Source organism: Rhodoferax sp. GW821-FHT02C08 (assembly GCF_059421805.1).
Genome location: NZ_JBWKVR010000003.1, coordinates 1 through 55,617, shown reverse-complemented (window position 1 = coordinate 55,617; position 55,617 = coordinate 1). Strand labels below are relative to the sequence as shown.

The following is a 55,617-nucleotide window of genomic DNA, read 5'->3' as shown; positions in this document are numbered from 1 at the left end:
CGGCGGCGTTCCACAACACGTCGGTGGCATAGCTGGACGCGGCTACCCACTCCAGTGCAATCCGCGCCACCAGGCTCTCCAGGGCCAGCACCGAGGCCTCCATGCCCAGAGACACGGCAGTACGGGCCTGGGCGGCCCATTCCGCGCGCTGCTGCGGTGCCACGGCGGCGGCCAACGGCGCCAGTTGGTGGGCCGCCTCGACCAACCGGGCCGACAAGGCCTCGGCCTGGGAGCCCAGGCCGGCACTATCCAGCAAGGCCGGCGCCTGCAGCATGTCCATGGCGGTATCAAAGCGCAGGTCGTGCGCGCCCTGCGGCACGCCGCCCAGGCTGCGCGCCCAATTCAAGGTCGTTTCAAAACGCGGCGTAAAGCCCGCTGGCTGGGCCTGGGCCCAGAAGCGCTGTGCCAGGGGCATCAGCTGCGCATAAGGCAGCAACACCACGGTGCGCGATGGATGGGCCTGGCGCTGCGCCATGGCCTGCCGCATTTGGTCCAGCAAGCCGGTTGCCGGGGCAAACCATAGCGGGTCGTGGAGTGGTGGCATGGATAAGGCTGTGGTGAGGGGGAGAAATGGATTTTCGCTATGGATGCAATAGCACCGCACAGCGCGTCCACACAGGACGAGGGGGCTTGCTTTCTGTCACAATGCCGCAACTTCAGTCGTATCGGCACTCAGTTTAAGGAACCCCCATGGCCAGCGAACTCATCAAACACATCTCGGACGCCACTTTCGAAGCAGACGTTCTGAAATCCAACACCCCCGTCCTGGTGGACTACTGGGCTGAATGGTGCGGTCCTTGCAAGATGATTGCACCGATTCTCGACGAAGTTGCCACCGGTTACCAAGGCAAGCTGCAGATCACCAAGATGAACGTGGACGAGAACCGTGACATCCCCGCGAAGTTCGGCATCCGCGGCATTCCCACCCTGATGATTTTCAAGGGCGGCGAGCTGGCAGCCACCAAGGTTGGCGCCATGAGCAAAGCCCAACTGACCGCATTTATCGACCAACAGCTGGCCTGATAGCGTATTCCCTGAAGCCACCCCTGCGGTGGCTTCGTTTTTTCCTGTCATAATTCGCCCATTCACCCGATTGCCATCCCGCAAGACGGTTCGAGTTCCCGGTTTGTGAGGCCCTTCTAGCCTCCTCAAAACCTCCCCCCCTTTTTTCCTCAAGAACTCCTCACAGGAGTCCATCCATGCACTTAAACGAACTCAAGGCACTGCACGTGTCTGAAGTCCTCAAGCAAGCCGAAGAACTTGAAATTGAGAACACCGGCCGTATGCGCAAGCAGGAGCTGATGTTTGCCATCATCAAAAAACGCGCCCGCACCGGCGAGCAGATCATTGCCGATGGCGTGCTGGAAATCCTGCCGGACGGCTTCGGCTTTCTGCGCAGCCCAGATACCAGCTACACCGCATCAACCGACGACATCTACATCAGCCCCAGCCAGGTGCGTCGCTTCAATCTGCACACCGGCGACATGATCGAAGGTGAAGTGCGCACGCCCAAGGACGGCGAACGCTACTTCGCGCTGAACAAGCTCGACAAGGTCAACGGTGGTGGCCCCGAAGAAAACAAGCACAAGGTCATGTTCGAGAACTTGACCCCGCTGTTCCCCAAGGAACAGATGAAGCTGGAACGCGACATCAAGGGTGACGAAAACATCACCGGCCGCATCATCGACATCGTGGCGCCCATCGGCAAAGGCCAGCGCGCCCTGCTGGTCGCCCCACCCAAGAGCGGCAAGACGGTGATGATGCAGCACATGGCCCACGCCATTGCCGCCAACTACCCGAACAGCCACATGATGGTCTTGCTGGTTGACGAACGGCCAGAAGAAGTGACCGAAATGCAGCGCTCGGTGAAGGGCGAAGTCATCGCCTCCACCTTCGACGAACCCGCCGCCCGCCACGTACACGTGGCCGAAATGGTGATCGAGCGTGCCAAGCGCCTGGTAGAGCTGAAAAAAGACGTGGTGATCCTGCTGGACTCGATCACCCGCCTGGCCCGCGCCTACAACAATGTGGTGCCCTCCTCTGGCAAGGTGCTGACCGGCGGCGTCGATTCGAACGCACTGCAGCGCCCCAAGCGCTTCCTGGGCGCGGCCCGTAATGTGGAAGAAGGCGGCTCGCTGACCATCATCGCCACCGCGCTGGTCGATACCGGCAGCCGTATGGACGAAGTGATCTTTGAAGAATTCAAGGGCACTGGCAACTGCGAAATCCACCTGGACCGCCGTTTGTACGAAAAGCGCGTGTTCCCGTCGATCCAGCTGAACCGCAGCGGCACCCGCCGCGAAGAATTGCTGCTGTCGCCCGAAATCCTGCAAAAGAGCCGCATCCTGCGCCAGTTCATGTACAACATGGACGAGATCGAGTCCATGGAACTGATGCTGAAGAACATGAAATCCACCAAGAACAATGTCGAATTCTTCGACATGATGCGTCGCGGCGGATAACAGATCCTCAAAATATGTGATAATCGAAGGCTAATCGCGAAAAGTACCGGGCTTTTGAATTGGGCAAACAGATTGCCCAAGGCACCGGGCGGCTAACGCAATTGAAAAGGAAGAGCTATGAAAGAAGGCATTCACCCCAATTACCGTGAAGTGTGTTTCCTGGACTTGTCCAACAACTTCAAGTTTGTGACCCGTTCTTGCGTTAACGCCAAGGAAATGATCACGATGGAAGACGGCCGCGAACTGCCGCTGTACAAGCTGGATACCTCCAGCGAATCCCATCCTTTCTACACTGGTACGCAAAAGTCCGTGGACAACATGGGTGGCCGCGTGGAGCGCTTCCGCAACCGCTTCGGCAAGACCACTGCTGCGACCAAAGCCGCAGAATAAGTTCTTCCACATCCGCATCTGCGGAAAAAGAAGGGCAGCCCGGTTTATCCGCGCTGCCCTTTTGTTTTATTGGCCGTAAGATTCCTGCCTTGTGAACCATCCAACTCCTGCCATCGTGGCACAAAGTGCCGTACGCCGCCTGCCACGCGTGGCCTTATGGCTCTTGTGCCTAGCCTATATCCTGCCGGGTTTCCTGGGCCGCGAACCCTGGCGCAACAACGATATGGAGACCTTCGGCTATATCGCCGAATTGGCCAAGGGTGCCAGCAGCTGGCTGCATCCACAACTGCTGGGCCAGGCAACGCAAACCGAAGCCTTGTTGCCCTACTGGCTAGGTGCCTGGGCAGTGCACTGGAGCCCGACGGCAGTAGCCATTGATTTCGCAGCCCGCATCCCTTTTATTCTGCTGCTGGGCATGACGCTGGCCACCACCTGGTACGCGGTCTACTACCTGGCTCGCAGCCCCCGCGCACAACCTGTGGCATTCGCCTTTGGCGGAGAAGCCAAACCGACCGACTACGCCCGCGCCATGGCCGATGGCGGCCTGCTGGCCATGATTGCCTGCCTGGGGCTGGCCCAGCTATCGCACGAAACCACACCCGCCTTGGCACAACTGGCGTTCACCAGCCTGGCTTTTTTTGCCATGTCTGCTCTGCCCTACCGTACCTGGATTCCCGCCGCCGGCATCGCTATTGGATTGGCGGGCTTGGCACTTTCCGGCGCTCCGGCAATGGCGGTATTTCTAGGTCTGGGCGGGGCATTGGTGTGCTTTCTGGACCGCCATGACCAGCCCGACCGGTCCGAACTGGACATACCTCATAGCGCGCAGCGCAGCGTAGCGTGGTCTATCGCCATCATCCTGCTGACGACCGCCGTGGCTGCATTGGCATGGCGACTCGACCTGTGGCGCTGGCGCATCGATTTGCCAGAAACCAACGGAGCCAACATCCGGGGCATTCTGCGGCTGCTGCTGTGGTTTACCTGGCCCGTCTGGCCCCTGGCCATATGGACACTGTGGCGCTGGCGCAAACAACTGACCAGTGGCAACTTTGGTCGCCACCTGGCGCTACCGCTGTGGTTTGTGGCCGTGGCTCTGGGCACCACACTGAGCACCAACTTTGCCGATCGCTCCCTGTTGCTGGCGTTGCCGGCCATGGCAACGCTGGCAGCATTCGCGCTGCCCACTCTGAGCCGCACCGTTTCAGCACTGGTGGATTGGTTCACATTGCTGTTCTTCACCATCTTCGCACTCACCATCTGGGTAATATGGTTTGCGGCACAAACCGGCATACCGCAGCAACCGGCCGCCAACCTGGCACGCCTGGTGCCAGGCTTTATTCCGTATTTCAGCTGGCCCACCTTTTTGCCTGCGCTGCTGGCCTCCCTGGTATGGGTCTGGCTGGTGCAATGGCGGGTGGGTCGCCACCGCTCTGCAATCTGGAAAAGCCTGGTACTGCCCGCCGGCGGCACGGCCCTGTGCTGGTTGCTGCTGATGACACTGGGCCTGCCTGCTGTGGACTATGCCCGCAGCTATGTACCCATGGTGCGCAGCGTCAGCCAGGAAATCCGGGCGCAGTCGCAGCAAGCCGGCGAGTCGGGATGTGTGGCGTTTGAAAACCTAAACCGTGGCCAAATTGCGGCCTTCCAATACCACGGCCAGCTCAAGCTGAAGCCGATTGCCGATGGCGCGCAATGCGACTGGCTGCTGGTCGATGCCACCACGGCACGCCCGCCGCGCGGCTCACTGGATCTGAGTCCATGGTCGCTACGCCTGAATGTGCGTCGCCGCGACGACAACGGCGAAAACATCCGCCTGTACCAGCGCAAGGATATGCGCAAAAACTATTGATAGTTTAGGCCTCTAGCGCAGATATCATGTGCGCTGGCAGCTATACATTAAATAGCAAAGAGACTACTTGGCGTAAGCCGGCTGCTGATCCACACGCAGCCGGTTGGCCGGGAATACGATCGCAAATCGAGAGCCCTGGCCCAGGGTACTCTCCACCTGCAGCTCAGCGCCATGGCGCTGCACTACGTGCTTCACGATCGCCAAGCCCAGACCAGTACCACCGGTTTCACGGGAACGGCTAGGGTCTACCCGATAAAACCGCTCGGTCAGGCGCGGCAAATGCTCAGGCGCAATGCCTGGTCCGGTGTCCTTGACCGAAAATTCGGCACGCCCATCCGGCAGCTGTGCCCAGCGCACCTCGATGCGACCACCAGGCGGCGTATAGCGCACAGCATTGCTCACCAGATTCGACATGGCGCTGAGCAATTCACTATGGGCGCCCGCCAGCGCGCCGTCGGGCATGGGGCCAAAACGCAGGGAATGCGACTTGGCATGCCCTGCGGTCACCATGCCCGACAAAGCCTCGGCCTCCCGGGCACAGTGGGCCATCAAATCACGCACCGGTATCCAGTCATTGCTGCTGGGTGCAGGCCCGCCTTCTATGGTGGACAAGGTGAGCAAGTCACTCACCAGGGTTTGCATGCGGTCCGCCTGCTGGGCCATGAAGCCCAGGTAGCGCTCCCGTTGCTCCTCATCCAGCGGCACGCTTTGCATGGTTTCCACGAAGCCGGACATGACCGTCAGCGGCGTGCGTATCTCGTGCGACACATTGGCCACAAAATCACGTCGCATGGCCTCAGCCTGCTCCAGCGCCGTGATGTCACGCGAGAGTAGCAAACGCCGCCCCTCGCCATACGGATGCAGGTGCACGGACAAACGGACGGGCCGCGTCACGCTGCCACCGCGGCCTATCATTACAACGCCTGCCGCCGGGTCTGGCGCGGCTGCATACGTGGCAAATGCAGGGTCGCGTACCAGGTTGCCAATCAGTTGCTGCAGGTCACGCGACACGTCGAAACCGAAATGCGTGGCCGCGATCTGGTTGCACCACTCTATGCGCCCTTCGGCATCCAGCAACACCACGCCATTGGGCGATGCCTGGATGGCGGCCAGGAACTCCTGCAGGCGCCGGTCCGAATCCTGCATCTTCTGCTCGGTCTGGCGCAGCCAGCGCCGCATGCGGTCGCTGAAGTCACCCCACCAGCCCTGCATATGCGGTGCCTGGGAGGCCTCGCCGGTGCGCAGCCACTGCATCACGCGGCCACCGCGCCACAGGTCCACCAGCATCCACGCGGCCCCGGAGAGCACGGTGCCAATGCATGCCCCCAGATAGCCCCCAAACTCCCAACCCAGCAGGCCCGCAGCCAGCTGCCCGCCCAAAAAACTCAAGAAACGAAACCACATAGGGGCGATAGTAAGTGGAGGGGCGACGCCTGGCCGCCCCGAAAATCAAGCTGCAGAAGCTGCCGCGGGAGCTAACGCCACCACCGGCTGGGCCGTGATGCGGTAACCCGCACCGCGCACCGTCTCGACCATGGCGCCGCCCGCGCCCAAGGCCTCGCGCAAGCGCTTCACGTGGACGTCCACCGTGCGCTCCTCGATAAATACATGGTCACCCCAAACGCGGTCCAGCAGCTGTGAACGGCTGTGTACGCGCTCAGAATGTTTCATCAGATAGTGCAGCAGCTTGAATTCGGTCGGACCGATCTTCACCGCCTGGTCCTGGAAGGTCACTCGGTAGGTGGACGCATCCAGCACCAAGGCGCCAATGCTGACCACGCCACCATCCTGCTCGGGCGCTCGGCGGCGCAGCACCGCACGGATGCGGGCCAACATTTCCTTGGTGGAAAAAGGCTTGGAGATGTAGTCGTCCGCGCCCGCATCCAAGCCCGCCACACGGTCGCTTTCATCGCCACGTGCGGTCAGCAGGATGATGGGCACCGCCTTGGTACGCGGGTTGGCACGCCATTTCTTGGCCAGCGACAAACCGCTTTCACCAGGCAGCATCCAGTCCAGCAAGATCACATCGGGCAGAACCGCATCCAGCTCGCATTGGGCCGTGACACTGTCCATCGCCCAGGTGGGCTGAAAACCACTGTGGCGCAGGTTGACGGCAATCAGCTCGGCAATTGCCGGCTCATCTTCGACGATCAAAACCCGTGGCATGTTTTTCATTGCAGTACCGACTCCACTTGTGCCGTCGTCGCATGGCGCACATCCTCGCCCTTGACGATATAGATGATGAACTCGGCAATATTCTTGGAATGGTCACCAATGCGCTCGATGGCCTTGGCAATAAACAGCAGATCCAGACTGGCAGAAATGGTGCGCGGGTCTTCCATCATGTAAGTAATGAGTTTGCGCACAAAGCCGTCGAACTCTTTGTCCAGCAGATCGTCCTCCTTGAGGATGTTCACTGCAGCAGCCGTGTCCAGGCGGGCAAAGGCATCCAGCGCCTTGCGCAGCAGGCCCGAAGCCATGTCTGCCGACACCCGCAGGTCTAGCGTAGGCAAGGCACGCGGCGCGCTGCTGTGCGCGATGGACTTGACCATGCGGGCGATCTTGTTGGCCTCGTCGCCCACGCGTTCCAGGTTGGCGGTGGTCTTAGAAATGGCGATCAGCAAACGCAGGTCACGTGCGGTGGGTTGGCGGCGCGCAATGATGCTGGAGAGCTCGCGGTCAATCTCGATTTCCATGGCGTTCACGCGCAGCTCGGTCTCGGCAACCTGGTCGGCCACTTCACCGCTGAACTGCGAGAGTGCATAGATCGCCTGGCGAATCTGCGATTCAACCAGACCACCCAGCTCCATCACGCGGCTGGAAACGCCATTGAGTTCCGCGTCGAACTGGCTGGAAAGATGTTTTTCAGGCATGGTGTTGTCCTTTGGATACGCTGCGATCAACCAAAACGGCCGGTGATGTAGTCTTCGGTCTCTTTGCGCTTGGGCTTGAAGAAGATGTCTTCGGTGGCACCAAACTCCATCAGGTCACCCAGGTACATATAGGCGGTGTAGTCACTGCAACGTGCGGCCTGCTGCATGTTGTGGGTCACGATCACGACGGTGTAGTCGTTCTTCAGTTCGGTGATCAACTCTTCCACCTTGGAAGTGGAAATCGGGTCCAGTGCCGAGCAAGGTTCGTCCAGCAACAGCACCTCGGGTTTGATGGCGATGCCGCGTGCAATGCACAGGCGTTGCTGCTGACCACCCGACAGGCTGGAGCCGCTTTGGTTGAGCTTGTCCTTGACCTCGGTCCATAGCGCAGCCTTGCGCAGGGCCCATTCAACGCGCTCTTCCATATCGGTAGCGCTCAGATCTTCAAACAGCTTCACACCGAAGGTGATGTTGTCATAGATAGACATGGGGAATGGCGTGGGCTTTTGAAACACCATGCCGACCTTGGCACGCAGCAGGGCCACGTCTTTTTTGCTGGTCAGCAGGTTTTCTCCGTCCAGCATGATCTCGCCTTCAGCGCGCTGCTCGGGGTACAACTCGAACATGCGGTTGAAGATGCGCAGCAAGGTGGACTTGCCACAACCGGATGGGCCGATAAAAGCCGTCACCTTCTTTTCCGGGATTTCCATGTTGATGCCCTTGAGCGCATGGAATTTGCCGTAGTAGAAATTCAGGTTCTTGACCGAGATCTTGGAGTTTTGGGCAATAGCGGTTTGCATGATTAACCTTTGTTCTTACCAGCCCAGGCGCGGGCCAAAATATTCAGACCCAACACGGTCATGGTGATCAAGAAGACCCCGGCCCAAGCCAGCTTTTGCCAGTTCTCGTAGGGGCTCATCGCAAATTTGAAAATCGTCACCGGCAAGCTCGCCATGGGTTGGCTCAGGCTGGAGGTCCAGAACTGGTTGCTCAGCGCGGTGAACAGCAACGGTGCGGTTTCGCCGGCAATACGGGCCACAGCCAACATGATTCCGGTAATCACACCGGCCCGTGCGGCCTTCAAGGTGATGCTCAAAATCACCTTCCACTTGGGTGCGCCCAGGGCGTAAGCGGCTTCACGCAGGCCAGGTGGCACGAGCTGCAGCATGTTTTCCGTGGTGCGAATGACCACCGGAATCACGATCAAGGCCAGGGCCACAATGCCTGCCCAGCCCGAAAAGGACTTGAAGCGAGACACTACGACCGTGTAGACAAACAAGCCGATCACGATGCTGGGAGCCGACAGCAGAATGTCGTTCACAAACCGCGTGGCGGACGCCAGCCAGCCTTTGGTGTCGTATTCGGCCAGATAGATGCCTGCCATGATGCCAATGGGAGCGCCGACAAACGTGGCCAGCCCCACCATCAGGACCGAGCCGTAGATCGCATTCGCCAAACCACCCTCGTCGTTTGGCGGAGGCGTCATCTGCGTCAGGGTGGCCAAGTTCAGGCCGTCGATGCCCAGGCGCACGGTTTCAAACAAGATCCAGAACAACCAAAACAGGCCGAAAGCCATGGCTCCCAACGCCAGCACCAGGGCAATCCGGTTCACCCGCTTGCGAGCGGCGTACTTCACACCGCGGGCCTGCTCAACAGCAGCTGCCTTGAGCAACATTTCGCTCGTGGTCATGATTTGGCTCCTTCATTCTTGCGCAGTTGCAGCAGCAGCAATTTGGACAGGGAAAGAATGACGAAAGTAATGAAAAACAGCACCAAGCCCAGGTACATCAAAGCCCCCTGGTGCAAGCCCTCGCCCGCTTCGGCAAACTCGTTTGCCAACGCAGAGGTGATGCTGTTTGCAGCCTGGAAGAGGCTCAACGAATCCAGTTGGTTGAAGTTGCCGATCACGAAGGTAACCGCCATGGTTTCGCCAATGGCGCGCCCCAAGCCCAGCATGATGCCGCCGATCACGCCGGACTTGGTGTAAGGCAGCACCACCTTGGATACAACCTCCCAGGTGGTTGCACCCAGTCCGTAGGCGGATTCCTTGAGCAAGGTTGGCGTCACCTCAAACACGTCCCGCATCACAGCTGCAATGAACGGAATGATCATGATGGCCAGGATGATGCCGGCAGACAAGATGCCGATACCCACCGGAGCGCCTGAAAACAGGGCGCCCACATAAGGCACACCGCTGAACATGGATTGCAGCGGTTGCTGCACATAAGTGGACAGCACCGGGCTGAACACCAGCAGACCCCACATACCGTACACAATGGAGGGCACGGCAGCCAGCAGCTCAATGGCTGTACCCAGAGGACGTTTCAGCCAGGCTGGGGACAACTCCGTCAGGAACAGCGCGATACCGAAGCTGACCGGCACGGCAATGAGCAAGGCAATGATGGAAGTCATCACCGTGCCATAAATCATCACCAGGCCACCAAACTCCTCTTTCACCGGGTCCCAGGTGGTACTGGTCAAAAAACCCAGGCCGTACTTGGTAATAGCCGGCCAGGCACTGATCACCAGCGACATCAGGATCGCCACCAGCATCGCCAGGGTAAAAATGGCCGAACCTTTGGCCAACCAGCCAAAGATACGGTCGAAGACAGGGCCCGAACGGGCCGCTTTAGGGCGCGGAGGAGTGCTCATCACATGTCCGGAGGTCTTGACAGACGGATTTAACGATAGATCTTGCGCCGGAAGTGTAGATGACACGTTTTGCCCCTTTCCTTGGTTCATTGTTAGTAACTAACCAGCCCCATGCCACTGCAAGAACGCATACCGCCCAGAAACACCGCAGAACTGGCTTCGCCAGGCTGCTGGTGTTGCCCCCAGCAAGGGGGTTGGCGAAAGATGCGAAGCACTGCAGCCTGGGGGTGAGCCAAATTACTTAATGGCAACTGGCTTGCCGGCGCCATCGGTCACTTGACCCCAGGCTTTTTCAATGGAAGCCACCACAGGCGCTGGCAGAGGCACGTAGTCCAGGTCGTCAGCAATCTTGGCGCCGTTCTTGTAAGCCCAGTTGAAGAACTTGAACACTTCGGTGGCGTTGGCTGGCTTGTCCTGTTTCAGGTGCATCAGGATGAAGGTTGCAGTGGAAATAGGCCAAGCTTCCTTACCAGGCTGGTCAGTGATCAGTTGGTAGAACGACTTGTTCCAATCCGCGCCAGCAGCGGCTGCGGCGAAAGCAGTGTCACTGGGGCTAACGAACAGGCCGTCACGGTTCTTCATCTGGGCGTAGGTCATCTTGTTTTGCTTCACATAGGCGTATTCCACATAGCCGATGGAATTGGGCAGACGATTCACGAAAGCGGCAACGCCTTCATTGCCCTTGCCACCCGCGCCCACAGGCCAGTTAACCGCTGTGCCCTCGCCCACTTTTTCTTTCCACTCTGGGTGGACGCGGCTCAGGTAGTTGGTGAAGTTGAAGGTCGTACCCGAACCATCTGCACGGCGCACAGGGGAAATCGCAGCGTCAGGCAAAGGCAGGCCAGGGTTCAAAGCCACCAGGGCGGCATCATTCCACTTGGTGATCTTGCCCAGATAGATATCGCCCAGCACTTGACCGGTCAGCTTCAGTTGACCGGGGGCGATACCCTTGATGTTCACCACAGGCACGGTACCTCCGATTACGGAGGGGAACTGCATCTGGCCTTTGGACTTGAGCACATCATCGGTTTGCGGCATGTCGGAAGCACCGAAATCCACCGTCTTGGAGTCGATCTGCTTGATGCCGGCGCCAGAACCCACCGATTGGTAGTTGATCTTCACGCCCGTGGCCTTGTTGTACTCGGCAGCCCACTTGGAGTAGACGGGAGCCGGGAAGGTCGCACCTGCACCGGTAATTTCTTGGGCGCTAACCAGACCCGAAAATGACAATACCCCAGAAGCCGCCAAACCCACCAGGGCCATTTTGAAACGTGTTTGCATCAGCAAATCCTTTAAGTGTGAGGAAACCAACCCGACGATTCACCGGTCCTGGTAAATCTGTGCGATGGTGCTAATTTAAGAAGGTTGTGTGACAGACATGTGACAAAACAAAGCCCGCACCGGGGCCGATAGGCGTGAATGAGGTCCCAAGGCACATGGGTGCTATGCTGCGCCCACAAAAACTTGCGACACCATGCAAAACGGAACACTTCTCGCCGCCCTGGACTTGGGCTCCAATAGCTTTCGCCTGGAAATTGGCCGACTCGACCATGGCCAGATCCACCGCACCGAATACCTGAAGGAAACCGTTCGCCAAGGCAACGGTCTGGACGAAAACCGCAACCTCAGCGCCGAAGCCATGCAGCGCGGCTGGGACTGCCTGGCCCGCTTCGCCGAGCGCCTGGCGGGCTTCAAACACCAGCAAGTCCGCGCCGTCGCAACCCAAACCCTGCGCGAAGCCCGCAACCGGGACGCATTTCTGGCCCGCGCGCACGAAATCCTGGGCTTTCCCATCGACGTGATTCCAGGCCGGGAAGAAGCACGGCTGATATACCAAGGCGTAGCACGGCTCTTACCCCAATCGGACGAACGACGCCTGGTGGTAGACATTGGCGGCCGCTCCACCGAGATGATTTTGGGCCAGGCCTACGAAGCGAACGTCATGGAGTCCTTCCGGGTCGGCAGTGTCGCTTGGTCGATGAAATACTTTCCCCAGGGCCAATTCACCCGCGATGCGTTCCGTATTGCCGAAATTGCCGCCAAAGCCGTTTTGGACGAAGCCCTGAACGCCTACCGGCGCGACACTTGGGATGTGGCCTATGGTTCCTCCGGCACGGTGGGCGCAGTCGCAGATATCCTGCACGCCGCCGGTTGGCCCCTGAATCTCATCACCCGTGAAGGCCTGGATTGGATCAGCGACCGGCTACTCAAGGCGCAAACCGTCGAAAAACTGCGCATCGAAGGCATGAAGGACGACCGCAAGCTGGTCATAGGCGGCGGAATCAGCGTGCTGCGGGCCATTTTTGATCTGCTGGGCATCAATGAAATGCATGCAGCCGATGGCGCGCTGCGCCATGGCGTGCTGTACGACCTGGTTACACGAAGCCAAGAGGAAACCGATCTGCGCGCAGTGTCTGTGCAACGTATGGCCACCCGCTTTGCAGTGGACGCGGACCAAGCCCAACGTGTAGCCCAGATTGCGAGCCATCTGTTCGGCCAGATGCAGGCCCGTAGCGGTGTCCCCGCTGCAGAAATTACCCGTCTGCAGCGCAAGCTGCATTGGGCTGGCCAGTTACATGAAATTGGCAGCCAGATTTCTCACAACGACTACCACCGGCATGGCGCCTACATCCTGGGCCACGCCGACTTGCCCGGCTTTGCCTTATCGGAGCTGCAGCGCCTGAGCCAACTTGTGCTGGGCCACCGTGGGAAGTTGCACAAACTGGAATGCGACTTCAGCGATGCCGACTACATGCAGCAGTTGCTGTCACTACGGATTGCTGCAATCCTGTGCCACGCACGCCGCGATCCCGATGTGGAAGGACTGGAGCTGGAACTCGGAGACTCCACACAGTTTTCGCTGACCACCCGTCCTGGCTGGTCTCAGGCCTATCCGCAATCGGCCCATCTGCTACGCGATGAAGCCCTGGCATGGCAAAAGACACCCTGGGCACTGCTACTTTCTGAAGCTTGAGAAATAGCAATTAACCCTCAAGAAAACTTTACGTCAAGGACATAAAACCTGAATAATGGAAGCCCACGGCGCGCACGGTTCGAAACATGACGCAGGACGAGACAACCAGCAAGGCTTCCAATGTCAGAAAATCGACGACTCAACCTGGGTGACAGCTACAAGCAGTATTTTGAGATTGCCCCTGCACTGGAAAAGGCGCGAGTCGACGACGTATTCTTCATTCGCCATGATGTCTATGCCCGCGAACTAGGCTTTGAGCCGGTACGGGAAGACCAGCGCGAGACCGATAAATACGATTACCGTTCGCAACACTGCCTAGTACGTACTGCAGGCGAACCGCACAGGCTTGCAGGCTGTGCCCGCCTGGTACTGACCGACCCCGCTGACCCCGCGGCGCCACTGCCGTTTGAGGTCACCTGCAGGGACACCATAGACCGCAGCATCATCGACCCGGCGCGCGAACCGCGCGAGCGCATTGCCGAAGTATCACGCTTGGCGGTCATGTCCGAATTCCGTCGGCGCAAGGGCGAACAGCACAGCGGAGCCACCATCTCAGACTCCGACTTCGGCGAGCGCGACCAACCACGCTTCCCCTACATTCCCGTCAGCCTGTATATAGGCGCACTGGCCATGGCGCGGCGCCAAGGCATAGAAATCCTGTTCACCCTCACAGAACCGCGCTTGGCCGAACATTTCGCCAAACTTGGCGTCAATATCATCCCCATCGGCGGCGCTGTGGAACACCGCGGCCAACGTGTCCCGTCCATGTTGAAAGTGAACGATGTCTACCAGGGCGCACGCCTGATGATGCGCCCGCTGTGGCATGCCATCAACGAGCAAATGGATGCTGCCTACGCTGCCAATGCGAACAGTACATAGGCGCCAAGGCCAATTTCGTTATTTCTAAATATGCCGATTGGCATATTGGTAGAACAATAAAGTAGTTTGGAATCGGAGGCCCGGCTTCTATAGTCGCGGCCATGTACGATTTTGCTTTCGTTTTTGCCGGATTTTTTGTCGGCTTTGTGGTCGGCCTGACGGGTGTGGGCGGTGGCTCGCTCATGACGCCCATCTTGATCTTCTTCTTTGGCATGAAGCCCTACCTGGCGATAGGCACCGACCTGCTGTTCGCCTGCTTCACCAAGGCCGGCGGCACACTGAAGATGGCGCGCTCGGGCCTGGTCAACTGGCGCATCGTGGCCACCCTGTGCGCAGGCAGCGTGCCCGCCTCGCTGCTGACCCTGTGGGCACTGCATACCCTCGGACCGGCCGACCCCCACGTACAAAAAATCATGACCACCACACTGGGCGTGGCTTTGCTGCTGACGGCCTTGGCCACGCTCTACAAAAGCATACGTGGCAAGAGCGCACCGCGCACCATCAGCAACCAGGCCATGGCCCAGGCAGAACGCCCGCGCCACTGGAGCCTGCCGCTGCTATTCGGCGCATGCATAGGCTGCCTGGTCACACTGACCTCGGTGGGCGCTGGCGCGATTGGCGTCACGGTGCTCATGCTGCTCTACCCCTTGCTGCCGCTGCAGCGCATTGTTGCCGCCGACATCGCCTATGCCGTGCCCTTGACGCTGGTAGCCGGCCTGGGACATGCCGGCCTGGGCTCTGTGGACTGGCCTCTGCTGGGTAAGCTGCTGGCCGGCTCCCTGCCCGGCATCTGGCTCGGGTCGCATATGGTGTTGAAGACCCCCGACCGCGTCATCCGCGGCGTACTGTCTTTGTTGCTGGCTTATGCGGGCACCAAATTACTGGCACTTTAAAATCGCGGGTTGCCCCAAGCGACCCGTACCACGATAGACCACCAAAATGTACCAATACACCGAATTTGACAAACAGTTTGTGCAACTGCGCGCCGCCCAGTACCGAGACCAGCTCGAACGCTGGCAAAAGGGCACGCTGGCCGAAGACGAATTCCGCCCACTGCGCCTGCAAAACGGCTGGTATGTACAGCGCTTTGCCCCTATGCTGCGTGTGGCCGTCCCCTATGGCGAGCTGAATAGCGCCCAGTTGCGCGTGCTGGGCACCATCGCCCGCGATTACGACAAAAAAGACGCGCACGACCTGGCCAAGGCCAACCCCGGCCTGAGCGATCTGCACAGCCTGCCCAGCGCCTGCGCCCACTTCACCACCCGCCAGAACGTCCAGTTCAACTGGATTCCGCTGGACAAGAGCGCCGACGTGATGGACCTGCTGGCCAGCGTGCATCTGCACGGCATCCAGACCAGCGGCAACTGCATCCGCAACACCACCAGCGACGAGCGCGCCGGCATTGCCGCCGATGAAGTCGCCGATCCCCGCCCCCTGGCCGAAATCATCCGCCAGTGGAGCACGCTGCACCATGAATTCGCCTTCCTGCCACGCAAGTTCAAGATCGCCATCGTCGGCGCCACCGACGACCGCGCCGCCACCGCCTGGCACGACGTGGGCCTGCATGTGCTGAAGAACGAGGCCGGTGAAGTTGGCCTGCGCGTAATGGTCGGCGGCGGCATGGGCCGCACACCGGTCGTCGGCACGGTGATCCGCGACTTCCTGCCCTGGAACCAGATCCTCAACTACCTGGAAGCCGTGGTACGCGTCTACAACCGCTGGGGCCGCCGCGACAATATGTACAAGGCGCGCATCAAGATTCTGGTGAAAGCCGAAGGCCAGCGCTATATCGACGAGGTCGAGGATGAATACCAGCAAATCCTGACCCGTGACGGCGCACCGCACACCATCAGCCAGGCCGAACTGGACCGGGTTACCGCCAGCTTCGTGCCGCCGGCCAGCCGCGTCGGTGCCTTGCCCGCCCTGGCCAACCCGGTTGCGGCCCCTGTCGACGACAAGGACTACACCCGCTGGCTGAAGCAAAACGTAGCCGCCCACCAGAACCCGCTGCTGCGTGCCGTGACCCTGTCGTTCAAACGCCTGGGCTACTCGCCCGGCGACGCGACCGCAGAGCAGCTGGATGCCGCAGCCGACCTGGCCGACCGCTACAGCGCCGGCGAAACCCGCGTGACCCACGACCAGAACCTGGTGCTGCCCTGGGTCCGCGCCGACGAGCTGCCCGCCCTGTACGCCGAAGCCAAGGCGCTGGGCCTGGCCAAGGCCAACATCCGCCTGCTAACCGACATGATCGTCTGCCCCGGCGGCGACTTTTGCAGCCTGGCCAATGCCCGCTCGCTGCCGATTTCCGAAGCCATCAGCCAGCGCTACCAGGACATGGACGAACTGCACGACCTGGGCGAGATCGACGTGCACATGAGCGGCTGCATCAACTCCTGCGGCCATCACCACAGCGCCCACATCGGCATTCTGGGCGTGGACAAGGACGGCCAGGAGTGGTACCAGGTGACGCTGGCCGGCTCGGACGGCTCGAATCTGTCCGGCCCCGCCATCGCGGGTAAGGTCGTCGGCCCGTCCTTCAGCGCAGCCGAAGTGCCCGAAGTCATCGAAGCCGTGTTGGATACCTACCGCAGCACCCGCAACAGCGGTGAAAACTTCATCGATACCCTGCGCCGCGTCGGCCAGGACCCGTTCAAACAGGCTGCCAACGGCGCCCGCATCAGCACCGGCAAGCCCACCCGTGACAGCGTGGCTGCCTGAGAGGAAATACTATGAAAATAATAGCTGCTACCGCACATATTCCCTGCGCTGAAGGCCAAAAAGACCATATAGCCTTGGCCAACACCGAAGACCCCCGCAGCCTGGACCTGGTTGGCGTCACCCGCATCGACCTGAACTTCCCCAAGTTCACCGATGGCCGTGCCTACAGCCAGGCCTTCCTGCTGCGCCGCCGCCTGGGCTTCACCGGCGAAATCCGCGCCACGGGTGACGTGCTGATCGACCAGCTGGTACAAATGCAGCGCAGCGGTTTTGACGTGGCCGTGCTGCGCGAAGGCGTAGACGCCAGCGCTGCCCAGCGCCAGTTCGACCGCTTCCAGGGCTTCTACCAGGGCGATGCCGTCCACGTGGTGCCCCACTTTGCCGAAACCGAAGACAGCGCAGCCTACGGCGCTGAGCTGGAACGGCAAGACTCGGCCTGATATCGGCCTGACCGGAACCAACACCATGAGTAATCTCAACCTCGCACAAATCAACGCCGAACTCGGCCGCAACGCCCCCGCACTGGTGGAATGGGCGCTCGGCCTGCACCAGCCCGCCATCGTCACCACCAACTTCCGCCCATTCGAAGCGGTCATCCTGCACATGGTCACCCGCGTCAATCCCGACGTGCCCGTGGTCTGGATGGACAACGGCTACAACACCGAAGCCACCTACCAGTTTGTCGATGAAGTGACAAAGCAGCTGAAGCTGAACCTGCGCATCTACCTGCCGCTGCGCTCGCGTGCGCACCGCGAAGCCGTGGACGGCGCGACACCCGCGCTGGACGATCCGCGCCATGCCGCCTTCACCGAAGAAGTGAAGCTGGAGCCTTTTGCCCGCGCACTGCGCGAGACGGCGCCCAAGGTCTGGTTCACAGCACTGCGGGCCACCGACACCGCCGTGCGCGCCCAGATGGACCCTGTCAGCATCAACCCCGACGGCCTGATCAAGGTCGCACCGCTGCTGCACTGGTCGTCCAAAGAGTTGTATGAATACTGTGAAGCCCACGGCCTGCCCAACAACTTCGACTACGTGGACCCCACCAAGGGTGAAGACAACCGCGAGTGCGGCTTGCACCTTGCCCACTGAAACCTGACCCCGACATGAATACCCAAGTGACCCCACACCATCTGAGCAATACCCACCTCGACGCACTGGAAGAAGAAACCATCTTCATCCTGCGCGAAGTGGCTGCCGTGTTTGAACGCCCCACCCTGCTGTTTTCGGGCGGCAAAGACTCGCTGGTGCTGCTGAAATGCGCCGAAAAAGCCTTCGGCGCAGGCCGCATTCCCTACCCGCTGCTGATGATCGACACCGGCCACAACTTCCATGAAGTGACCGACTTCCGCGACTTCCGCGCCAAGGAACTGGGCGCCGAACTCATCGTGCGCAACGTCGAAGACTCGATGAAACGCGGCACTGTGCGCCTGGCCCACCCTGGCGAATCGCGCAATGTGCACCAGTCGGTGACCCTGCTGGAAGCCATCGAAGAATTCCGCTTCGACGCACTGATCGGCGGCGCCCGCCGCGACGAAGAAAAAGCCCGCGCCAAGGAACGCATCTTCAGCCACCGCGACAGCTTCGGCCAATGGCAGCCCAAGGCCCAGCGCCCTGAGCTGTGGACCCTGTTCAACACCCGCCTGCAGCCCGGCGAACACTTCCGCGTGTTCCCCATTAGCAACTGGACCGAGCTGGACGTCTGGCAGTACATCGAGCGCGAGCAAATCGCCCTGCCTTCGCTGTACTACACGCACAAACGCGAAGTGGTCGAGCGCAAGGGCCTGCTGGTGCCGGTGACCGACCTGACTCCTTTGCGCGCCGGTGAAACTTCTGAGCAGCGCGACGTGCGCTTCCGCACCGTGGGCGACATCACCTGCACCTGCCCGGTGGAGAGCTTTGCCGCCACCGCCGGCGACATCGTGATCGAAACCCTGGCCGCCGACGTGAGCGAACGCGGCGCGACCCGCATGGACGACAAAACCTCTGAGGCTTCGATGGAGAAGCGCAAGAAAGACGGATATTTTTGAACACCCCCAGGCTTGCCCACTTCGTGTGGCCTCCTACCCCCTTGCAGGGGGCGACACCAGAGGCCCGGCAAAGCCGGTTCCACGGTGTCTCAGGGCTTGGACCGTTCTGTATTAACGTGATTGATTGAAATGACAAACGCTACAACATTAATAGCTACTTCCGCAGGTACTACCAGCGCTGCAGCCCTTTCAGCCTTGAAATTCATCACCTGTGGTTCGGTCGATGACGGCAAGAGCACCTTGATCGGCCGCCTGCTGGTCGACACCAAAGCCGTGCTGCAAGACCACCTGGCCGGCGTGCAACGCCAGGGCGAAACCGACCTGGCCCTGCTGACCGACGGCCTGAGCGCCGAGCGCGAGCAAGGCATCACCATCGACGTGGCCTACCGCTACTTCAACACCGAAGACCGCAAGTTCATCATCGGCGACGCGCCCGGCCACGAGCAGTACACCCGCAACATGGTGACCGCCGCCAGCAGTGCCGACGCCGCCGTGGTGCTGGTCGACGCCACCAAGCTCGACTGGAAGAACGCCGCGCTGGAGCTGCTGCCGCAAACCCGCCGCCACTCGCTGCTGTGCCACCTGCTGCGCGTGCCCAGCATCGTGTTTGCCATCAACAAGCTGGACGCGGTGGAAGACTCGGCCCTGGCCTTTGCCCACATCAGCGCTGCTTTGAACAGCTTTGCCGCCGCCGCCGAGATTCCGGTCAAGGCCATCGTGCCGATTTCGGCCTTGAAGGGCTGGAACGTGGTCGAAGCCGGCCACAGCGAAAACCCCGATTGGTGCAAGTACACCGGCCCAACCCTGCTACAGATTCTGGAGCAACTGCCCAGCACGCCGGCCGAGGTCGAGCAGCCCTTCGCCTTCCCGGTGCAGTGGGTGGAAAAATTCTCGTCCAGCAGCGACACCAGCCAGGGCCGCCGCGTGTTCTGGGGCCGTGTGGCCACCGGCAAGGTCGAAGTCGGCCAAGAAATCCGCATCCTGCCCAGCGGCCAAACGGCCACCGTCGCCCAGGTGCTGGACCATGCGCGCAACCCCAAGAGCGTGCTGGCTGGCAATAGCGCCGGCATCACGCTGGACCGCGAAGTCGATGTATCGCGCGGCGACTGGCTGCTGGCCCCGGGCCAATTCGAAGCCAGCCGCGAGATCTCGGCCACCATCGCCTGGATGGACGACGAACCCCTGGTCGCCGGCCGCGTTTACTGGGCGCTGCACGGCCACCGCTGGGTCAAGGCCAAGGTCAAACGCATCGTCCACAAGCTGGACATCAACACCCTGGCCGAGGAAGATGCAAGCGAGCTACCGCCGAACGCCATCGGCCACATCGAGCTGGCGCTGCAGGAAGGCATCGCCACCCTGCCCTACATCCAATCCCGTTCGCTGGGTGCCTTGGTACTGGTCGATACGGCCTCGCACAAGACCTCGGGCGCCGTGCTGGTCCGCTAATTTAAAATCACGGGTTAACCCCGCAATTGAAAAAAATACCATGACTCACGTCGTATCCGAAGCCTGCATCAAGTGCAAATACACAGACTGTGTGGACGTCTGCCCCGTGGACTGCTTCCGCGAAGGCCCCAACATGCTGGTCATCGACCCCGATGAATGCATTGACTGCGCCGTCTGCATCCCCGAGTGCCCGGCCAACGCCATCTACGCTGAAGAAGACATGCCAGCCGACCAGTTGGCCTTCATCAAGCTGAATGTGGAACTGGCCCGCGCCGACGGCTGGAAGAGCATCACCAAGCGCAAACCAGCCCTGCCCGACGCAGACGACTGGAAAGACGTGATGCCCAAGATCCAGCTGTTGGAACGTTAAACCGTGTTGCCCGTACTGGAAACCGGCGCCGTCGTCATCGGCGCGGGCCCGGTCGGGCTGTTCCAGGTCTTCCAGCTGGGTCTGCTGGAAGTCCCTACCCATGTGATTGACGCCCTGCCCCATGCTGGCGGCCAGTGCATGGAGCTCTACCCCGACAAGCCCATCTACGATATTCCAGGCACGCCGGCCACCAGTGGCCGGGCGCTGGCCGCGTCGCTGCTGCAGCAAATACAGCCTTTTGGCGCGCAGTTCCATCTGGGCCAGCTGGTCAGCAGCATCGCCAAACAGGCCGATGGCCGCTTCCTGGTATCCACCGACCGCGGCACCCAGCTGCTGGCGCCCGTGGTGGTGATCGCCGCCGGCGTCGGTGCCTTCCAGCCTCGGCGTCTGAAGATGGATGGTATCGAGGCCTTTGAAGGCAGCCAACTGCACTACCACGCCCCACCCGCGGATGTCGCGGACAAACACCTGGTGGTGGTGGGTGGTGACGAAGCCGCCTTGCGTTGCGCTCTGGCATTGGCCGAGACCGATGCCAAGAGCGTCACCTTGTTGCACCGGCGCGATGTGCTGCAGGCGCCCACCGCCGACATTGTGGAAATGCAGATGCTGCAGCAAGCCGGGCGCATGCGTTTCATGGTCGGACAGATCGCTGGTTTCGAGGCCGATGCCGACCGCTTGACCGCCCTGCAGATCAGCGACGTGGATGGTGTGCCGCACCGCCTCTCGGCAGACGCCATCAGCGTGTTCCAGGGCTTATCACCCAAACTCGGCCCGGTCGCCGACTGGGGCCTGGCCATGGAGCGCAAGCAATTGACCGTGGATACAGCGCGCTTTGAAACCAGCGAGCCGGGCATCTTCGCCGTGGGCGACATCAACACCTACCCCGGCAAGCAAAAGCTTATCGTCTGCGGCTTCCACGAAGCCACGCTGGCCGCCTACGCCGTAGCGCCGCTGGTCTTCCCCGGCAAGAAAATCCCGTTCCAGTACACAACAACCTCGCCACGGCTACACCAGTTGTTGGGCGTAGCTACGCCAACAGCAGAATAAAGCGCCCGGGACTCAGAAGCACTCGCGTCAAAACTTCGCGCGGTAATAGACCATGGGCTTGCCACGGCTGACGCGCAGCACCAGCTTCTCGTTGTTGTTGAGCTGCATGCCCAAAGCACCTCCCAACTCGAACTGGATGCCACGCGCGGTGGCCGAGCTGAATTGCATCTCCAGCCGCGTGTCGTAGCTGGGCTCTCCGTTCGCCCGCTGGATCAACTCCATCGCATCCGGCGCCGGCGCCACATGCTGCCAAATGCCGATATTCACGCGGCCCCGGCTGTCCTCTGAAGAACGCCAGCGCAGGCCCAGATCCAACCCAGGAGAAACGCTGCGGCCATTCAGTGCCGGGCTAGCGGCAGGGGGGGTTACGGCAGCGCTCAGGCCTAGCGCCGATTGAGGGGAGGAGCCGGACCAGCCGGTCAAGGACATACGGGAATTTGCAGTGCGGTCCAGACTGGGAACGGGGGCCAACTCCAACTGCAAACTGGGCTGGGGGACCACCACATCTTGCTGCGCATGGACCCAGGACGCCACACACAATGCCACCAGCGGAGACAGCCCGCACGGCCGCAAAGACGGTAAGAATGCGTACAGACCGGCAGATTGCATGGCGCACATCCTGAGGTAGTTAACCCCATTGTGGCGCAAAGAAAAAAGTCTGTGTGTGAGAAAAAGACCTGTTTTGTGACAGGACTTCACGCTGTCGCCGGCTTCAGAACTCCTTGACCACCGAATACGTCAAGCCAGCCGTGCCCAGCATGTCAATCTGCGCATGCCAGCCGGAATCAAACTTCCAGCCCACGGCCGGCACGATGGCGGGCGAAAAGCCGTTGTGATTCAGCGGCACCTTGTTTTCATATGGCGGCTTGTAGCCGTACAAGATGCCCGCCGACCATTTCAAGTAGATCTTGGGATAGCTGTCAAACACACCGTAATAGCTTTTGCCCAGGTACAGGTAGCCGCTGTCCTGGCCAAAGGAGTTGCTGAACAGCGCCAGTCCGTAAAAGCTGTTGTCGGCGGTGGATTCACGCTCCAGGCCCAGCAAATGCACCGGGCGATGCTCGGGGTTGTAGCTGTAGTGGGTCGTGTGCGGGCTGAACTCGATACGCCAGCGGTAGGGCTGGTCAGCACTGTCGGTGGCGGTCTGGGCCATCGCGCTGCCGGTCAGACCGAGCAATGCGCAGAAAACAAACTGCCAGGGGCGGATGAAAGCGTCCATAGTATTCAGGGATGTGGGGGTAAGAATGCTCGGGCCGGCGCAGCGCGCACCGGCCCAAAAACAGCCGCCGATTGTATCGCTATAAAATTAATAGCACTTTAAACAGCTAACGCCTACGCCAGACGCCCTATGCACCACAAGATGGCGCCACGATAAAATCTTGCGTCCCTGCGCCAGCACTGGCCCGCGAGCTACAGGCCCACTGACCGGCATCATTTGTATGGAGCAAACACATGGCTCAGCCATCCTTTTTCAATAACGAGGCCTTGACGCCGATACCGCAGGCGCAGCGCGTCTTCGGCTGGTCGGCCCATGCCGCACTCTGGTTCAGCCTGGGGGTGGGCCTGCTGGTGATGCAGATCGGCGCCTACCTGGTGCCCGCCGTAGGCACGCGCGATGCCGTGCTGGCGATTGTGCTGGGCTCTCTCGTTGGCTCCGGTCTGCTTGCCTGGACGGCGCGCATTGGCTGCGACAGCGGCCTGTCCAGCGCCGGCCTGATGCACGCCACCTATGGCAGCGGCTTTGCGCGCCTGCCGGTGGTGCTAAACATTGTGCAACTGCTGGGCTGGACCGCATTTGAGCTGGTGGTGATGCGCGACGGCACCCTGGCCATTGCCCAGGAACATTTCGGCTGGATACCGCAAGGCAGCCAAGGTACGCTGCTGGTGACCCTGCTATGGGGCGCACTGCTGACTGCGCTGATGGCCGGCTCCATGCTGACCCTGGTGCGCAAATTCATCAGCCGCTACGGCCTGCCCCTGGTGGTGCTGTCGCTGCTTTGGCTGAGCTGGCAGTTCGGCCACAAGCTGATGGAATCTGACCTGCACGCCTTCTGGACCCGGCCGGGCGACGGCAGCATGGGCCTGCTGTCGGCCATGGACCTGGTGATCGCCATGCCCGTGTCCTGGCTGCCGCTGGTGGCCGACTATGCGCGCCACGGCCGACAAGGCCGCAGCGCCATGAGCGGCACCTGGCTGGGCTATGCGCTGGCGAATATGTGGTGCTATGCACTGGGCGTGATGGTGGTGACCGTGGCCGGCCCGGATACCGGCCTGGTCACCGCATTGCTGCTGGCCCAGGGCGGCCTGCTGGCGCTAGGTCTGATCCTGGTGGACGAGATCGACAACGCCTACGGCGACGTGTATTCGGGTGCGGTATCCGCCCACAGCCTCGCCCCCTGGTGGAGTGTGCGGCGTTGGGGCCTCCTGCTGGCCGTGGCCTGCACCGGCCTGGCGCTGGTGCTGCCCATGCACAGCCTGGAGCCATTTCTGACACTGCTGAGCTCGGTGTTCGTGCCCCTGTACGGTGTGATCCTGGGCCGCCTGTCACAGGGCACGGCCACCGCATCACAACGCCTGGTGGAGCCCAGCGCTGCCCTATTATGGGTGGCCGGCATTGTGGCCTACCACCTGCTGACCAACTACGCGCCACAGTTCGGCGCCGCCCTGCCGACGCTGGCCCTGGTGTTCTTCGTAGCTTGGTTGACGCGGCCTTTGCGCATCACCTATGCGCTATAGAAAAAATAGCTTCTTGCGCAGGTAATACCTGCGCTACAGGTCTATTTCCTATAAACCCTCAAACGCCTAGAACCTGCATGGGCAAAGGCGCGAATCCGTGGTTCAACGGTCCGTGGCCGTGCCCGGTGTGCACGCTGGCACCGGCTTGTATGGCGCCACGGATATAAGCCCGGGCCTGACCCACCGCCTCCGTCAGCTCAAAGCCCTTTGCCAGGTACACCGCAATGGCAGACGACAGCGTGCAGCCCGTGCCGTGGCCGTTGTGCGTAGCAATGCGGGCCGAATGCCAGGGCTGGCGGCTGCCATCGCACTGGCCCAGCAGGTCTACCACCGCATCCCCCGGCAGGTGCCCCCCCTTGAGCAGCACGGCCGGCGCACCTAGCGCCAGCAAATCCGCCACCGCAGGCTCCAGCGTTTCCACGGTATCCACACTGCGGCCCAGCAGCAGAGCCGCTTCGTCCAAATTGGGCGTGACCACGGTGGCGCGGGGAAACAGCTGGTCCACCAGCACCTGCACGGTTTCAACCGCCATCAAGCGGTCGCCGCTGGTGGCCACCATCACCGGGTCCAGCACCACGCGTTTTAGTTGGTACTGGTCAATGGCCCAGGCCACCACCTCCACCATCTCGGGCGAATGCAGCATGCCGATCTTCACCGCGTCGGCGCCAATATCATCAAGCACAGCCTGCAACTGGGCTTTCAGAAAGGACGCTGGCACGGGGTGGATGGCTGTCACGCCACGCGTGTTCTGTGCGGTCAGCGCGGCCAGCGCCGTCATGCCGTAGCAGCCCAGCGCGGCAAAGGTTTTCAAGTCGGCCTGTATGCCCGCGCCGCCGCCACTATCAGAGCCAGCAATCGACAACAGGCGCAGATAGCGGGGAGAAGAGTCAGAAATAGTCATGCTGAAATTATCGGGCCAGCGATGTGATGTAATCCGGGTTTGCGGATGAAACAGGGGTGTCTGGTACGCAAACCAGACTGAGAAAAACCCTCATACCCGATCCAGATCATGCTGGCGTGGGAAGTTTCTATCAACGACAGCGCCTCGTTTCGTCCCAATTGAGCTTTCGCAAATGGACGATACCTTGGCTACCCCACTCTCCACCACCATTCTTGGCGCAGGCCTGATGGGCCGCTTGCTGGCCCTGGCGCTGGCACGCTCGGGCCACACCGTACAGGTCTTTGAGGCCGGCGGACCCGAGGCCGAGGGCGCCGCCGCCCGCGTGGCCGCCGCCATGCTGGCGCCACTGGCTGAATCGGCCATCACCGAGACCGGCGTGGTGCAGATGGGCCAGCATGGACTCACGCGCTGGCCGGAACTGATCGCCGAACTGGACATGCCGGTGTTCTTCCAGCGCAACGGCACTTTGATTCTCTGGCACCGGCAAGACGCCCCCGAGGCCAGCCGCTTTGGCCAGCAGCTCACCGCCACCTGCCAGCAACTGCCCAACCTACCCATACCGCAGCACCTGGACTCCGCCGCCATCGCAGCGCTGGAGCCCGCCATCGGCAATCGCTTCAGCCAGGGCCTGCTGCTACCCGGCGAGGGACAACTGGACAACCGTGGCTTGCTCAATGCTCTGCTGGTGCAGTTGCAGCAGGTGGGTGTCACCATGCACTGGCACAGCCCGCGCCAGCCAGAAGATGTCCACAGCGACTGGGTCTTTGACTGCCGCGGCCTGGGCGCACGCACACAATGGCCGGCCCTGCGCGCGGTGCGCGGCGAGGTGCTGCGCCTGCACGCGCCCGGCGTGGAGCTGCAACGCCCAGTGCGCCTGGTGCACCCCCGCTACCCGCTATACATTGCCCCAAAACCCGGCAATATCTTTGTCGTGGGAGCCACCGAGATCGAGTCCGACGATATGTCGCCCATGAGCGTGCGCTCCAGTCTGGAGCTGCTGAGCGCGGCTTACAGCGTGCACAGCGGCTTTGGCGAAGCGCGCATCCTGGAAAGCGCCACCCAGTGCCGCCCCACCCTGCCCAACAACCTGCCCGCGATCCGGCGGATTGCCCCCAATACGCTGCAAATCAACGGCCTGTACCGCCACGGCTTCATGATCGCCCCGGCCATGCTGGACGTGGTGCTGGAACTGGTGCAGCACGGTACGTCCGCGCTGGCCACGCAATTCGACCTGACGGTAGAAGAAGCATGAATGTCACCATCAACAACACCCCCCAGACCCTGCCTGACGGCGCCACGCTGGCCGACGCACTGGCGCAGATGCAGGCACAGCCGCCATTTGCCACCGCGGTGAACAAGACCTTTGTGCCACGCGCGCAGTACCCGCACACCGTGCTAGCCGAGGCCGACAGCATAGAAATCATCCACCCCGTGACCGGAGGCTGACACCATGTCCCACGACCCTCTCATCCTGTACGGCGAAAGCTTCGCCAGCCGCCTGCTGCTGGGCACCTCCCGCTACCCCTCGCCCAGCACCATGGCCGACGCCATCACGCGCGCCCGCCCGGCCATGCTCACAGCTTCGCTGCGCCGGCAAAACCTAGGCGGCCAGGACAAGAGCCCCAATGGATTCTGGGAACTGCTGCGCCAGACCGGTGTGCCCGTGTTGCCCAACACCGCCGGCTGCCACGGCCTGCAAGAGGCCATTACCACCTCCCACATGGCGCGCGAGGTGTTCGACACCCCCTGGATCAAGCTGGAGCTGATAGGCGACGACTACACCCTGCAGCCCGACACCTTGAACCTGGTGGAGGCCGCCAGCCGCCTTATCAAGGACGGCTTCAAGGTGCTGCCCTATTGCACCGAGGACCTGGTGCTGTGCCAGCGCCTGGTGGACGTGGGCTGCCAGGCCGTCATGCCCTGGGCCGCGCCCATCGGCACCGGTAAGGGCCCGATCAACCCCTATGCCATGCAGGTGCTACGCGAGCGCCTGAGCGTGCCGCTGCTGGTCGATGCCGGCCTGGGCCGTCCCTCGCATGCCTGCCAGGTGATGGAATGGGGCTATGACGGCGTGCTGCTGAACACCGCCGTGGCACTAGCCCAAGACCCCGTCACCATGGCCGGTGCCTTTGCCGATGCGGTTGCCGCCGGGCGCAGCGCCTTCCTGGCCGGCGCCATGCTGGAACAGCAGGCCGCCCACCCCAGCACGCCAGTGCTGGGCACGCCGTTCTGGCACCACGCACAGGAATAGTTCCATATGCAACCTGCCCTGACCCAGGCCATCCTGGACCAACACAGCGCCATGGCGCTGCCCACCCGCGATGCGGTATTCGACGCCAGTCTGAGTGCGGCTTTGCAGCTGGGCTTTATCCCCACCGACGCCCATTGCATCGCCCAAGCCTGGCAAGCCCAGGCTGCGCGCACCGGGAACACCCGCGACTGGCCCACAGCACCAGAAGATTTCGGCTTGGCTCCCTGGCCGCGCGAACAGACTTTTGCACCCTGCCCACGCCAGTTGGGTCTGTACGCAGTCCTGCCTGATGCCGCCTGGGTCGCCCGCATGGCCCGCGCAGACGTACCCACGGTGCAGCTACGCTTCAAATCCGAAGATGCCGACGCCATCCAACGCGAAGTCCAGGCCGCTGTAGATGCCGTGCGGGGCACGCGCGCCCTGCTGTTCATCAATGATCACTGGCAGCAAGCCATCCAGGCCGGAGCCTATGGTGTACACCTGGGCCAGGAGGACCTGGACCTGCTGAGCGAAGACGATTTGCATGCCATTCGCAGCGCCGGCCTGCGCCTGGGCATCAGCACCCATGGCTATGCCGAAATGCTGCGCGCAGACCGCGTCAGCCCCAGCTACATCGCCCTGGGTGCGGTGTTCCCCACTACATTGAAGAAGATGGCCACCGCCCCCCAGGGCACGGCCCGCCTGGCCGCCTATGCCAAACTGCTGCGCGACTACCCATTGGTCGCCATTGGTGGCATAGACAATGAGCGCCTGCCCGCCGTGCTGGCCAGCGGCGTCGGCTCAGTGGCCGTAGTGCGCGCAATCACCGCAGCCCCCGATCCGGAGAGTGCCGCCGCAGCCCTGCGCCAGGCCATACACGGCCCGCTAGGCCTGGAGTGAACTTTTTACGGTAAAAAATCGCTAACTTGCAAAATCCAAAAAACTGACGCTATAATTTAAGTCTGTCATATTCCTCAATAGCTCAGTTGGTAGAGCGCCGGACTGTTAATCCGTAGGTCCCTGGTTCGAGCCCAGGTTGAGGAGCCAGAATTTTGCAAAAAGGGCTTACGCCAACCCGTAAGCCCTTTTTATTTCAGCCACCAAGGCTGATGCATCCGATATTCCTCAATAGCTCAGTTGGTAGAGCGCCGGACTGTTAATCCGTAGGTCCCTGGTTCGAGCCCAGGTTGAGGAGCCAGCTAAAAGCCCCGCGCGCAAGTCCGGGGCTTTTTTACTTTAGCGCCTACATATGTAAACCATACACAGCGCTGATTGCCGCTATGCACAAGCATGCCAGAATGCCAAAGCTGAAAGCTCCAGATATCAATCCCCCCCCGCGCCACCGATGAAAAATCTAACCTCCACCCTCTGGCTATCCCTGGCCCTGGCTTGCGCCTCGTTCGGCACTGCATCCGCGCAGGATACGCCGCAAACCGACCTGCCCCGCGTCAATCTAACCGCAGGCATTTACCAGATCGATACCCAGCTGGCACTGACCCCGCAGCAGCGCGAAATCGGCCTGATGTTTCGCAAGGAAATGCCACAGCAAGAAGGCATGCTGTTTGTATTCGAGCAGCCCGCCACGCAGTGTTTCTGGATGAAAAACACGATCCTGCCGCTGACTGCCGCATTCATCGACGACCACGGCACCATCGTGAACCTGGCCGATATGAAGCCGCAAACCACGGACTCCCACTGCTCCGAAAAACCGGTGCGCTATGTGCTGGAAATGAATGTGGGCTGGTTCGCCAAAAAAGGCATCAAGGCCGGCAGCAAACTGGGCGGCAAGCCCTTCGAGCTGGCCAAATAAAAAAGCCCGTCAGCGACGGGCTTTTTCTTGAGCGCTAGAAAGCTCAGGCGAAATTCTTTTCCGCGAATTCCCAGTTCACCAGCTTGTCGAGGAAGGTTTCGACAAACTTGGGACGCATATTGCGGTAGTCAATGTAGTACGCGTGTTCCCACACGTCCACGGTCAGCAGCGCCTTGTCAGCGGTGGTCAAGGGGGTGCCGGCTGCACCGGTATTGACGATGTCGACCGAGCCGTCAGGCTTCTTCACCAGCCAGGTCCAGCCGGAACCGAAGTTGCCCACAGCGGACTTGACGAAGGCTTCCTTGAAAGCCGCGTAGGAGCCGAACTTGGCGTTGACGGCCGTAGCCAGCGCGCCGCTGGGTTCGCCGCCGCCTTGGGGCTTCATGCAGTTCCAGAAGAAGGTGTGGTTCCAGATTTGCGCGGAATTGTTGTAGATGCCGCCGCTGGACTTCTTGATAATTTCTTCCAGGGTCAACGATTCAAACTCGGTGCCCTTTTGCAGGTTGTTCAGGTTGACCACGTAGGCGTTGTGGTGCTTACCGTGGTGAAACTCCAGGGTTTCCTGGGAATAGGCAGGCGCCAGAGCGTCGATCGCGTAAGGCAATGGGGGCAGGGTATGTTCCATGTTTTTCCTCGTGGGTTGGTGGTTGACGGAATGATTGTAGAAACTAATTTGCGCACGTCTGTAGGACTTGGAGAGCAACCTCACCGTCGGCCAGGGTTGCCACCAGCGACTCGCCGGCTATGGCCTGCACCGTGCTGGTGATGGGCATCCCTTGAGGCGTTCGCAGCAAAGCGTAACCGCGCTGCAGTACCAAAAGAGGGTCCAGCAGAGCCAGGCTGCGATCGGCACGGTCCAGGCGCTCGCCACGCAGGCGCAGAGCGGTCTGCACACTGGCGGGAAAATCCATCTTTTGCGCCTGTAAACAGGTCTTTTCTTGCTGCAACTTTGATAGTGCGGCATATCGCAGTCGCTGCGCCTGCTGGCCTAGCTTCCACTGCTGACGCGCAACCAGTCCCGAGGGCCGCCCTAGGCGCTGGGCCGCGCTATCCAGGCGCTGGCCCTGTGCATCCAATTGACGCAGCGCGGCATCCTGCAGGCGCTGGCCCGCCAAAGCCAAGGCCCCTAGCCAGACATCGCGCGGCTGGGCCACCAGCTCGGCCGCCGCCGTGGGTGTGGGCGCGCGCAGGTCAGCGACAAAGTCGGCAATGGTGAAGTCGGTTTCATGGCCGACGCCACTGACCACCGGCACCGGGCTCTGGCAAATGGTGCGCGCCAGTTGCTCGTCGTTAAAGGCCCACAGGTCTTCCAGCGAGCCGCCACCGCGCACCAGCAGGATGACATCGATATGTACAAAATCACCCGCTGACGCAGATTCCGCCTGCGCAAAGCGATATAAATTTGATAGTGCCTTGACCAGCTCAGCCGGTGCCGCCGCTCCTTGCACCAACGCCGGCACCAGCACCACGGGAATATGCGGCACCCGCCGCTGTAAGGCCGCCACCACATCGTGCAACGCAGCGGCACCTAAAGATGTGACCACACCAATGCCACGCGGCAGCAGTGGCAAGGGGCGCTTGCGTGCGGGGTCAAACAGCCCTTCGGACTCCAGCTGCGCCTTGAGCCGCAAAAACTGCTCGAACAAGGCGCCCTGCCCAGCGCGACCCATGCTCTCCACAATCAGCTGCAAATCACCACGCGGCTCGTACACGCCCAGGCGGCCGCGCACTTCCACCAGCTCACCATCGCGCGGCGCAAAGTCCAGCAGACTGGCCGCGCGGCGGAACATGGCGCAGCGGATCTGGCCTTGCGCGTCCTTGAGATTGAAGTAGCAATGCCCGCTGGACGCGCGCGAGAAGCCCGAAATCTCGCCGCGCACCGCGACAGGATTGAAGCGCGCCTCCAGCGCATCAGCAATGGCGCGGCATAGCGCGCCAACCGGCCAGATACGCGGCGCCAATACTGGGTTTGGGGCGTCCACCATCAGGTCTGGCGCGCCGCAGCGCGGAGTTGGCCGGGCAAGTGCTCCACAGGCGCGACAAGGGCTGCACCCACCCGTTGAATTTCGTAAAAACCCGCGGGAAACGCTGGATTTGTGTGGTAAGTGATTGATTTCACTGGATTTTTTTCTGCTTAAATTTTCATCGAAGTGTCACGGACCCGCATGGATGCTGGATTTCGGCGCGGTGACTACAAGTTCTTCACAAAGTTATCCACAGGAAATGTGGGTGGCTCGGGGGTTTAAACAGATACGGAACAAATCGCGGATGTCGCAAGCGGCTAAGCCATAATCGCAAAGAATCTATCAGCGCGGAGAGCCATATTGTTTTCGATCATACAAGCCGCAGGCTGGCCCATCTGGCCCCTCGTAGCCTGCTCCATCCTGGCGCTGGCCCTGGTTATTGAACGCTTTCTCAGCCTCAAGACCGCCAAAATCGTCCCCCCAAAACTTCTTGACGAGGTGCTGGCCGTGTCCCAGGTCACGCTGCCTGCACCGGGCGTGGTGAACCAGCTGGCGCAAAACTCGCTGCTGGGCGAAGTGCTGGCCAGCGGCATGCGCGTGCTGCACACCCACCCACGCTGCAGCGATGAAGACATCCGCACGGCTATGGAAAGCTCTGGCCGCTCGGTCGCCCACAAGCTGGAGAAATACCTCAGCGCCCTGGCCACCATTGCATCAGCAGCACCGCTGCTGGGCCTGCTGGGCACGGTGATCGGCATGATCGACATCTTTGGTTCGCAAACCGGCGGCGGCAGCTCGGGCGGCAACCCGGCCCAGCTGGCGCACGGCATCTCGGTGGCGCTGTACAACACGGCATTCGGCCTGATGGTGGCGATCCCCTCGCTAATCTTCTGGCGCTATTTCCGCGCCCGCGTGGACGAGTACCTGCTGGCGCTGGAAATGGCCGCCGACCAGTTTGCCCGCCACCTGAGCTCGGTACGCAAGCGGGGCTGACAGGCTATGAACTTCCGCCACCGCCACCGGGAAGAGCCCGAAATCAACCTGATCCCGTTCATCGACGTTCTGCTGGTGGTGCTGATCTTCTTGATGCTGTCCACCACCTACAGCAAATTCACCGAGCTGCAGGTCAAGCTGCCGGTAGCCAATGCCGATGCGCAGCGCGACTACCCCAAGGAAATCATCGTCGCCGTCAGCAGCGACGGGCGTTACGCGGTGAACAAGAGCGCAGTGGAAGGCCGCAGCATCGACGTGATCTCGCAAGCCCTGGCCAACGCAGCCCGGGGCGGCAAAGACATGGTGGTCATCATCAGCGCCGATGCCAGCGCCACCCACCAGTCGGTCATCACCGTGATGGAGGCCGCGCGCCGCGCAGGCCTGAACCAGATCACGTTTGCCACCCAATCCACGCCCAAATAAGCCCATGGCCGAGGGCATGGAAGGCAGGCTGCTGCGCACCTGGCGCACGCGCGGGCCCCTGGCCTGGCTGCTCTGGCCGCTGTCACTGCTGTATGGCCTACTGCACGCCTTGCGCAAGCTGCTGTACCGCACGGGCTGGCTTACCTCCGGCAGCGTGCAGGTACCGGTCGTCGTGGTCGGCAACGTGGTCGCTGGCGGCTCGGGCAAAACCCCGGTGGTAATGGCCCTGGCCCAGCATTGGACAGCGCGTGGCATTGCGGTCGGCGTGGTATCCCGTGGCTACGGTCGCAACATCCAGGACGGCCAGGACTGCCGCGAGGTGCACGCCGACAGCCTGCCCAGCGAAGTGGGCGACGAGCCCGCCCTGGTGCGCCGCAGCTGCCAGGTGCCGGTGTTCGTGGCGCGCAAACGTCTGGATGCGGCCCAGGCCCTGCTGGCGGCCTATCCACACACCCAGTTGATACTCTGCGACGACGGCCTGCAGCATTACGCGCTGCGGCGCGATCTGGAAATCTGCATTTTTGACGACCGGGGCGTGGGCAACGGCTTTCTGCTGCCCGCCGGACCTCTGCGCGAACCTTGGCCGCGCCCCGTGGACCTGGTACTGCACACCGGCCAGCACCCGGCATTCGCCGGCTTTCGGGCGCAACGCCGGCTGGCCGACTATGCGCTGCAGGCCGACGGCACGCGGCGCCCGCTGTCCAGCCTGCAGGCTACACCCCTGCACGCCGTGGCAGCCATCGCCCAGCCAGACCATTTTTTCACCATGCTGCAGGCGGCCGGCCTGCAGCTCGCACAGACCCAGGCCTTGCCGGATCACTACAATTTTGATAGCTGGCATCGCACGAATTACCTGCGCGAGACCGTGATTTGCACAGAGAAAGATGCCGTCAAGCTATGGCGGCACCAGCCGGATGCATGGGCCGTCCCCCTCGTGCTGGAGCTGGACGCCGGCTTTCTGGCCGCGCTCGACCAGCGCGTCGATCCCTGGCTATCATCGCCCCCTGGCCGCATTTCTGCGGCAACCTAATACCGACTGACCGACTGAGATTTCCCCATGGATAGCAAACTTCTGGAGCTGCTCGTCTGCCCCGTCACCAAGGGCCCGCTGCAATACGACCGCGAAAAGCAAGAGCTGGTCTCGCGCAGCGCCCGCCTGGCCTACCCGGTGCGCGACGGCATTCCTATCCTGCTGGAAAACGAAGCCCGCACCCTGAGCGACGAGGAGTTGGGCCTGTGAGCTTCACCGTATTGATCCCGGCCCGCATGGCCTCCACCCGCCTGCCCAACAAGCCCCTGGCGGCTCTGGGCGACGCACCCATGGTAGTGCGGGTTGCCCAGCGCGCCATGCAGTCCCAGGCCCAACGCACCGTGGTGGCCTGCGACAGCCCGGCCATCCTGGCCGCCTGCCAGGCCCATGGCGTGGAAGCCATCCTGACCCGCGACGACCACCCTTCCGGCAGCGACCGCCTGGCCGAAGCCTGCGAGCTGCTCGGCCTGGCTGACGACGCCATCGTGGTCAATGTGCAGGGCGACGAGCCGCTGATCGACCCGGCCCTGATCAACGAAGTCGGCGCCTTGTTGCAGCAACGCCCGCAGGCCAGCATGGGCACTGCCGCCCACGCCATCGCCAGCCTGGCCGACTTCTGCAATCCGAATGTGGTCAAGGTGGTGCTGGACGCCCAGCAGCACGCGCTGTACTTCAGCCGAGCTCCCATTGCCTGGTGGCGCGACGGCGCCACGGCAGAGCGCAGCTTCACAGCCCTGCCCGACCCGGCACCGCTGCGCCACATCGGCATCTACGCCTACCGGGTCGGCTTCTTGCGGTTGTTTCCGACCCTGCCGCAGGCGCCGATCGAGGTCACTGAAGCCCTGGAACAGCTGCGCGCCATGTGGCACGGCCACCGTATTGCGGTCCATGTCACGGCCCATGCGCCCGGCGCAGGCGTGGACACGCCTGACGACCTGGAACGCGTAAGCAAACTGTACTGAAGCCTCTGGTATCCTCCAGCGCAATGAAGCGTTGCGGCCAACTCGTGTGGCCAGCAACGCCACGTGGTTTTAAATACTCCGAGGAACTTCCATGAGACTAATTTTGTTGGGTGCACCCGGTGCCGGCAAAGGCACGCAAGCAACCTTTATTTGCCAAAAATACGGCATCCCACAAATCTCTACCGGTGACATGCTGCGCGCTGCCGTCAAGGCAGGTACCCCCTTGGGCCAGCAAGCCGATGCAGTCATGAAGTCCGGCGGACTGGTCAGCGACGACCTGATCATCAACCTGGTGAAAGAACGCCTGACGCAGCCCGATTGCGCCAACGGCTGCCTGTTCGACGGCTTCCCCCGCACCCTGCCCCAGGCAGACGCCATGAAGGCCGCCGGCGTCAAGCTGGACTACGTGCTGGAAATCGATGTGCCGTTCGACGCCATCATCGAACGCATGAGCGGCCGCCGCTCGCACCCCGCATCGGGCCGCACCTACCACGTCAAGTTCAACCCGCCCAAGGTCGAAGGCCTGGACGACGTCACCGGCGAACCGCTGATCCAGCGCGATGACGACAAGGAAGAAACCGTGCGCAAGCGCCTGGAGGTGTACAGCGCCCAAACGCGTCCGCTGGTGGACTACTACTCCAGCTGGGCTCGCAACGAACCCAGCCTGGCCCCCAAGTACCGCGCCATCAGCGGCACCGGCAGCGTGGACGAAATCACCGCGCGGGCTTTTGCCGCACTGGCCAGCTAAGCCCTGATACAGCTTTGTTAAAGGTCGCCAGGCATGCCTGGCGACCTTTTTTTATCCCGCGGCCAGCAGCGCCAGCATCAGCGCAATACGCGCCTTCACCGGCGACAGACCTTGCGCGTCGGCAATGGCATCGGCCGGCGTGGCCAACACCCGGCCAAACACGCAGCGCGTGGCGCGCAGTACCGCCACACCCGCCGCCATGGCCCGCAGCAGGGCCGCTTGCAGATCCACATGCAAAGTACCGTTACCGGTACCAGCCACCACGACGCCCGAAACCCCCTGGGCCACCAGAGCATCCACCACCATGCCTCCGGCACCGGCATAGTTCAAGACGATTTCCACGCGCGGCCAATCCCCAGCAGCCAACTCCGTCAACACTCTATTTTTGATAGCTACTTGCACAGATTCCGCCTGCGCTACAGGCCTATTTTTCATATGAAATTCAGGTACCGTAGGCCAAGGCCGCAACAGGCGTACCCGCCCCTCTTCCACCAGGCCAACCAGGCCCGCTTCGCCGGACGAAAACGCATCCACCTTGTAGCTGTGCACCTTCTGCACATCCAGCGCGCTGTGGATGTTGCCGGCGCACACGGCCACTACCCCCTGGGCTCCCGGCGTTGACGCCACCACGACGGCATCCAGCAGGTTCTGCGGCCCATCTGACACCAGTGCCGTGGCCGGGCGCATGGCGCAGGTCAGCACCACCGGCTTGGCGGGCTGCAGCACAGCCTGCAGAAAATACGCCGTCTCTTCCAGCGTATCGGTACCGTGGGTGATGATGATGCCAGCCACGTCGGCTTGCTCCAGCCAGTAGGCGCAGCGCCGTGCCAGCTGCTGCCACAGGACAAAGCCCATGTCCTTGCTGTCCACCTGCGCAACCTGTTCGGCCACGAACTCCACACCTGTACCCTGAAAGGCCGCCACCGGCCCCAGCAATTGCTCCACACCCACCTCGCCAGCGGTGTAGCCAATGTTGTCACCGGCGCTAGTAGCACGTCCGGCAATCGTGCCGCCGGTGCCCAACACCACGATCTTGGCAGGGCTTGAGCCCGCCGCATTTGTATTTACCGCCATGGCTTGCAAACTTTCAAAAACTGGTTAAAAATACAGCTACTGGATATTAAAACAGCCATCTAAACCGCTATCCACACCGCCACGTACCGGAGTCATCCATGGATCTGCCCACGTTTTCCGCCAAACTCACCGCCCGCCAGCAGCAGATTCTGGACCTGATCCAGTCCGCCATCGCCCGCACCGGCGCCCCCCCCACCCGGGCCGAAATCGCCAGCACCCTGGGCTTCAAGTCGGCCAACGCCGCTGAAGAACATTTGCAGGCCCTGGCCCGCAAAGGTGCTATCGAATTGGTCAGCGGCACCTCGCGCGGCATCCGGCTCAAGACCGACACCCTGCGCTCCATCAATGAATCACGCTTCCAGCACACGCTCAGCCAGTTGGCCCTGCCCCTGATTGGCCGTGTTGCTGCCGGCTCCCCGATTTTGGCGCAGGAACACATCGACCAAACCTACCATGTGGAAAGCAGCATGTTCCGCTACAAGCCCGATTACCTGCTCAAGGTGCGCGGCATGTCTATGCGCGACATCGGCATCCTGGACGGTGACCTGCTCGCCGTCCAGTCGGCCAACGACGCCAAAAACGGCCAAATCGTCGTCGCCCGCATTGGCGATGAAGTCACCGTCAAGCGCTTCCGCCGCAACCAGGAACTGATTGAGCTGCTGCCCGAAAACCCCGACTACTCCACCATCGTGGTCGCGCCGGGTGAAAACTTCGCCATCGAAGGCCTGGCCGTGGGGCTGATACGCAATACCTTGCTGAACTGATACAGCCACATAGTCTGCTGAGTTGGCCCCGTGCCGCGCGCCAACCTGTTCCGTGTCCATCGCCAAACAAGCTGAGGGAGTTTCATATGGGAATCGCATCGTTTTCGTCTATTGACCTGCTGGGTTCTTTCCAGGGCTTGGTCGGCTGGCTCATTGCAGGCAGCAGCTCCCGGCGTATGCCGCGCGCCGGGGTGACATCACGCACCAATGTCTGCGCCCCTTACACCGCCACGGGCGCCTTGCGTCCTGCCGCCTACCCACAAGCCACACCACAGCGGCCGCTGCGCGTACTCCGCGTCATGGACGCGCAGCCGTCCGGTGTGGGCCGCATGCGCATCTCGGGCCGCATGGCCGATGTTTGCGCCGAGCTGGACCGCTTGGCCGCCCTGGAAGCGGCCCCTCGGGCGAACGCCTTGCTGCAGTAAAACCTCTGCATTTGGGGCCTCACCGGCCCGGCTCAGGCAGACAGCAAATGCTGGGTGGTCTTTGCGCCAAGGCACAATGCGGGGATGAACATCGTGATCCTCGACGACTACCAAGATGCGGTGCGCAAACTCGATTGCGCCACCAAGCTGGAACCCTATGCAGCCAAGGTCTACACCAACACCGTCAAAGGCCTGGGCCAGCTCTCCGTCCGACTCAAAGACGCTGACATCATTGTGTTGATCCGCGAGCGCACGCAACTCAACCGCCAGCTGATCGAAAAGCTCCCCCGCCTGAAGATGATTGCCCAAACCGGGCGTATCGGCGCCCACGTAGATATAGCCGCCTGTACCGAACGCGGCATTGCTGTGGCCGAAGGCGTGGGCTCACCCACGGCGCCAGCCGAGTTGACCTGGGCGCTGATCATGGCTGCCACCCGCCGTCTGCCGCACTACATCAGCAACCTGAAGCATGGCGTCTGGCAGCAGTCGGGCCTGAAAACCGCCTCCATGCCACCCAATTTCGGCATGGGTACCCTGCTCAAGGGCAAGACCATGGGTATCTGGGGCTATGGCCGCATAGGCCAGATCGTCACCGGGTACGCACGCGCATTTGGCATGCGGGTTCTGGTCTGGGGTCGAGACACCTCGCGTGCACGGGCGCTGACCGATGGCGTGGAGGTAACGTCAAGTAAAGACGACCTGTTCATGCAATCAGACGTGCTGTCCTTGCACCTGCGTTTGAACGACGAAACCCGGGGCATCGTCACGCTGGAAGACCTATCCCGCATGAAGCCCACATCCCTGCTGGTAAATACCTCGCGCGCCGAACTGATCGAGCCCGACGCCCTGCTGGCCGGCCTGAACCGGGGCCACCCCGGCATGGCCGCCGTGGACGTATTTGAAAGCGAGCCGATTCTGCAAGGCCACGCACTGCTGCGGCTGGAGAACTGCATCTGCACACCACATATCGGCTATGTGGAACAAAACAGCTACGAGATGTACTTCAATGCCGCGTTTGACAATGTGCTGAATTTCATCAAGGGCACGCCGACCAATATCGTCAACCCTGGGGCTTTGCAAGTGCGCCGCTAAGTCACAGCTTGCCAATCCATCAAAAAAGGCCTGCTGCTATTTGATTTATAGCGTCAGGCCTTTTTATATGCGAGAGCATTGCAACTCTTGCCTGCGAACCGATGGACTTACTTGTTCTTCGGCGCAATCTTGGCTTCTACCTGTGGATCAAAAAGATCAAACTCCAGTAAATGGCTGTTTGGTGCAGGAGTGGGTGCCGACGAAGGCGGCGGCACCGTAGGAGCGGGTTCGTCGTCAACTTCAAAGTCCAGGCTGGGCGGTACCGACTCTCGGGGTTCCTGCGTATCGGGGGCACCCGGCCGTTGCTCCATGGCCGCAAGTTCGGAATTGGAGAAATCCAGATCCAGGTCAAGATCCAGATCCACCGGGGTTTTCTCGACCGCAGCTTCTTCCACATCGTCCGGCACATCGTCCAGGGTCGCCACAGCCGACTCCGGCATCAACAACATGGGTTGGGTAAACGTGGTTTCACGCGGCCCAGCCTCCTCAGCCATGGCCGAGGATTTCAGGCCTGACTCCAGCGGCTGGCGCCCGCTGATACGGCCGCCACGCTCCGAAGAAACACCGTCCACCGCCGCCAGAGGTGCCACGCCCCTGCGAACCACGCTCTTGGCCATGGCATACAACAACAGCAACTCGCGGTAGGCCGCGAGATCGAAAGGCTTGATGGGAGCCGCAGCGGGGTCGCGAAACAGGCAGGACTCAATGAAATCCAACACCTTGGGGCTTTCCCATAGGGTTTCGATGCTGCTCAGGACTGCAGGGTAAGCCTCCAGCGTGCGCCCCTCGTCCGCGTAGGACTCGAAAGCCGGTACATGGCCGTTGAAAATGCGGTTGAATGCATCACGCTGGTGGTTGAACTCGCTCTTACGGCCCAGGGCGTGGAATATCTTCAGCAGCTCCAAGTAGGCCAGTGGGTTGACTTCGATGTTTTCATCAACGTTCTTGCGCAGAACCTCAATCGCCTGGTCGTACTGGCCCAGCGACACGAAGAACTCGGCATGCTGCTGCACATCCAGAAAATCGTCAGGGTACTGGCCCCGCACGGGCTCGGACGTTACACGCGGGCGTAGCGTCGGCGCCTGCGCCGGGGGCACAGGCGATGCCGTCATGGCATTCAACCGCTGCAAATCGGCTACCAAGGACTCATCCACCTCGGTGTCCTGGTTTGCGCCCGGCAAAGTATTGGGCGGCGGCTGCACCGTCAAGGGGGCAGCCCGGCTGGGGGTTGCCAGATGCTCCTCCTCCTCGGCGCTGAGTTCGCCATGGTGGGCCCAATCAGTTCCGCCGCCTGCCATGGTCGACTTGCGCCCGCGGTTCCAGAAAAAGCCTGCGGCAGCCACAGCAGCCGCCAGCAGGCCGGCCAGGGTGTAAATCAGCCCGTCGTCGGAACGGCTGTTTTCCAGCCGGTCCAGGCGCAGCTTGAAGTCCGCTTCATTCTTGGCCAACAAGGCCTTGAGTGCCTTGGATTCGGCCTCCAGGCTGAGCAGCCGTTGCTTTTCCTCCGGTTTTTCCGTCGGCAAATGGTTCAGCTCACGCCATGCGGCGGCGGCTTCTGCGCGTTTCTGCGCGTTTTCTTCGGGGGTCACCACCATATCGGTGGCCGGCTTCAGCTGAACTAGGCGCTCGTCGGGGGTCTCGGCGGCCTCCAGCTTCAAATGCGGCTTGTTGTCTGGTGTTTCTGCCTTGACGACCGGTTTGGACGCAGGCGGTGTTTCTTTGGCAATGACAGGCTTGGGTGCCGCCGCTACTTTCGGGGCCGCCTTGGCCTGCGGCACGTAGGCGGGATTCGGTGTGGCACGCACCGGCGCCGAGCGTGGCGCGGGTGCCGGCGAACGGGCCTGTGCGGGTGCAGGGGCCACGGGTGCCGGCGATGGGCTTGCAGCCGTTGGGCTGGCGACCGTCGCCGCAATGATAGTGGGCACAGCCGCCGAACGCGTCTCTACCGGGAAATCTGTCAAAAAATCGTAGCGACGGGAGGTCTTTTGGCTGCACAGCGAGCGCAACACCACGCCCACGACGGGCTCGTCCACCACCACGGATGAACGCACACGTACCACGGCGTCCTGCGCTTGGGAACCGGCAACCAGAATCACACGTACCCGGTTGGGGTCCACCCGGGTCTCGGCGTGGAACACCTCGGCCTCGAAGCAATTGCTGGCGCTGTCATCCGCAGAGTCCAAACGTACGTCTATCGCCAAATCCAGTGGCTGGCCCAATACGACGGCGCCTCTTGCACGTCCCAGCGACAAGGCGGAACTACCAAAAGCGGCGACGAGAAGGGTCGAACCTAGGAGGGTGTTACGTAATTTCACTGCGATTTGATGACGTTTTTTTAATACAGATAGACCATACCATTACAGGGCGCCACTGGTAACAATTTTAAGCATTGAAATTATGGCCTTAACAACCCCCATTTAAGCCCTATGCGGCGCCCTGCGGGGCCGCAAAACCGTGCCAGCCAGATTTTTCAAACCCCAGGTAACAACCCGTAAACGCGGCAGATAGGCGGGGCGCGACAATCCATGGTTCAGCGCCAAGCCAATAAGAGACCATGGACGAACCCATACTAACCATTGAAGAACGTGCAGCGATCAATACCGGCCGCTGGTTTTCCACGCTCTCGCCCTCGTTACGACACGATATTCTTCGTTGCGCCTACGTCAAACGCTACCAGGACAATGGACTGATCGCGGCCCGTGGCGATCCGCCAGAAGAATGGATTGCCTGCGCCAAAGGCGCAGTGCGGGTCAGCTCGACCTCGATCTCGGGCAAGCAGATCACGCTAACCTATATGGAGCCAGGCACCTGGTTCGGTGACGTAGCCATCTTCGACGGCGACCGCCGCACCCATGACGCCTATGCACACGGCGACACCACCCTGCTGTGCGTGGCCAAGGCCGACTTCCAAAAAATACTCAGCCAGCACACCGAGCTGTATGAAGCGCTGCTGCGCCTGCACTCGCGGCGGATCCGCCAGCTGTTTGGCCTGGTGGAGGACCTCAACACCCTGCCCTTGCGCGCCCGGCTGGCCAAACAGCTGCTGCACCTGGTGCGCAGCTACGGCATTCCCAACCTGGCCAATGCAAACGAGGTGCGCATCAGCCTGCAACTGGCGCAAGAGGAGCTGGCGCAACTGCTGGGTGCGTCGCGCCAGCGCGTGAACCAGGAACTCAAGGCCATGGAGCGTGACGAAGTGATACGCATTGAACCCTCGGGCCTGATGGTGCGGGACCGCGCGGCGCTGCTGCGCATCATCGAGTCCGACGCCTGAGTTAACCGCAGAACCAATTCAGCGGTACTACCTACGCCCCATCCGCCACCAGCATTTGCGCCGACGCACAGGCTTGCTGGAACAGCTTGCAGACATGTTCCAGCGTAGCCAGGTCAGCGTGGCCGTACTCCATGCGCAGCTCCACCCGTCCGTGATGCAAGCGCAGGACAAAGGGCGTCATCTGCTGCACGGCCGCCGTGGGCCAGTCCATCAACAGAGGGAGCAAGGGACCCTCCAGCCACTGCTGGGCCTGGGACCGGGTTTCCGCCACGATGGCGTAGCGGTCCCAGAAATCCATGGGGGCGCTGCTCCAGCCCACCTGGTCGTACAACGCCAGCCAGCGCGCCTCCTCGGGCAGATCGGTATCCAGCATGGTCTGCACACCATGCGTCACCTGCTCGAAGGCGCGCTGTTCCAGCGCGTCTTTCAAGGGCCGGTTGATCAGCATGATGGCGATCCCGGGGTCCACAGCAAGGTCTGCAAGTACACGCAACTCCGCACCAACGATAAAGTCTCGGTCGGTTTGCATGCGCTGCAAGCGCCAGTCATAGCCATCAACTTTGCCAACCAGGGCAAAATCGTCGGCGATCTCCGAGCGTTCAAAAACAAAGCCCTGCGCAGCAGCCCAGGCCTCGATCTGGTCCAACTCGTCGCCGCCCTGTACGGCTTCCTGCGCCAGGGCGATCCATTTTTTTATGCGGCCAAACATGCGCTTGCGCCTTCGCCTAAAGTTGAACGCCCCATTGCTTCGCGCAGCGAAGCAATGTACGGATGCGAGCCAGTGGGTGCACATCGCCAAAGGGCGAGGAAGAGCGCGACATCTTGTTCGACAAGATCCAATATCCCCAACAATGCACGAAGAAAGCTATGATTTATATAGCTACCAGCGCAAATATTACCTGCACCACAGGTAGTTTTTATCAGAATCTGGAAAATATGGGGATGCGGTGCGTAGTGGTCTACCCGACAGGGATCGAACCTGTGACCCTCAGCTTAGAAGGCTGATGCTCTATCCAACTGAGCTACGGGTAGGAGCTTAAGATTCTAACCTTACGCCTTTGCGACACTCCACCGGCCAGCCCCGTTTGAAAAGACTTCTATGCAATCCATCCACGGACACATCCTGACCCCTGAAGGTTTCGTCAGCGGCCACATCCACTTCGGCGCAGACGGCCGCATTGCCCAGCTGACAGGTACGCCGGTGGACGCGGCACAGGTACGCGATGCCAGCCTGCCGCTGGTGCTACCCGGCTTTATCGACCTGCATGTGCACGGCGGCGCCGGCCACGACATCATGGAAGGCGGCGACGCGGCGCTGCACGTGGCCACGCTGCACGCACGCCACGGCACGACCAGCCTGCTGGCCACCACCATGACCGCCCCCCAGAGCGATCTAGACATGGCCTTTGCCGCCATGGGCCGGCTGTGCGCACAGCGCGCGCCCAACGCCGCGCGCGTGCTGGGCGTGCATCTGGAGGGCCCGTACATCAGCGAGGCGCGCCTGGGCGCACAGCCCCCGTTTGCCCGCCCCGCCAGCTTTGAAGAAATACACCGCCTGCACGCCATGGCGCCCATCCGCCTCATCACGCTGGCGCCCGAAGTGGGCGGCAACGACGCACTCATCGCGCAGCTGGTGGCCGAAGGCTTCAAGGTGCAGCTGGGCCACACCACGGGCAGCTACGAGCAAGGCGTGGCTGCGCTGCGCTGCGGCGCCACGGGCTTCACACACTTGTTCAACGCCATGTCGGCCCTGCACCACCGCGAGCCCGGCATGGTGGGCGCAGCGCTGGCCCATGCCGAGTTTGCCGAGGTAATTCCCGACCTGCTGCACGTACACCCTGGCGCCATCCACACCGCGCTGCGCGCCATTCCCAAGCTCTACTGTGTGACCGACTCCACGTCGGCCGCCGGCATGCCCGACGGCGACTACAAGCTGGGCCGCCACACGGTGACCAAATGCATGGGCGGTGTGCGCCTGCCCGACGGCACGCTGGCCGGCTCTGTACTCAGCATGGATCAGGCCCTGCGCAACCTGGTGGACAAGCTGGGGCTGGGCCTGGCGGATGCCTCGCACCGCGTCTCCACCTATGCAGCCGACCACATGGGCTGGACCGACCGGGGCCGCTTGCAGCCTGGCGCCTGGGCCGACGTGGTGGTGCTGGACCAGGACTTGGCGCTGCAGGCGGTGTACGTCGAAGGTGGGTTGATCAGCCTGGGCTGACATCGCTACGGTTTTTATAGCTACTTGCGCAGGCACTATCTGCGCTAGAGCCCGATTTCCTATAAATCCACGCTACGGTCGTTCCGCTACTCCGTCTGCACGGCGGGCAGCAGCACGGTCACCACCAGCCCGCATTCCGCATGGTTGTGCAGGCGGATTTCGCCGCCATGCGCCTGGATGATGTTGCGCGCAATGCCCAGACCCAGGCCAGTGCCAGTACGGTTGTTCTGCTGGCCGTGGCCTAGCCGCACATGCGGCTCGAACGCAGCGGACATGGAAGCCTGCGCAATGCCCGGGCCAAAATCACGCACCTCCACCACCGCCAACGCGCCCCGGTCGCTCAGCCGCAGCTGCACCCGTTCGCCATACAGCACGGCGTTGTCCAGCAAGTTGCTGAAGGCGCGCTCCAGCGCCAGTGGCTTGCCCAGTACGCTGACCGCGTCGGCCACGAACTCGATGCTGGCGTTCGGGTGGATCGGCCGCTTGGCCAGGCGCGCCAGCAAAGTGTCCAGGCGCACCGGGGTCAGGTTCTCATGGATGTCGGTGTCTTTCACGCTTTGCAGGGCGGCCTTGACCATCACATCCAGGTCGTCCAGGTCTTCATGGAAGTCAGCCTGCAGGGCCTCGTCGTCCAGCAGCTCGGTACGCAGCTTGAGCCGCATGATGGGCGTCTTCAGCCCGTGCGAGATGCCCAGGAACAGGCGCTCGCGGTCCACCAGGTAGCGCTGGATGCGGGCCTGCATTTCGTTGAAGGCGCGGGCGGTGCGGCGCAACTCGGCGGTGCCGGTTTCGGGCACGGGCTCGGGCACGCTGTCGCTGCCAAAGGCATTGGCGGCGGAGGCGATGCGGTTCAAAGGGCGGATCAGGCCGCGCACCAGCAAAACGGCCAGAAGCAGCACCGTCAGCAGGGTCACCAGCTGCAGCGCTACCCGGTCGGCGGTGAGCGGATTGGCGTTGTCGAGAAAGTACGGGTCGGGCATGGGCGCCGCCAGGTACAGCCAGCGCCCCGGTTCGAACTCGGCCTGTATCACCAGCACCGGCGCCGGGCGCGGGCGTATCAGTAGAGTGGCCTCGACCCAGGACTCGGGCAGGTCGCGCACCATGCGGCCGTCGTCAGACACCTGCAGGCCATCCGGCCAGGCGAAGGCCACATCAGGCGCCTGGGCGGTGTGCAGGTTGCGCACCAGGTCGTCGCGCACCACATCCACCACCGCATCCACCAGGCCGTTGCCGGCGATCGGCGTCAGGGGCACGCGGGCCCGGTTCACGTTGACGAAGAAGCGCGTGCCGCCCATGGTGCGCAGCTGCTCGATCAGAATCGGCCGGTACTTGGGCGGCAGGTCGCGGAAGAAGCGCAAGGCACCCGCCGCGTTCAGCGCCAGGTGGCGCCCAGCCACCAGCGCCTCAGTGCGTGCGCTCTCGCGGAGCTGGCGCGCCCACAGCAGCGTGCCTACCAGCTGCGCGCTGCCCACGCCCAGCGCCATCACCAAGACGATGCGGCCCAGCAGGCTGTCGGGCAGCCACCAGTGCAGGCGTTTAGCCATCGCTGGCGGGCACCACGTCGGCGGAGAACACATAGCCGCTGCCACGCACCGTCTTGATCAGCAGGGGCTGCTTGCCATCGTCGTGCAGGCGCTGACGCAGGCGGCTGATCTGCACGTCCAGTGATCGGTCCAGCGGGCCCAGGTCGCGGCCCCGGGTTTGCTCCATCAGCCGGCCGCGGTCCAGGGTTTCGCCCGCATGCTCGGCAAAAAAGCGCAGCAGGTTGAAGTCCATGCTGGTCAACACCACCAGGGCGCCGGTTGGGTCGGTCAGTTGGCGCTCCAGCAGGTCCATGGTGAAGCCGGCGAAGCGGAGGTAACGCAGCACCGCCCCGCCCCCGCCCAGCTGCATGCGCCGGTGGATAGCCTTGATGCGCGCCAGCAGTTCACGCGGGTTGTAGGGCTTGGCGATGTAGTCGTCGGCACCCAGCTCCAGGCCGACGATGCGGTCGGTATCGTCGGCGCTGGCAGTCAGCATGATGATGGGTACGGGCGACTGCTTGCGCACGGTCTGGCACAGGGTGAAGCCGTCGGTGTCGGGCAGCATCACGTCCAGTATCACCAGGCTCAGCTCGTCCTTGAAGCGTTCGAACTCGGCGAGAAAGCTGGCGCCGTCGTGCGCCACGCGTACCTCGTACTGGTGCTTTTCGAGGTAGGTCTTGAGCAGGTTGCGGGTTTTTTGGTCGTCGTCCACGACCAGGATGGTTCTGTTCATACGCTAGGTTTCAACGTTCGGCGGTAGGGGCGCGGATCACGGCGGCCAGTCGGCGCTGGGCCTCGGCGGGCTCCATGCGCGGGTCGGCCAGGAAACGCCACAGGGTTTGGGCGACCGCGTCCTTGATGGATTCGTCGGCCGCCATGCGGTGCGCCAGGCTGGGCACGCGCGCACTGCGCGGGTCGGCGAAAGTGTCCCAGGAGTCGCGCGCACAGCTGTCCAGGCTGCTGATGTCGATGTCGCGGTGCGTGGGCACCGAGCCTTTGATGCGGTTGTAGGCCAGCTGCGCCGGCACGCTGGAGACCAGCTCGGCCACCCTCTCCTGCGTAGCCTCGCGGTGCCGTGCGTTCACCAGCATGGCCAGGGTGTCTATGCTGTAGAGGTGCATGTTCTCGGTGCCGGGCACGACCACACAGCCAAAGTCTTTGCTCGGGCTGGCACCCCAGGCCATCAGCTCGCCCTTGGCCCAGTCGCCCATGATCATCATGCCCACATTACCCAGCAGCAACTCACGGGCGGCGTCGGTCCAGGTTTGTTCACGCGGGGTGTCGCCATTCACAGTGCGCAGCCAGCGCAGGCGGTTCAGCGCACGCTCCACGCGCGGGTCCAGCCAGGCGCTGCTTTTGCGCTGCACGATCAGGTCGCGGTACAGGGCTGGGCCAACCTCGCCCAGCAGCACGGACTCGAACACGGTGGCGATCTGCCAGGGCTCGTCGCTCCAGGCCAGCGGCTTGGTGCCGGCGGCCAGCAGCTTGCGCGACAGCAGTTCAAACTCGGCCCAGTTGCGCGGCGGCGTCAGGCCCAGACGGGCGAAAATACGGCGGTTGTACAGCAGGGTGTTGATGCGGTGTATGCCCAGCGGCGCGGCGATCACATCGCCCTGGTAGCTCACCAGTTCCATCACCGTGGGGAACAGACTTTGCGCCCAGCGCTGGCGCGCAGCCACGCTGTTCAGCGGCAGGACCAGACCCACGTCGGCCCAATCGGTCAGCGTAGTGCCTATCAGTTGTGCCACGTCCGGCGGGTCGCCCAGCAGCACCCGGCTCTTCAACACCTTGACCGCCGCCATGCCGCCGCCACCGGGAATGGCGGCATCGCGCCACTGCACGCCGTTGGCCGCCAGGTACTGGCTGAGTTGATTGGCAGCCCGGCGCTCACTGGTCGATGTCCACCAGTGCAGTACGTCCACCGGCTGGGCCTGCGCCTGTACTGCCGGCAGCACGCCCAGCCAACCGGCCAGACCCAAGACGAACAAGGCGAATACTTTCATTTCCTGTCGAAATGTAATGTTATGTGAGCCCGGCGCCCGGCAAGCCGTCCCAGCCACCCGGGTACGGCGTGCCGCAACGTAATAAAGCGTAATACTGCAAAGCAGGAGGCGAAATAAACATAAACAAAATCAACAACTTAAACAGTAAGTTACGCGCAGGTCGGTGGTTTGATGTTACGCACATCACAGCATAACCTCCGGGCCACTGTGCACCCAGACATCCCGTCCGTAGTGGCAGTCAGGTTCAACCAACGACCAGGAGAACACACCCCATGCGCTACCAACTCCGCCTTGCCGCCACCGCCGTGGCTCTTGTTTGCAGCGGCCTTGCCAGTGCCGGCAGCCTCACCATCGAGAGCTGGCGTGTCGACGACAAAGCCCTGTGGGAAGAAGTTTTGTTGCCCGCCTTCAACAAGACAAACCCCAGCATCACCATCAAGTTCTCGCCCACCTCGCCCCCCGAATACGACTCGGCGCTGAACACCCGGCTGACCGCAGGCACCGCCGGCGACCTGATCACCTGCCGCCCGTTCGACGTGTCGCTGGACCTGGCCAAGAAAGGCTTTCTGGAAAAGCTCAACGGCATCCCGGGCCTGAAGAACTTCCCCGAATCCGCCCAGGTGGCCTGGCAGTCGGACGATGGCAAGAGCACCCACTGCATGCCCATGGCGTCGGTGATCCACGGCTTTTTCTACAACAAAAAGGTGTTTGCCGACCTGGGCCTGAGCGTGCCGGTGACCGAAGCCGACTTCTTCGCCGCGCTGGACAAGATCAAGGCTGCCGGCAAGGTCACACCGCTGGCCCTGGGCACCGCCGACCAGTGGGAAACCAACCAGATCGTCTTCACCGGCATTGGCCCGAACCACTGGAAGGGTGAAGAAGGCCGCAAGGGCATCATCAGCGGCAAGAAGAAGTTCACCGACCCCGAGTTCGTCAGCACCTGGGAAACCATGGCCAAGTGGGCGCCCTATATGTCCAAGGGCTACCAGGCGCAGACCTATGGCGACTCGCAAAACCTGTTCGGTTCCGGCCGCGCCGCCATCTACCCCACCGGCTCGTGGGACATCTCGTACTTTGAGCAAAACAGCAAGGTTGATTTCGGCGCCTTCAAACCACCGGTGCAAAAGGCCGGTGACCCTTGCTACATCTCGGACCACACCGACATCGGCATGGGCATCAACAGCAAGAGCAAAAACAAGGCCGACGCCCAGGTATTCCTGAACTGGCTGGCCAGCAAGGAATTTGCCGACCTGTACACCAACAAGGCCACGGGCTTCTTCTCGCTGTCCAGCCACGCCATCGAGGTGAAGAACCCGGTCGCCAAGGAAATGATCGGCTGGCGCAACCAGTGCAAGAGCACCATCCGCCTGAACGCACAAATCATGAACCGCGGCACGCCGAGCATGGAAAACGAGCTGTGGAACGTGAGCTCGCAGGTCATGAACCTGAAGATGGCACCCAAGGATGCGGCCCAGCAGATCCAAGCCGGATTCGCCAAGTGGTACACGCCAAGCAAGTAAAGCACCCAATCCCCCGTTCGCGTTGAGCCTGTCGAAACGCCCCTCCGAGAGGGCTTCGACAAGCTCAGCCCGAACGGGGCTTTATGACCCTTCCGCTTCTTTCTCCGACCAACAAGGTCTCCCATGAAACAAGGATTCTCCTGGCGAGTGCTGGTGTTCATCGCACCCGCCCTGCTGATCTACGCCGTGTTCAGCGCCTGGCCGCTGCTGGACACGCTGCGGCTGGGCCTATACAGCACCAATGACACCGGTGTGCGCAGCTTCTCCGGCCTGGCCAACTACAGCACCATCTTGCAAGACCCGCAGTGGTCGGCCAGCTTCTGGAACGCCATGCGCAACAACCTGAAGTTCTTCGGCATCCACATGCTGCTGCAGAACCCGATCGGCCTGCTGCTGGCGGCCCTGCTGTCGCTGCGCAATGTGCGCTTTGCGGCCTTCTACCGCACGGTGTTCTTTCTGCCGACGCTGTTGTCAGTGGTGATCGTGGGCTTTGTCTGGCAGCTGATTTTGTCGCCGCTGTGGGGCGTATCCGAGCACCTGCTGTCGCTGGTTGGGCTGCAGGACTGGTTCGCGCCCTGGCTGGGGCTGGAATCGTCTGCTCTGGTCACGCTGTCGCTGATGTCAGTGTGGCAGTACGTGGGCATTCCCATGATGCTGATCTACGCCGCGATGATCGCCATCCCCGAGGACGTGATCGAGGCCGCCGTGGTGGAAGGTGCCTCGCCCTGGCGCATCTTCTGGCAGATTCGTCTGCCGCTGATTTTGCCGACGCTGGGCCTGGTGACCATCCTGACCTTTGTGGCCAACTTCAATGCGTTTGACCTGATCTACACCGTCAAAGGCGGGCTGGCCGGGCCCAACTACAGCAGCGACATCCTGGGTACGCTGTTCTACCGCACCTTCTTCGGCTACCAGTCGCAGGTCGCCAGCGCCACCATGGGCGCGGCCGTGGCCACGCTGATGTTCCTGGTGATTCTGCTGGGCGTGGCGGCTTACTTTCTGCTGGTGCAGCGCCGCCTGCAGCGCTTCGCCCTGTGAGGACATGATGGCTAAACCTATGATGAAAGTTGCCCCCAGCCGCGTGTTCGTGCACGCCGCCCTGCTGGGCTATCTGGTGCTGGCCTTGGCACCCATCCTGCTGGTGTTCATGAACTCCTTCAAGGAGCGTGGTGCGATATTTGACGACCCGCTGGCCTGGCCCACGCCCGAGACCTTTTCACTGATCGGCTACCACAAGGTGCTGGCCCGCTCCGACGTGTGGCTGTACTTTGGCAACAGCTTCATCGTCACCGTGGCCTCGCTGTTTTTCATCCTGCTGCTGGGCTCCATGGCGGCCTGGGGTCTGACCGAATACCGCTTCAAAGGCAGCCGCTGGCTGCGCCTGTTCTTTGCCTTCGGCATCATGGTGCCGATACGCCTGGGCACGGTGTCCATCTTGCAAACCATGGTCAGCCTGGGCCTGGTGAACACCCTCACCGCCCTGGTGCTGGTGTACATCGCCCAAGGCCTGCCACTGGCCATCATGATCCTGTCGGAATTCATGGGCCAGGTGCCGGGCGAGCTGAAGGACGCGGCGCGCTGCGACGGCATAGATGAATTCCGCATCTTCTTCCAGGTGGTGGTTCCGCTGATACGCCCGGCGATTGCCACGGTGGCCGTATTCACCATGGTGCCGATCTGGAACGACCTGTGGTTCCCGCTGATCCTCGCGCCCTCGGAAAAGACCCAGACCATCACCCTGGGCATCCAGCAGTTCGTCGGCCAGTACGCCACCGACTGGAACGCCGTGCTGGCCGCGCTGGCCCTGGCCATCGTACCGGTAGTCGTGCTCTACGCCCTGTTTTCCCGTCAACTGATACGCGGCATCACCGCCGGCGCAGTCAAGTAACCCGTTAAAAAAACCATGGCAAAAGTTTCCATCCAAAACGTCTCCAAGTCCTTTGGCAGCACGCCCGTTTTACAAGACATCAGCCTGGACATAGAACATGGCGAGTTGGTGGTGCTGGTCGGCCCCAGCGGCTGCGGCAAGTCCACCCTGCTGCGCGTGCTGTGCGGCCTGGAAGCCATCGACAGCGGCACGCTGCGCATAGGCGACGACGACGTCACCCACCTGCCCCCGGCCGAGCGCGGCATCGCCATGGTGTTCCAAAGCTATGCGCTGTACCCGCACATGACCGTGTACCGCAACATGGCTTTCGGCCTGAAGATCCATGGCGCCGACAAGGCCGAGATAGAGCGCCGGGTGGTAGAGGCTGCCAAGGTGCTGCACATAGACCACCTGCTGCAGCGCCTGCCGCGTGAACTGTCTGGCGGCCAGCGCCAGCGCGTGGCGATTGGCCGCGCCATCGTGCGCGAGCCCCGGCTGTTCCTGTTCGACGAACCCCTCTCCAATCTGGACGCCGCCCTGCGCGCCAAGACCCGCATCGAGCTGGCCCGCCTGCACCGCGACCTGGCCGCCACCATGGTCTATGTGACGCACGACCAGATCGAAGCCATGACCCTGGGCGACAAGATCGTGGTGCTGCACGAAGGCCGGGTGCAGCAAGCCGGCACGCCGCTGTCGCTATACCAGCAGCCGGCGAACCGCTTTGTGGCCACCTTCATAGGCTCACCCACCATCAACCTGCTGCCAGCGCGCGTCATCGAGCTGGCGGAGAACGGCGTGCGCGTGCAACTGGGCAATGGCTGCAAATTCCTGGCCACGGTGGACAACACCGGGCTGCAAGTGGGCGAATCGGTAGAGATCGGCCTGCGGCCCGAACACTGCGAAATCCTCTCCGGCGAGCGCGCGCCGGGGGTGGACGATGCCGCGCTGGACGCCGAGATCAGCCTGGTAGAACACCTGGGCGAATCCAATCTGCTGTACCTGAAGACCGACGACGGCCAGGAACTGGTGGTGCGCGGCGACGGCAATGCCCTGGTGCGCCTGGGCGACTCGGTCATCGTGCGTGCCGCGCCCGAAGCCACGTACCTGTTCCGCGCCGATGGCAGCGCCTGCCCGCGCCTGCGCCCCGGCAATATGCGATCGGCCCACACGGTATGACGCAGCCAACCAACTTACCCGCACACATCCACTACCTGGTGGGTGTGGATGGCGGCGGCAGCAGCACCCGCGCCCGCCTGACCCTGCGCGACGGCACGCTGCTGGGCGAAGGCAAGGCCGGCGCGTCCGGCCTGATGCAAGGCATACCCCAGGCCTGGCAAAACATCACGCTGGCCATTGAACGTGCGACGCAGGCCAGCACGCTGGACAACCGGCCCGCGCCCGACCTGCACAACTGTGCGCTGGGCATAGGCATTGCGGGCTACAACCACACCGGCTGGCGCTCTGCCTTTCTGGCGGCCAACCCAGGCTACGCCCACCTGGTAGCGGATTCCGATGTATTTACCGCCCTGCTGGGGGCGTACCAAGGCCAGCCCGGCGCCTTGGTCATAGCCGGCACCGGCACGGTAGCCCAGGCCCAGCATGCGGACGGCCGGCGCTCTGGCGCCGGTGGCTGGGGCTTCCCGTCGGGTGACGAAGGCGGCGGCGCCGTGCTGGGCCTGCGCGCGGTAAACCGGACGCAACAGGCGCTGGACGGCCGCTGCCCGCCCAGCCCGCTCACCCACGCCGTACTACAAGCCGCAGGCCCGTCTGCCGATGCCTTGCTGACCTGGTGCTGCGCCGCCGGCCAAGCCGAATTTGCCACGCTCGCCCCGCTGGTGTTCGACTGCGCGGCGCAAGACCCGTTCGCCGCCCAATTGCTGGACGAAGCCGTCCACACGCTGGAGCGCCTGGCGCTGTCAGTAGACCCGATGGGCCAGCTACCCCTGGCCATCTGGGGCAGCATAGGCCAGCGTTTGGCGCCGCGCCTGCCCGCCTACCTGCACGCACGGCTGGTGCAACCCCAGGCCGATGCATTGCAAGGCGCCCTGCAACTACTTGTCATGCACTTTGCCTAGAGTGCCCAGCTTTGACACTCTTTTCGCAACACACCATGAAACCACGCTTACACACCACCCTGTGCATCGGCCTGCTGGCCGCTATGCTGACACCTACCTGGGCCGACACGGTCGATGCCCTGGCACAGGAGCGCGCCGCCAAGATCATCCAGACCGGCATCTACTACTACTGGAATGGTGGCGACCTGAAGCAGGCCGAGAAGGATTACTTCAAGGGCATCACCCTCAAGGGCAAGTACGACATCGTGGAAAACAGCTTCCGCGAGGCCGCCAAGCTGCAGCCCGAGCGGCTGGACCTGCTGTTCGGCGTGGCATCGGCCCAGGTGCTGCAAAAAAATACCGCAGGTGCACTACAAACCTGGGCCGACATCTGGGCCAAGGACAAGCAGGGCTTTGAAGCCCCCATGCTGCAAGCCGCCTATCTGCGCGCCCTGGGCCAGACCGAGGCATCCGACGCCATTCTGGCCACGCTGACGCAAACCCAGCCGGAGCGTACCCGCGCCTACCAGGACAAATTTTCCCGCGCCACCCGCGTGATGACCCTGCCCATCCGCACCACGGCCAGCCCCGGCATGCCGCAGGACAAACACGCCATCGTGGTACTGGGCTATGCGTTGGGTAAAGGCGGCGTCATGCAACCCACCCTGCTCAAACGCCTGGACAAAGCCCTGGAGCTGGCCCTGCTGTATCCCAAGGCGCCGTTGGTGCTGTCCGGCGGTGTGCAGCAAGGCGGCATCACCGAGTCCTATGCCATGGCCGAATGGCTGGCCGCCAAGGGCATAGACCGTTCACGCCTGGTACTGGAAGACATGGCCAAGGACACGGTGGGCAATGCCGTCAACTGCGCCGCCATCCTCAGAGACCTGGGCGTCAGCCACGCCACCCTGGTGTCCAGCGCCAGCCACATCCGCCGCGGCCTGACCCTGTTGGACGAAGCCAGCCGCAACCAAGGGCTGGACCTGCAATGGGACAGCCTGGTCGAGCTGGACTACCCCAGCGTGGAAGAAGCCCAGAAGGTCACTGAACAAGAGCGCGTGGTGATCTACCGCGACCTGATGCGCACCAGCGGCATCTGGGCCTTCCCCGGCATACAACAGTAAACCCAACTATGAACAGCTCCACACCTACCCATATGTACGCCGAGGCGGTCGCATCCGCCCAGCAAGTCCAGCTGCAACTGGCTGCCGACGCCGACCGCTACGCCGCCCTGGGCGCCGCCCTGCGCGCCCGCCCACCGCACGGCACCGTGACCATTGCGCGCGGCAGCTCGGACCATGCAGCCGCCTACATGGCCTACCTGATCATGGCGCGCAACGGCCAGTTGGTTACCTCCCTGCCCATGTCGCTACTGACCCTGTACCAGGCACCGCTGGCCATAGAACACATGCTGGCCATTTCCATATCGCAATCTGGCCGCAGCCCGGACCTGGTGGAGCCCATGCAGCTGTTCCAACGCGCGGGTGCCAGCACCGTAGCCCTGGTGAACGACGTGGCCTCACCGCTGGCCGCCGCCGTGGACTGGGCCATGCCCTTGCACGCCGGCCCCGAGCTGAGCGTGGCCGCCACCAAGAGCTTCATCTGCGCCCTGGTCGCCGGCGCCCGCCTGGCCGCCTGCTGGAGCGAACAAAACGACTTCATCGCCCACATGGCCGGCCTGCCCGAGGCGCTGCACCAGGCCTGCCAACAAGACTGGTCCGCCGCCATCGCCCCGCTGCTGAACGCCGAGCGGCTGATGGTCATAGGCCGCGGCCCCGGCCTGGCCATCGCCAATGAAGCCGCACTGAAGTTCAAGGAAACCTGCGGCATCCAGGCCGAAGCCTTCAGCGCCGCCGAGGTCAAGCACGGCCCCATGGCCCTGGTCAGCGACGCCTACCCCATGCTGGTGTTCGCCCCGCGCGGCCCGGCCCAAGCCAGCCTAGTAGCCCTGGCCGCCGAAATGCGTGAGCGCGGTGCCCGCGTACTACTGGCCGCCCCTGCCGACGTGGCCAGCCGCGACCTGACCCTGGCCACCACCCCGCACGAAGACCTGGACCCGATCACCGCCATCCAGAGCTTCTACCTGCTGGTCGAAGCCGTAGCCCGCGCCCGCGGCCAGGACCCGGACCGGCCACGGCATTTGTCCAAGGTGACCAGCACGCGCTAAGAGTTGGGCTTGGGTTTATCAGCAGTTGGTATCAATTTGATAGCTGCTACCGCAGAATATACCTTCGCCGGTGGTTATTTTTAGGCCATGTCTGAATTAGCTGTTGAAAGTTTAGCGTGCGTCGCCTAGAGTGAATCTGCCCCCGGCCAGAC

The 55,617-nt window shown here is 62.2% G+C and carries 57 protein-coding genes, 3 tRNA genes and 1 riboswitch (1 of these 61 only partly in view); of the genes, 40 read left to right on the top strand and 20 right to left on the bottom strand.

Annotated elements, in window-relative coordinates:
- On the bottom strand, positions 1–544 hold the 5' end (the start) of the coding sequence (locus tag AC07VY_RS04405; protein ID WP_495096597.1) for a PD-(D/E)XK nuclease family protein. 1,991 nt of this gene lie to the left of the window's left edge; the window shows 544 of its 2,535 coding nt (coding positions 1–544); the start codon lies at positions 542–544; the stop codon falls past the left edge of the window.
- A gap of 146 nt (positions 545–690) precedes the next feature.
- Between AC07VY_RS04405 and trxA the strand changes: the two genes are divergently transcribed.
- The 4 genes from trxA to AC07VY_RS04385 all read left to right on the top strand — a co-directional run bounded on the left by trxA (position 691) and on the right by AC07VY_RS04385 (position 4,701).
- A complete protein-coding gene (trxA, locus tag AC07VY_RS04400) occupies positions 691–1,023 on the top strand; it encodes a thioredoxin TrxA (protein ID WP_495096598.1) in 333 nt (110 codons plus the stop codon).
- Between the two features lie 176 nt (positions 1,024–1,199).
- Positions 1,200–2,462 carry a transcription termination factor Rho gene (gene rho, locus AC07VY_RS04395; RefSeq protein WP_490593168.1) on the top strand — a complete coding sequence of 421 codons (1,263 nt, stop codon included), beginning with the start codon at positions 1,200–1,202 and terminating at the stop codon, positions 2,460–2,462.
- A gap of 117 nt (positions 2,463–2,579) precedes the next feature.
- The gene (locus tag AC07VY_RS04390; RefSeq protein ID WP_495096599.1) at positions 2,580–2,852 is read left to right on the top strand and encodes a type B 50S ribosomal protein L31; all 273 of its coding nucleotides are present in this window, start codon (positions 2,580–2,582) and stop codon (positions 2,850–2,852) included.
- Between the two features lie 91 nt (positions 2,853–2,943).
- Positions 2,944–4,701, top strand: a complete 1,758-nt coding sequence (locus AC07VY_RS04385) for a glycosyltransferase family protein (RefSeq protein WP_495096600.1) — start codon at positions 2,944–2,946, stop codon at positions 4,699–4,701.
- Between the two features lie 63 nt (positions 4,702–4,764).
- On the opposite strand, the gene phoR is transcribed toward AC07VY_RS04385, so the two are convergent.
- From phoR to pstS, 7 genes are all read right to left on the bottom strand, one after another.
- Positions 4,765–6,105, bottom strand: a complete 1,341-nt coding sequence (gene phoR, locus AC07VY_RS04380) for a phosphate regulon sensor histidine kinase PhoR (protein ID WP_495096601.1) — start codon at positions 6,103–6,105, stop codon at positions 4,765–4,767.
- Between the two features lie 45 nt (positions 6,106–6,150).
- On the bottom strand, positions 6,151–6,876 hold the full coding sequence (gene phoB, locus AC07VY_RS04375; RefSeq protein ID WP_495096602.1) for a phosphate regulon transcriptional regulator PhoB: 726 nt from the start codon (positions 6,874–6,876) through the stop codon (positions 6,151–6,153).
- Complete coding sequence (gene phoU, locus AC07VY_RS04370) at positions 6,873–7,574, bottom strand: phosphate signaling complex protein PhoU (RefSeq protein ID WP_495096603.1); 702 nt, start codon at positions 7,572–7,574, stop codon at positions 6,873–6,875. The genes phoB and phoU overlap by 4 nt, the downstream gene beginning before the upstream one ends.
- A 26-nt stretch (positions 7,575–7,600) precedes the next feature.
- Entirely contained in the window at positions 7,601–8,374 is a 774-nt protein-coding gene (pstB, locus tag AC07VY_RS04365) for a phosphate ABC transporter ATP-binding protein PstB (RefSeq protein WP_490593174.1), read from the bottom strand.
- Positions 8,375–8,376: 2 nt separating this feature from the next.
- Entirely contained in the window at positions 8,377–9,264 is an 888-nt protein-coding gene (gene pstA, locus AC07VY_RS04360) for a phosphate ABC transporter permease PstA (RefSeq protein WP_495096604.1), read from the bottom strand.
- Positions 9,261–10,226 carry a phosphate ABC transporter permease PstC gene (gene pstC / locus AC07VY_RS04355; protein WP_495096605.1) on the bottom strand — a complete coding sequence of 322 codons (966 nt, stop codon included), beginning with the start codon at positions 10,224–10,226 and terminating at the stop codon, positions 9,261–9,263. Before pstC ends, pstA begins: the two co-directional genes overlap by 4 nt.
- A 237-nt stretch (positions 10,227–10,463) precedes the next feature.
- Entirely contained in the window at positions 10,464–11,507 is a 1,044-nt protein-coding gene (pstS, locus tag AC07VY_RS04350) for a phosphate ABC transporter substrate-binding protein PstS (protein ID WP_495096606.1), read from the bottom strand.
- Positions 11,508–11,700: 193 nt separating this feature from the next.
- Between pstS and ppx the strand changes: the two genes are divergently transcribed.
- From ppx to AC07VY_RS04300, 10 genes are all read left to right on the top strand, one after another.
- On the top strand, positions 11,701–13,200 hold the full coding sequence (ppx, locus tag AC07VY_RS04345; protein WP_495096607.1) for an exopolyphosphatase: 1,500 nt from the start codon (positions 11,701–11,703) through the stop codon (positions 13,198–13,200).
- A gap of 120 nt (positions 13,201–13,320) precedes the next feature.
- Entirely contained in the window at positions 13,321–14,079 is a 759-nt protein-coding gene (locus tag AC07VY_RS04340; protein WP_495096608.1) for a PEP-CTERM/exosortase system-associated acyltransferase, read from the top strand.
- 101 nt (positions 14,080–14,180) lie between these two features.
- Positions 14,181–14,972, top strand: a complete 792-nt coding sequence (locus AC07VY_RS04335; RefSeq protein ID WP_495096609.1) for a sulfite exporter TauE/SafE family protein — start codon at positions 14,181–14,183, stop codon at positions 14,970–14,972.
- Positions 14,973–15,018: 46 nt separating this feature from the next.
- Complete coding sequence (locus tag AC07VY_RS04330) at positions 15,019–16,797, top strand: nitrite/sulfite reductase (RefSeq protein ID WP_495096610.1); 1,779 nt, start codon at positions 15,019–15,021, stop codon at positions 16,795–16,797.
- Between the two features lie 11 nt (positions 16,798–16,808).
- The gene (locus AC07VY_RS04325) at positions 16,809–17,237 is read left to right on the top strand and encodes a DUF934 domain-containing protein (RefSeq protein WP_495096611.1); all 429 of its coding nucleotides are present in this window, start codon (positions 16,809–16,811) and stop codon (positions 17,235–17,237) included.
- A gap of 25 nt (positions 17,238–17,262) precedes the next feature.
- Positions 17,263–17,886 carry a phosphoadenosine phosphosulfate reductase domain-containing protein gene (locus AC07VY_RS04320; protein WP_495096612.1) on the top strand — a complete coding sequence of 208 codons (624 nt, stop codon included), beginning with the start codon at positions 17,263–17,265 and terminating at the stop codon, positions 17,884–17,886.
- A 14-nt stretch (positions 17,887–17,900) separates the two neighbouring features.
- Complete coding sequence (gene cysD, locus AC07VY_RS04315; RefSeq protein ID WP_495096613.1) at positions 17,901–18,824, top strand: sulfate adenylyltransferase subunit CysD; 924 nt, start codon at positions 17,901–17,903, stop codon at positions 18,822–18,824.
- 129 nt (positions 18,825–18,953) lie between these two features.
- Positions 18,954–20,270: a sulfate adenylyltransferase subunit 1 gene (locus tag AC07VY_RS04310; protein ID WP_495096614.1), complete on the top strand. Its 1,317-nt coding sequence runs from the start codon at positions 18,954–18,956 to the stop codon at positions 20,268–20,270.
- 40 nt (positions 20,271–20,310) lie between these two features.
- Positions 20,311–20,640 carry a ferredoxin FdxA gene (gene fdxA, locus AC07VY_RS04305; RefSeq protein WP_315228620.1) on the top strand — a complete coding sequence of 110 codons (330 nt, stop codon included), beginning with the start codon at positions 20,311–20,313 and terminating at the stop codon, positions 20,638–20,640.
- A gap of 3 nt (positions 20,641–20,643) precedes the next feature.
- The gene (locus tag AC07VY_RS04300; RefSeq protein ID WP_495096615.1) at positions 20,644–21,687 is read left to right on the top strand and encodes an NAD(P)/FAD-dependent oxidoreductase; all 1,044 of its coding nucleotides are present in this window, start codon (positions 20,644–20,646) and stop codon (positions 21,685–21,687) included.
- Between the two features lie 27 nt (positions 21,688–21,714).
- Here AC07VY_RS04300 and AC07VY_RS04295 read toward each other — a convergent pair whose 3' ends face one another.
- Entirely contained in the window at positions 21,715–22,296 is a 582-nt protein-coding gene (locus tag AC07VY_RS04295; protein WP_495096616.1) for a hypothetical protein, read from the bottom strand.
- Between the two features lie 103 nt (positions 22,297–22,399).
- The gene (locus AC07VY_RS04290) at positions 22,400–22,906 is read right to left on the bottom strand and encodes a hypothetical protein (protein WP_495096617.1); all 507 of its coding nucleotides are present in this window, start codon (positions 22,904–22,906) and stop codon (positions 22,400–22,402) included.
- Positions 22,907–23,139: 233 nt separating this feature from the next.
- Between AC07VY_RS04290 and AC07VY_RS04285 the strand changes: the two genes are divergently transcribed.
- Positions 23,140–24,423: a purine-cytosine permease family protein gene (locus tag AC07VY_RS04285; RefSeq protein WP_495096618.1), complete on the top strand. Its 1,284-nt coding sequence runs from the start codon at positions 23,140–23,142 to the stop codon at positions 24,421–24,423.
- Positions 24,424–24,481: 58 nt separating this feature from the next.
- Here the strand turns inward: AC07VY_RS04285 and thiD are convergent, their stop codons facing one another.
- Complete coding sequence (thiD, locus tag AC07VY_RS04280; protein ID WP_495096619.1) at positions 24,482–25,324, bottom strand: bifunctional hydroxymethylpyrimidine kinase/phosphomethylpyrimidine kinase; 843 nt, start codon at positions 25,322–25,324, stop codon at positions 24,482–24,484.
- A 42-nt stretch (positions 25,325–25,366) separates the two neighbouring features.
- Positions 25,367–25,464: riboswitch (TPP riboswitch) on the top strand.
- Positions 25,465–25,496: 32 nt separating this feature from the next.
- On the opposite strand from thiD, the gene AC07VY_RS04275 reads away from it, so the two are divergent.
- From AC07VY_RS04275 to AC07VY_RS04245, 7 genes are all read left to right on the top strand, one after another.
- On the top strand, positions 25,497–26,576 hold the full coding sequence (locus tag AC07VY_RS04275) for an FAD-dependent oxidoreductase (protein ID WP_495096620.1): 1,080 nt from the start codon (positions 25,497–25,499) through the stop codon (positions 26,574–26,576).
- Complete coding sequence (gene thiS / locus AC07VY_RS04270; RefSeq protein ID WP_495096621.1) at positions 26,573–26,770, top strand: sulfur carrier protein ThiS; 198 nt, start codon at positions 26,573–26,575, stop codon at positions 26,768–26,770. The genes AC07VY_RS04275 and thiS overlap by 4 nt, the downstream gene beginning before the upstream one ends.
- A 4-nt stretch (positions 26,771–26,774) precedes the next feature.
- Positions 26,775–27,575: a thiazole synthase gene (locus AC07VY_RS04265; protein ID WP_495096622.1), complete on the top strand. Its 801-nt coding sequence runs from the start codon at positions 26,775–26,777 to the stop codon at positions 27,573–27,575.
- Positions 27,576–27,581: 6 nt separating this feature from the next.
- Entirely contained in the window at positions 27,582–28,454 is an 873-nt protein-coding gene (gene thiE, locus AC07VY_RS04260; RefSeq protein WP_495096623.1) for a thiamine phosphate synthase, read from the top strand.
- 71 nt (positions 28,455–28,525) lie between these two features.
- Positions 28,526–28,601 (top strand) — tRNA-Asn (locus AC07VY_RS04255).
- A 75-nt stretch (positions 28,602–28,676) separates the two neighbouring features.
- Positions 28,677–28,752, top strand: a tRNA-Asn gene (locus AC07VY_RS04250).
- Between the two features lie 147 nt (positions 28,753–28,899).
- Entirely contained in the window at positions 28,900–29,364 is a 465-nt protein-coding gene (locus tag AC07VY_RS04245; protein WP_495096624.1) for a DUF192 domain-containing protein, read from the top strand.
- Between the two features lie 43 nt (positions 29,365–29,407).
- Here AC07VY_RS04245 and AC07VY_RS04240 read toward each other — a convergent pair whose 3' ends face one another.
- The gene (locus AC07VY_RS04240) at positions 29,408–29,989 is read right to left on the bottom strand and encodes a superoxide dismutase (protein WP_495096625.1); all 582 of its coding nucleotides are present in this window, start codon (positions 29,987–29,989) and stop codon (positions 29,408–29,410) included.
- Positions 29,990–30,032: 43 nt separating this feature from the next.
- Entirely contained in the window at positions 30,033–31,349 is a 1,317-nt protein-coding gene (gene xseA, locus AC07VY_RS04235; RefSeq protein ID WP_495096626.1) for an exodeoxyribonuclease VII large subunit, read from the bottom strand.
- A 339-nt stretch (positions 31,350–31,688) separates the two neighbouring features.
- On the opposite strand from xseA, the gene AC07VY_RS04230 reads away from it, so the two are divergent.
- The 6 genes from AC07VY_RS04230 to adk all read left to right on the top strand — a co-directional run bounded on the left by AC07VY_RS04230 (position 31,689) and on the right by adk (position 35,484).
- The gene (locus AC07VY_RS04230; protein ID WP_495096627.1) at positions 31,689–32,321 is read left to right on the top strand and encodes a MotA/TolQ/ExbB proton channel family protein; all 633 of its coding nucleotides are present in this window, start codon (positions 31,689–31,691) and stop codon (positions 32,319–32,321) included.
- A gap of 6 nt (positions 32,322–32,327) precedes the next feature.
- Positions 32,328–32,744 carry an ExbD/TolR family protein gene (locus AC07VY_RS04225; protein WP_495096628.1) on the top strand — a complete coding sequence of 139 codons (417 nt, stop codon included), beginning with the start codon at positions 32,328–32,330 and terminating at the stop codon, positions 32,742–32,744.
- A gap of 4 nt (positions 32,745–32,748) precedes the next feature.
- Entirely contained in the window at positions 32,749–33,774 is a 1,026-nt protein-coding gene (gene lpxK / locus AC07VY_RS04220; RefSeq protein ID WP_495096629.1) for a tetraacyldisaccharide 4'-kinase, read from the top strand.
- A 27-nt stretch (positions 33,775–33,801) separates the two neighbouring features.
- Positions 33,802–33,984, top strand: a complete 183-nt coding sequence (locus tag AC07VY_RS04215) for a Trm112 family protein (RefSeq protein ID WP_495096630.1) — start codon at positions 33,802–33,804, stop codon at positions 33,982–33,984.
- Entirely contained in the window at positions 33,981–34,736 is a 756-nt protein-coding gene (gene kdsB / locus AC07VY_RS04210; protein ID WP_495096631.1) for a 3-deoxy-manno-octulosonate cytidylyltransferase, read from the top strand. The genes AC07VY_RS04215 and kdsB overlap by 4 nt, the downstream gene beginning before the upstream one ends.
- Before the next feature lie 91 nt (positions 34,737–34,827).
- Positions 34,828–35,484, top strand: a complete 657-nt coding sequence (gene adk / locus AC07VY_RS04205) for an adenylate kinase (RefSeq protein ID WP_495096632.1) — start codon at positions 34,828–34,830, stop codon at positions 35,482–35,484.
- Between the two features lie 51 nt (positions 35,485–35,535).
- Here the strand turns inward: adk and AC07VY_RS04200 are convergent, their stop codons facing one another.
- Positions 35,536–36,558, bottom strand: coding sequence for an asparaginase (locus tag AC07VY_RS04200; RefSeq protein ID WP_495096633.1), 1,023 nt, complete (start codon positions 36,556–36,558; stop codon positions 35,536–35,538).
- 98 nt (positions 36,559–36,656) lie between these two features.
- Here AC07VY_RS04200 and lexA point away from each other — a divergent pair, with 98 nt between their 5' ends.
- From lexA to AC07VY_RS04185, 3 genes are all read left to right on the top strand, one after another.
- Positions 36,657–37,322: a transcriptional repressor LexA gene (lexA, locus tag AC07VY_RS04195; RefSeq protein WP_495096634.1), complete on the top strand. Its 666-nt coding sequence runs from the start codon at positions 36,657–36,659 to the stop codon at positions 37,320–37,322.
- 86 nt (positions 37,323–37,408) lie between these two features.
- Positions 37,409–37,747, top strand: coding sequence for a hypothetical protein (locus AC07VY_RS04190; RefSeq protein WP_495096635.1), 339 nt, complete (start codon positions 37,409–37,411; stop codon positions 37,745–37,747).
- A gap of 84 nt (positions 37,748–37,831) precedes the next feature.
- Entirely contained in the window at positions 37,832–38,839 is a 1,008-nt protein-coding gene (locus AC07VY_RS04185; RefSeq protein WP_495096636.1) for a D-2-hydroxyacid dehydrogenase family protein, read from the top strand.
- A gap of 107 nt (positions 38,840–38,946) precedes the next feature.
- Here the strand turns inward: AC07VY_RS04185 and AC07VY_RS04180 are convergent, their stop codons facing one another.
- Positions 38,947–41,154, bottom strand: coding sequence for a tetratricopeptide repeat protein (locus tag AC07VY_RS04180; RefSeq protein WP_495096637.1), 2,208 nt, complete (start codon positions 41,152–41,154; stop codon positions 38,947–38,949).
- Positions 41,155–41,393: 239 nt separating this feature from the next.
- Here AC07VY_RS04180 and AC07VY_RS04175 point away from each other — a divergent pair, with 239 nt between their 5' ends.
- On the top strand, positions 41,394–42,113 hold the full coding sequence (locus tag AC07VY_RS04175; protein ID WP_495096638.1) for a Crp/Fnr family transcriptional regulator: 720 nt from the start codon (positions 41,394–41,396) through the stop codon (positions 42,111–42,113).
- Between the two features lie 31 nt (positions 42,114–42,144).
- Here AC07VY_RS04175 and AC07VY_RS04170 read toward each other — a convergent pair whose 3' ends face one another.
- Entirely contained in the window at positions 42,145–42,822 is a 678-nt protein-coding gene (locus AC07VY_RS04170; RefSeq protein WP_495096639.1) for a hypothetical protein, read from the bottom strand.
- A gap of 246 nt (positions 42,823–43,068) precedes the next feature.
- Positions 43,069–43,145, bottom strand: a tRNA-Arg gene (locus AC07VY_RS04165).
- Positions 43,146–43,212: 67 nt separating this feature from the next.
- On the opposite strand from AC07VY_RS04165, the gene nagA reads away from it, so the two are divergent.
- The gene (nagA, locus tag AC07VY_RS04160) at positions 43,213–44,334 is read left to right on the top strand and encodes an N-acetylglucosamine-6-phosphate deacetylase (RefSeq protein WP_495096640.1); all 1,122 of its coding nucleotides are present in this window, start codon (positions 43,213–43,215) and stop codon (positions 44,332–44,334) included.
- Between the two features lie 86 nt (positions 44,335–44,420).
- Here nagA and AC07VY_RS04155 read toward each other — a convergent pair whose 3' ends face one another.
- The 3 genes from AC07VY_RS04155 to AC07VY_RS04145 are packed head-to-tail and all read right to left on the bottom strand — an operon-like array spanning position 44,421 to position 47,860.
- A complete protein-coding gene (locus tag AC07VY_RS04155; RefSeq protein ID WP_495096641.1) occupies positions 44,421–45,878 on the bottom strand; it encodes an ATP-binding protein in 1,458 nt (485 codons plus the stop codon).
- Positions 45,871–46,590, bottom strand: a complete 720-nt coding sequence (locus AC07VY_RS04150) for a response regulator (protein WP_495096642.1) — start codon at positions 46,588–46,590, stop codon at positions 45,871–45,873. The genes AC07VY_RS04155 and AC07VY_RS04150 overlap by 8 nt, the downstream gene beginning before the upstream one ends.
- Before the next feature lie 10 nt (positions 46,591–46,600).
- Positions 46,601–47,860 carry an ABC transporter substrate-binding protein gene (locus tag AC07VY_RS04145; RefSeq protein ID WP_495096643.1) on the bottom strand — a complete coding sequence of 420 codons (1,260 nt, stop codon included), beginning with the start codon at positions 47,858–47,860 and terminating at the stop codon, positions 46,601–46,603.
- Positions 47,861–48,132: 272 nt separating this feature from the next.
- On the opposite strand from AC07VY_RS04145, the gene AC07VY_RS04140 reads away from it, so the two are divergent.
- The 7 genes from AC07VY_RS04140 (at position 48,133) to AC07VY_RS04110 (ending at position 55,465) form a co-directional block, all read left to right on the top strand.
- The gene (locus AC07VY_RS04140; RefSeq protein WP_495096644.1) at positions 48,133–49,380 is read left to right on the top strand and encodes an ABC transporter substrate-binding protein; all 1,248 of its coding nucleotides are present in this window, start codon (positions 48,133–48,135) and stop codon (positions 49,378–49,380) included.
- Between the two features lie 123 nt (positions 49,381–49,503).
- Positions 49,504–50,418, top strand: a complete 915-nt coding sequence (locus AC07VY_RS04135; RefSeq protein ID WP_495096645.1) for a carbohydrate ABC transporter permease — start codon at positions 49,504–49,506, stop codon at positions 50,416–50,418.
- 19 nt (positions 50,419–50,437) lie between these two features.
- Positions 50,438–51,268: a carbohydrate ABC transporter permease gene (locus AC07VY_RS04130; protein ID WP_495096646.1), complete on the top strand. Its 831-nt coding sequence runs from the start codon at positions 50,438–50,440 to the stop codon at positions 51,266–51,268.
- 15 nt (positions 51,269–51,283) lie between these two features.
- A complete protein-coding gene (locus tag AC07VY_RS04125; protein ID WP_495096647.1) occupies positions 51,284–52,423 on the top strand; it encodes an ABC transporter ATP-binding protein in 1,140 nt (379 codons plus the stop codon).
- The gene (locus AC07VY_RS04120; protein WP_495096648.1) at positions 52,420–53,322 is read left to right on the top strand and encodes a glucosamine kinase nucleotide-binding domain-containing protein; all 903 of its coding nucleotides are present in this window, start codon (positions 52,420–52,422) and stop codon (positions 53,320–53,322) included. The genes AC07VY_RS04125 and AC07VY_RS04120 overlap by 4 nt, the downstream gene beginning before the upstream one ends.
- Positions 53,323–53,357: 35 nt before the next feature.
- Positions 53,358–54,422 (top strand): YdcF family protein, encoded by a 1,065-nt coding sequence (locus AC07VY_RS04115; protein WP_495096649.1) that lies wholly within the window; start codon positions 53,358–53,360, stop codon positions 54,420–54,422.
- 8 nt (positions 54,423–54,430) lie between these two features.
- On the top strand, positions 54,431–55,465 hold the full coding sequence (locus AC07VY_RS04110; RefSeq protein ID WP_495096650.1) for an SIS domain-containing protein: 1,035 nt from the start codon (positions 54,431–54,433) through the stop codon (positions 55,463–55,465).
- Positions 55,466–55,617 lie beyond the last annotated feature (152 nt).

Excerpts from the sequence above, each read along its gene's own strand:
- trxA (WP_495096598.1), top strand. The coding sequence starts at position 691 with ATGGCCAGCGAACTCATCAAACACATCTCGGACGCCACTTTCGAAGCA.
- rho (WP_490593168.1), top strand. The coding sequence starts at position 1,200 with ATGCACTTAAACGAACTCAAGGCACTGCACGTGTCTGAAGTCCTCAAG.
- AC07VY_RS04390 (WP_495096599.1), top strand. The coding sequence starts at position 2,580 with ATGAAAGAAGGCATTCACCCCAATTACCGTGAAGTGTGTTTCCTGGAC.
- phoR (WP_495096601.1), bottom strand. The coding sequence starts at position 6,105 with ATGTGGTTTCGTTTCTTGAGTTTTTTGGGCGGGCAGCTGGCTGCGGGC.
- phoB (WP_495096602.1), bottom strand. The coding sequence starts at position 6,876 with ATGAAAAACATGCCACGGGTTTTGATCGTCGAAGATGAGCCGGCAATT.
- phoU (WP_495096603.1), bottom strand. The coding sequence starts at position 7,574 with ATGCCTGAAAAACATCTTTCCAGCCAGTTCGACGCGGAACTCAATGGC.
- pstB (WP_490593174.1), bottom strand. The coding sequence starts at position 8,374 with ATGCAAACCGCTATTGCCCAAAACTCCAAGATCTCGGTCAAGAACCTG.
- pstA (WP_495096604.1), bottom strand. The coding sequence starts at position 9,264 with ATGACCACGAGCGAAATGTTGCTCAAGGCAGCTGCTGTTGAGCAGGCC.
- pstC (WP_495096605.1), bottom strand. The coding sequence starts at position 10,226 with ATGAGCACTCCTCCGCGCCCTAAAGCGGCCCGTTCGGGCCCTGTCTTC.
- pstS (WP_495096606.1), bottom strand. The coding sequence starts at position 11,507 with ATGCAAACACGTTTCAAAATGGCCCTGGTGGGTTTGGCGGCTTCTGGG.
- ppx (WP_495096607.1), top strand. The coding sequence starts at position 11,701 with ATGCAAAACGGAACACTTCTCGCCGCCCTGGACTTGGGCTCCAATAGC.
- AC07VY_RS04340 (WP_495096608.1), top strand. The coding sequence starts at position 13,321 with ATGTCAGAAAATCGACGACTCAACCTGGGTGACAGCTACAAGCAGTAT.
- AC07VY_RS04335 (WP_495096609.1), top strand. The coding sequence starts at position 14,181 with ATGTACGATTTTGCTTTCGTTTTTGCCGGATTTTTTGTCGGCTTTGTG.
- AC07VY_RS04330 (WP_495096610.1), top strand. The coding sequence starts at position 15,019 with ATGTACCAATACACCGAATTTGACAAACAGTTTGTGCAACTGCGCGCC.
- AC07VY_RS04325 (WP_495096611.1), top strand. The coding sequence starts at position 16,809 with ATGAAAATAATAGCTGCTACCGCACATATTCCCTGCGCTGAAGGCCAA.
- AC07VY_RS04320 (WP_495096612.1), top strand. The coding sequence starts at position 17,263 with ATGAGTAATCTCAACCTCGCACAAATCAACGCCGAACTCGGCCGCAAC.
- cysD (WP_495096613.1), top strand. The coding sequence starts at position 17,901 with ATGAATACCCAAGTGACCCCACACCATCTGAGCAATACCCACCTCGAC.
- AC07VY_RS04310 (WP_495096614.1), top strand. The coding sequence starts at position 18,954 with ATGACAAACGCTACAACATTAATAGCTACTTCCGCAGGTACTACCAGC.
- fdxA (WP_315228620.1), top strand. The coding sequence starts at position 20,311 with ATGACTCACGTCGTATCCGAAGCCTGCATCAAGTGCAAATACACAGAC.
- AC07VY_RS04295 (WP_495096616.1), bottom strand. The coding sequence starts at position 22,296 with ATGCAATCTGCCGGTCTGTACGCATTCTTACCGTCTTTGCGGCCGTGC.
- AC07VY_RS04290 (WP_495096617.1), bottom strand. The coding sequence starts at position 22,906 with ATGGACGCTTTCATCCGCCCCTGGCAGTTTGTTTTCTGCGCATTGCTC.
- AC07VY_RS04285 (WP_495096618.1), top strand. The coding sequence starts at position 23,140 with ATGGCTCAGCCATCCTTTTTCAATAACGAGGCCTTGACGCCGATACCG.
- thiD (WP_495096619.1), bottom strand. The coding sequence starts at position 25,324 with ATGACTATTTCTGACTCTTCTCCCCGCTATCTGCGCCTGTTGTCGATT.
- AC07VY_RS04275 (WP_495096620.1), top strand. The coding sequence starts at position 25,497 with ATGGACGATACCTTGGCTACCCCACTCTCCACCACCATTCTTGGCGCA.
- thiS (WP_495096621.1), top strand. The coding sequence starts at position 26,573 with ATGAATGTCACCATCAACAACACCCCCCAGACCCTGCCTGACGGCGCC.
- AC07VY_RS04265 (WP_495096622.1), top strand. The coding sequence starts at position 26,775 with ATGTCCCACGACCCTCTCATCCTGTACGGCGAAAGCTTCGCCAGCCGC.
- thiE (WP_495096623.1), top strand. The coding sequence starts at position 27,582 with ATGCAACCTGCCCTGACCCAGGCCATCCTGGACCAACACAGCGCCATG.
- AC07VY_RS04245 (WP_495096624.1), top strand. The coding sequence starts at position 28,900 with ATGAAAAATCTAACCTCCACCCTCTGGCTATCCCTGGCCCTGGCTTGC.
- AC07VY_RS04240 (WP_495096625.1), bottom strand. The coding sequence starts at position 29,989 with ATGGAACATACCCTGCCCCCATTGCCTTACGCGATCGACGCTCTGGCG.
- xseA (WP_495096626.1), bottom strand. The coding sequence starts at position 31,349 with ATGGTGGACGCCCCAAACCCAGTATTGGCGCCGCGTATCTGGCCGGTT.
- AC07VY_RS04225 (WP_495096628.1), top strand. The coding sequence starts at position 32,328 with ATGAACTTCCGCCACCGCCACCGGGAAGAGCCCGAAATCAACCTGATC.
- lpxK (WP_495096629.1), top strand. The coding sequence starts at position 32,749 with ATGGCCGAGGGCATGGAAGGCAGGCTGCTGCGCACCTGGCGCACGCGC.
- AC07VY_RS04215 (WP_495096630.1), top strand. The coding sequence starts at position 33,802 with ATGGATAGCAAACTTCTGGAGCTGCTCGTCTGCCCCGTCACCAAGGGC.
- adk (WP_495096632.1), top strand. The coding sequence starts at position 34,828 with ATGAGACTAATTTTGTTGGGTGCACCCGGTGCCGGCAAAGGCACGCAA.
- AC07VY_RS04200 (WP_495096633.1), bottom strand. The coding sequence starts at position 36,558 with ATGGCGGTAAATACAAATGCGGCGGGCTCAAGCCCTGCCAAGATCGTG.
- lexA (WP_495096634.1), top strand. The coding sequence starts at position 36,657 with ATGGATCTGCCCACGTTTTCCGCCAAACTCACCGCCCGCCAGCAGCAG.
- AC07VY_RS04190 (WP_495096635.1), top strand. The coding sequence starts at position 37,409 with ATGGGAATCGCATCGTTTTCGTCTATTGACCTGCTGGGTTCTTTCCAG.
- AC07VY_RS04185 (WP_495096636.1), top strand. The coding sequence starts at position 37,832 with ATGAACATCGTGATCCTCGACGACTACCAAGATGCGGTGCGCAAACTC.
- AC07VY_RS04175 (WP_495096638.1), top strand. The coding sequence starts at position 41,394 with ATGGACGAACCCATACTAACCATTGAAGAACGTGCAGCGATCAATACC.
- AC07VY_RS04170 (WP_495096639.1), bottom strand. The coding sequence starts at position 42,822 with ATGTTTGGCCGCATAAAAAAATGGATCGCCCTGGCGCAGGAAGCCGTA.
- nagA (WP_495096640.1), top strand. The coding sequence starts at position 43,213 with ATGCAATCCATCCACGGACACATCCTGACCCCTGAAGGTTTCGTCAGC.
- AC07VY_RS04155 (WP_495096641.1), bottom strand. The coding sequence starts at position 45,878 with ATGGCTAAACGCCTGCACTGGTGGCTGCCCGACAGCCTGCTGGGCCGC.
- AC07VY_RS04150 (WP_495096642.1), bottom strand. The coding sequence starts at position 46,590 with ATGAACAGAACCATCCTGGTCGTGGACGACGACCAAAAAACCCGCAAC.
- AC07VY_RS04145 (WP_495096643.1), bottom strand. The coding sequence starts at position 47,860 with ATGAAAGTATTCGCCTTGTTCGTCTTGGGTCTGGCCGGTTGGCTGGGC.
- AC07VY_RS04140 (WP_495096644.1), top strand. The coding sequence starts at position 48,133 with ATGCGCTACCAACTCCGCCTTGCCGCCACCGCCGTGGCTCTTGTTTGC.
- AC07VY_RS04135 (WP_495096645.1), top strand. The coding sequence starts at position 49,504 with ATGAAACAAGGATTCTCCTGGCGAGTGCTGGTGTTCATCGCACCCGCC.
- AC07VY_RS04130 (WP_495096646.1), top strand. The coding sequence starts at position 50,438 with ATGATGAAAGTTGCCCCCAGCCGCGTGTTCGTGCACGCCGCCCTGCTG.
- AC07VY_RS04125 (WP_495096647.1), top strand. The coding sequence starts at position 51,284 with ATGGCAAAAGTTTCCATCCAAAACGTCTCCAAGTCCTTTGGCAGCACG.
- AC07VY_RS04120 (WP_495096648.1), top strand. The coding sequence starts at position 52,420 with ATGACGCAGCCAACCAACTTACCCGCACACATCCACTACCTGGTGGGT.
- AC07VY_RS04115 (WP_495096649.1), top strand. The coding sequence starts at position 53,358 with ATGAAACCACGCTTACACACCACCCTGTGCATCGGCCTGCTGGCCGCT.
- AC07VY_RS04110 (WP_495096650.1), top strand. The coding sequence starts at position 54,431 with ATGAACAGCTCCACACCTACCCATATGTACGCCGAGGCGGTCGCATCC.